General features: G+C 61.1%; 43 protein-coding genes and 1 tRNA gene (1 of these 44 running past the window's edge). 28 read left to right on the forward strand and 16 right to left on the reverse strand.

What is annotated here, in order from left to right; genetic code table 11:
- The coding region (locus J2D73_RS16270; RefSeq protein ID WP_207882989.1) for a Hint domain-containing protein at positions 1-1,694 on the forward strand (1,694 nt) is incomplete at its 5' end.
- Between the two features lie 467 nt (positions 1,695-2,161).
- Here the strand turns inward: J2D73_RS16270 and J2D73_RS16275 are convergent.
- The 4 genes from J2D73_RS16275 to J2D73_RS16290 form a co-directional block, all read right to left on the reverse strand.
- Positions 2,162-3,118: a biotin/lipoyl-binding protein gene (locus J2D73_RS16275; protein ID WP_207882990.1), complete on the reverse strand. Its 957-nt coding sequence runs from the start codon at positions 3,116-3,118 to the stop codon at positions 2,162-2,164.
- Between the two features lie 128 nt (positions 3,119-3,246).
- A complete protein-coding gene (locus J2D73_RS16280) occupies positions 3,247-3,447 on the reverse strand; it encodes a DUF1656 domain-containing protein (RefSeq protein ID WP_207883057.1) in 201 nt (66 codons plus the stop codon).
- Entirely contained in the window at positions 3,447-5,537 is a 2,091-nt protein-coding gene (locus J2D73_RS16285; protein ID WP_341535113.1) for an FUSC family protein, read from the reverse strand. The genes J2D73_RS16280 and J2D73_RS16285 overlap by 1 nt, the downstream gene beginning before the upstream one ends.
- Positions 5,538-5,685: 148 nt before the next feature.
- Positions 5,686-6,858, reverse strand: a complete 1,173-nt coding sequence (locus J2D73_RS16290) for a GNAT family N-acetyltransferase (protein WP_207882992.1) — start codon at positions 6,856-6,858, stop codon at positions 5,686-5,688.
- 135 nt (positions 6,859-6,993) lie between these two features.
- On the opposite strand from J2D73_RS16290, the gene J2D73_RS16295 reads away from it, so the two are divergent.
- Together J2D73_RS16295 and J2D73_RS16300 are read left to right on the forward strand one after the other, a co-directional pair.
- Entirely contained in the window at positions 6,994-7,815 is an 822-nt protein-coding gene (locus J2D73_RS16295; protein WP_207882996.1) for an SDR family NAD(P)-dependent oxidoreductase, read from the forward strand.
- A gap of 150 nt (positions 7,816-7,965) precedes the next feature.
- The gene (locus J2D73_RS16300; protein ID WP_086643667.1) at positions 7,966-8,952 is read left to right on the forward strand and encodes a glucokinase; all 987 of its coding nucleotides are present in this window, start codon (positions 7,966-7,968) and stop codon (positions 8,950-8,952) included.
- A gap of 304 nt (positions 8,953-9,256) precedes the next feature.
- On the opposite strand, the gene J2D73_RS16305 is transcribed toward J2D73_RS16300, so the two are convergent.
- A tRNA-Cys gene (locus J2D73_RS16305) sits at positions 9,257-9,330 on the reverse strand.
- Between the two features lie 164 nt (positions 9,331-9,494).
- Here J2D73_RS16305 and J2D73_RS16310 point away from each other — a divergent pair.
- The 6 genes from J2D73_RS16310 (at position 9,495) to msrA (ending at position 18,636) form a co-directional block, all read left to right on the forward strand.
- Positions 9,495-10,238 carry a protein-L-isoaspartate O-methyltransferase family protein gene (locus J2D73_RS16310; RefSeq protein WP_341535114.1) on the forward strand — a complete coding sequence of 248 codons (744 nt, stop codon included), beginning with the start codon at positions 9,495-9,497 and terminating at the stop codon, positions 10,236-10,238.
- Positions 10,239-10,414: 176 nt separating this feature from the next.
- Positions 10,415-11,854, forward strand: a complete 1,440-nt coding sequence (locus J2D73_RS16315; protein ID WP_207883000.1) for a TolC family outer membrane protein — start codon at positions 10,415-10,417, stop codon at positions 11,852-11,854.
- 37 nt (positions 11,855-11,891) lie between these two features.
- Entirely contained in the window at positions 11,892-12,863 is a 972-nt protein-coding gene (locus J2D73_RS20900; protein ID WP_243430031.1) for a DUF2497 domain-containing protein, read from the forward strand.
- Between the two features lie 149 nt (positions 12,864-13,012).
- Entirely contained in the window at positions 13,013-15,706 is a 2,694-nt protein-coding gene (locus J2D73_RS16325; RefSeq protein ID WP_207883003.1) for a valine--tRNA ligase, read from the forward strand.
- 331 nt (positions 15,707-16,037) lie between these two features.
- Positions 16,038-17,999, forward strand: a complete 1,962-nt coding sequence (locus J2D73_RS16330) for a CocE/NonD family hydrolase (protein WP_207883005.1) — start codon at positions 16,038-16,040, stop codon at positions 17,997-17,999.
- Positions 18,000-18,078: 79 nt separating this feature from the next.
- Entirely contained in the window at positions 18,079-18,636 is a 558-nt protein-coding gene (gene msrA / locus J2D73_RS16335) for a peptide-methionine (S)-S-oxide reductase MsrA (protein ID WP_207883007.1), read from the forward strand.
- A gap of 32 nt (positions 18,637-18,668) precedes the next feature.
- On the opposite strand, the gene J2D73_RS16340 is transcribed toward msrA, so the two are convergent.
- A complete protein-coding gene (locus tag J2D73_RS16340) occupies positions 18,669-19,613 on the reverse strand; it encodes a LysR family transcriptional regulator (protein ID WP_207883009.1) in 945 nt (314 codons plus the stop codon).
- Positions 19,614-19,713: 100 nt separating this feature from the next.
- Between J2D73_RS16340 and J2D73_RS16345 the strand changes: the two genes are divergently transcribed.
- Positions 19,714-22,119, forward strand: a complete 2,406-nt coding sequence (locus J2D73_RS16345; protein WP_207883011.1) for a TonB-dependent receptor plug domain-containing protein — start codon at positions 19,714-19,716, stop codon at positions 22,117-22,119.
- A gap of 143 nt (positions 22,120-22,262) precedes the next feature.
- Positions 22,263-24,035 (forward strand): CocE/NonD family hydrolase, encoded by a 1,773-nt coding sequence (locus J2D73_RS16350; RefSeq protein ID WP_341535115.1) that lies wholly within the window; start codon positions 22,263-22,265, stop codon positions 24,033-24,035.
- Between the two features lie 186 nt (positions 24,036-24,221).
- Here J2D73_RS16350 and J2D73_RS16355 read toward each other — a convergent pair whose 3' ends face one another.
- Complete coding sequence (locus J2D73_RS16355) at positions 24,222-25,373, reverse strand: FAD-dependent monooxygenase (RefSeq protein ID WP_207883015.1); 1,152 nt, start codon at positions 25,371-25,373, stop codon at positions 24,222-24,224.
- Between the two features lie 102 nt (positions 25,374-25,475).
- On the opposite strand from J2D73_RS16355, the gene J2D73_RS16360 reads away from it, so the two are divergent.
- A complete protein-coding gene (locus tag J2D73_RS16360) occupies positions 25,476-26,120 on the forward strand; it encodes a TetR/AcrR family transcriptional regulator (protein ID WP_207883017.1) in 645 nt (214 codons plus the stop codon).
- Positions 26,121-26,361: 241 nt separating this feature from the next.
- Here J2D73_RS16360 and ccmB read toward each other — a convergent pair whose 3' ends face one another.
- Both ccmB and ccmA read right to left on the reverse strand, forming a co-directional pair.
- Positions 26,362-27,030, reverse strand: coding sequence for a heme exporter protein CcmB (gene ccmB, locus J2D73_RS16365; protein ID WP_207883019.1), 669 nt, complete (start codon positions 27,028-27,030; stop codon positions 26,362-26,364).
- The gene (ccmA, locus tag J2D73_RS16370) at positions 27,027-27,665 is read right to left on the reverse strand and encodes a heme ABC exporter ATP-binding protein CcmA (protein WP_243430032.1); all 639 of its coding nucleotides are present in this window, start codon (positions 27,663-27,665) and stop codon (positions 27,027-27,029) included. Before ccmA ends, ccmB begins: the two co-directional genes overlap by 4 nt.
- Positions 27,666-27,927: 262 nt before the next feature.
- Between ccmA and acnA the strand changes: the two genes are divergently transcribed.
- The 4 genes from acnA (at position 27,928) to J2D73_RS16390 (ending at position 34,068) form a co-directional block, all read left to right on the forward strand.
- Positions 27,928-30,624, forward strand: coding sequence for an aconitate hydratase AcnA (acnA, locus tag J2D73_RS16375; RefSeq protein WP_207883021.1), 2,697 nt, complete (start codon positions 27,928-27,930; stop codon positions 30,622-30,624).
- Between the two features lie 91 nt (positions 30,625-30,715).
- Entirely contained in the window at positions 30,716-31,444 is a 729-nt protein-coding gene (locus tag J2D73_RS16380) for an amino acid ABC transporter ATP-binding protein (RefSeq protein ID WP_341535118.1), read from the forward strand.
- A 110-nt stretch (positions 31,445-31,554) separates the two neighbouring features.
- Positions 31,555-33,039 (forward strand): ABC transporter substrate-binding protein/permease, encoded by a 1,485-nt coding sequence (locus J2D73_RS16385; protein ID WP_207883063.1) that lies wholly within the window; start codon positions 31,555-31,557, stop codon positions 33,037-33,039.
- A 132-nt stretch (positions 33,040-33,171) separates the two neighbouring features.
- Entirely contained in the window at positions 33,172-34,068 is an 897-nt protein-coding gene (locus J2D73_RS16390) for a LysR family transcriptional regulator (protein WP_207883025.1), read from the forward strand.
- A gap of 35 nt (positions 34,069-34,103) precedes the next feature.
- On the opposite strand, the gene J2D73_RS16395 is transcribed toward J2D73_RS16390, so the two are convergent.
- From J2D73_RS16395 to J2D73_RS16405, 3 genes are all read right to left on the reverse strand, one after another.
- The gene (locus tag J2D73_RS16395; protein WP_207883027.1) at positions 34,104-35,093 is read right to left on the reverse strand and encodes a hypothetical protein; all 990 of its coding nucleotides are present in this window, start codon (positions 35,091-35,093) and stop codon (positions 34,104-34,106) included.
- 22 nt (positions 35,094-35,115) lie between these two features.
- Complete coding sequence (locus J2D73_RS16400; protein ID WP_026397036.1) at positions 35,116-36,387, reverse strand: AAA family ATPase; 1,272 nt, start codon at positions 36,385-36,387, stop codon at positions 35,116-35,118.
- Positions 36,388-36,494: 107 nt separating this feature from the next.
- A complete protein-coding gene (locus J2D73_RS16405) occupies positions 36,495-37,076 on the reverse strand; it encodes a hypothetical protein (protein WP_207883029.1) in 582 nt (193 codons plus the stop codon).
- Positions 37,077-37,282: 206 nt separating this feature from the next.
- Between J2D73_RS16405 and rimP the strand changes: the two genes are divergently transcribed.
- The 10 genes from rimP (at position 37,283) to J2D73_RS16455 (ending at position 49,987) form a co-directional block, all read left to right on the forward strand.
- Positions 37,283-37,924, forward strand: a complete 642-nt coding sequence (gene rimP, locus J2D73_RS16410) for a ribosome maturation factor RimP (protein ID WP_207883031.1) — start codon at positions 37,283-37,285, stop codon at positions 37,922-37,924.
- A gap of 94 nt (positions 37,925-38,018) precedes the next feature.
- On the forward strand, positions 38,019-39,578 hold the full coding sequence (nusA, locus tag J2D73_RS16415) for a transcription termination factor NusA (RefSeq protein WP_207883033.1): 1,560 nt from the start codon (positions 38,019-38,021) through the stop codon (positions 39,576-39,578).
- A 124-nt stretch (positions 39,579-39,702) separates the two neighbouring features.
- Positions 39,703-40,305 carry an RNA-binding protein gene (locus J2D73_RS16420; RefSeq protein ID WP_243430041.1) on the forward strand — a complete coding sequence of 201 codons (603 nt, stop codon included), beginning with the start codon at positions 39,703-39,705 and terminating at the stop codon, positions 40,303-40,305.
- Positions 40,306-42,975: a translation initiation factor IF-2 gene (gene infB, locus J2D73_RS16425; protein WP_207883035.1), complete on the forward strand. Its 2,670-nt coding sequence runs from the start codon at positions 40,306-40,308 to the stop codon at positions 42,973-42,975. It abuts the gene before it with no gap.
- Positions 42,972-43,409, forward strand: a complete 438-nt coding sequence (gene rbfA / locus J2D73_RS16430; RefSeq protein WP_207883037.1) for a 30S ribosome-binding factor RbfA — start codon at positions 42,972-42,974, stop codon at positions 43,407-43,409. Before infB ends, rbfA begins: the two co-directional genes overlap by 4 nt.
- Before the next feature lie 243 nt (positions 43,410-43,652).
- On the forward strand, positions 43,653-45,044 hold the full coding sequence (locus J2D73_RS16435) for an NAD-dependent succinate-semialdehyde dehydrogenase (RefSeq protein ID WP_207883039.1): 1,392 nt from the start codon (positions 43,653-43,655) through the stop codon (positions 45,042-45,044).
- A gap of 149 nt (positions 45,045-45,193) precedes the next feature.
- A complete protein-coding gene (locus J2D73_RS16440; RefSeq protein WP_341535116.1) occupies positions 45,194-47,362 on the forward strand; it encodes a glycosyltransferase N-terminal domain-containing protein in 2,169 nt (722 codons plus the stop codon).
- Between the two features lie 17 nt (positions 47,363-47,379).
- Positions 47,380-48,423, forward strand: coding sequence for a tetraacyldisaccharide 4'-kinase (lpxK, locus tag J2D73_RS16445; protein ID WP_207883069.1), 1,044 nt, complete (start codon positions 47,380-47,382; stop codon positions 48,421-48,423).
- Between the two features lie 44 nt (positions 48,424-48,467).
- A complete protein-coding gene (locus tag J2D73_RS16450; RefSeq protein WP_207883071.1) occupies positions 48,468-49,352 on the forward strand; it encodes a lysophospholipid acyltransferase family protein in 885 nt (294 codons plus the stop codon).
- A 266-nt stretch (positions 49,353-49,618) separates the two neighbouring features.
- A complete protein-coding gene (locus tag J2D73_RS16455; protein WP_084440359.1) occupies positions 49,619-49,987 on the forward strand; it encodes a hypothetical protein in 369 nt (122 codons plus the stop codon).
- A gap of 492 nt (positions 49,988-50,479) precedes the next feature.
- Here J2D73_RS16455 and J2D73_RS16460 read toward each other — a convergent pair whose 3' ends face one another.
- The 4 genes from J2D73_RS16460 to J2D73_RS16475 all read right to left on the reverse strand — a co-directional run bounded on the left by J2D73_RS16460 (position 50,480) and on the right by J2D73_RS16475 (position 55,903).
- Complete coding sequence (locus tag J2D73_RS16460; RefSeq protein ID WP_207883041.1) at positions 50,480-52,153, reverse strand: Na+/H+ antiporter; 1,674 nt, start codon at positions 52,151-52,153, stop codon at positions 50,480-50,482.
- A gap of 511 nt (positions 52,154-52,664) precedes the next feature.
- Positions 52,665-53,801, reverse strand: a complete 1,137-nt coding sequence (locus J2D73_RS16465; protein ID WP_207883043.1) for a nucleoside hydrolase — start codon at positions 53,799-53,801, stop codon at positions 52,665-52,667.
- An 82-nt stretch (positions 53,802-53,883) separates the two neighbouring features.
- Positions 53,884-54,102 carry a hypothetical protein gene (locus J2D73_RS16470; RefSeq protein WP_243430033.1) on the reverse strand — a complete coding sequence of 73 codons (219 nt, stop codon included), beginning with the start codon at positions 54,100-54,102 and terminating at the stop codon, positions 53,884-53,886.
- A gap of 538 nt (positions 54,103-54,640) precedes the next feature.
- On the reverse strand, positions 54,641-55,903 hold the full coding sequence (locus J2D73_RS16475) for a D-amino acid dehydrogenase (protein WP_207883045.1): 1,263 nt from the start codon (positions 55,901-55,903) through the stop codon (positions 54,641-54,643).
- Positions 55,904-56,288: 385 nt separating this feature from the next.
- Between J2D73_RS16475 and hisG the strand changes: the two genes are divergently transcribed.
- Both hisG and hisD read left to right on the forward strand, forming a co-directional pair.
- Positions 56,289-56,936: an ATP phosphoribosyltransferase gene (gene hisG / locus J2D73_RS16480; RefSeq protein ID WP_051291938.1), complete on the forward strand. Its 648-nt coding sequence runs from the start codon at positions 56,289-56,291 to the stop codon at positions 56,934-56,936.
- A 46-nt stretch (positions 56,937-56,982) separates the two neighbouring features.
- Positions 56,983-57,671, forward strand: the 5' portion of a protein-coding gene (gene hisD / locus J2D73_RS16485) for a histidinol dehydrogenase (protein WP_207883047.1). The gene runs 613 nt beyond the window's last position; 689 of the gene's 1,302 nt are visible here — the first part of the coding sequence; it begins with the start codon at positions 56,983-56,985; its stop codon lies off the right edge, out of view.

Below are 57,671 nucleotides of genomic sequence, written 5' to 3' on the forward strand. Positions count from 1 at the left end.
GCGTCCACATCCAGAGCTTGAATCACATCAGACCGATTTTCCAAACAGGCTCTGACGATGTCGTCTTTAATTTGACAGAGAATGTTACTATATCAGAAGAAGTGGCGAGTTTTAGTAATTATATTCAAGCTAAAACAGTAACGGTTTCTGGTTCATACAATTTAACGCTCGACGTTTATTACGTAGTGTCGAGTTCTGGTGGAACCTCCTTTTACTCTGGTGGGTATTACTATATTGGCACGATGGATATCGGGTCAGGGAGTTCTGTGACAATAGGGTCTGCTTTAGCGGCAACCTCCGTTGCGAATATCAATGTAATTTCTGGTTCGGGGACCCTCAATCTGCAGTATACCGCGACGCTTAATAGCTACGATATCGGATCCAGCGTAGTCATACATGTAGATGATACGGCTAATGTATTGAATGTGCCTAGTCCAGTCACCAACAAAATAACCAATTTTAATGAGAATACAGTTCTCAAATTTATATCGGCCCCGACAGGCGGTTCGGTTGAATGGACTGAAAATTCAGATGGATCATACACTCTGGCGGAGAATAACGACGGCGTCATCACCACTCTGGCAACTGATATTGTCTTTGCGACTGGTGTTTCCCCTTCAGATATAGTGTGGGATGCGGATGACGCGCAGACCACATGTTTCCTTACTGACTCACAAATAAGCACGCCATCAGGATATCGGCCCATTCAGCATATTGCCGTCAACGATGATGTCATAGTTTATTCGAATGGGATGCAGAAAGCCGTCAGCGTAAAATGGATCGGAACAGGTCGCGTAAGGGTCAACGGGAGTCTTCCCGATGATCGGGCCGGATACCCTGTTCGTATTCTTGAGAATGCGATTTCTGAGGGGGTTCCGTTCAAGGACATGCTGGTCACAGCGGAGCATTGCCTGTTCTTTGACGGTAAGTTCGTTCCGGCCCGCATGTTGGTGAATGGTGGTTCGATTTTCTACGACACAACGATCACTTCCTACGACTATTACCACATCGAAACCGAAACGCATTCCGTTATCATGGCGGACGGCATGCTCACCGAAAGCTATCTGGACACAGGTAATCGCCGTTCCTTCACTCAGTTGGGAAATGTCGTTTCCATCAGCGGCCGCCGTAATCTGACCTGGGACGATGCGGCAGCGCCCCTTACGGTATGTCGTGAGTTCGTCGAGCCGCTTTTTCGTCAGATTGAAGCCCGTGCGGTCGAAGGTGCCCGCCTGCGTCGGACGAAGCCCGGGTCTTTGACATGCGAGCATGGTCTGCATCTGATCACGGATTCGGGCGTCACCCTCCATCCGCTCCGTGAAATTAACGAACAGGTCATGTTCATGATCCCGGCGGGTGTTGAGAGCGTCCGTGTCGTTTCGAATTCGAGCCGCCCCAGTGATGTCATCGGTCCCTTCGTTGACGACCGTCGCACCCTCGGTGTTCTGGTCGGTGGTATCACGCTCAGCGAAGGCAAAAAGACCACGGCGCTGACATCTTATCTGGAGGATGTCGATCTGGCGGGCTGGAGTAGCGTAGAAAATAGCACGACGCGCTGGACCGGGGGTAATGCTCTTCTGCCGCTGGGATCACGTCCGGCTGATGGCCTCGCTCTCATGACCATTCAGATACATGCAGCAGGACCTTACCTTTTGCGAGAGAGCCCACTTGACACGAACGCTCTGCAAGCTTGATCCTTCAGTCTCTTGTAAATTGCCTGAGTGCCAAGCGTAAGACTCATTTTTTTAAGATGGAAGATGAGGCTTGCGGAGACATGAGCCGCTCGTATGAAAATATGAGCGCGCGTCTGCTATATCTGGCGGCAACATGCCGCTAGTCTGTCAGTTTTGCCAACATGATGTCGATACGGTTGCCGTGTTTGTATTTTCGTCTTTCACAATAAGAGATTTTTACGATAAATTTCCGATTTTTGGTGAGGGATTCGTCCCGTAGTCGTCTGGTGCGCGTGCGGCAGTCATGAAAATTTTTATCTCAGAACGCCTTTTGTATGGCGAGCTGTTTGAGGAAAAATTCGTGCGTAAGTTGAAGATATGTCACGCGGAATTCGAAATAAGATATAAGATATAAGATATAAGATATGCTATTATATCAATGTATTTCGTATCGCTCGCAAACGCGAGCTTGGCCGCCATTTCCGGAATCAACGCCGGGAGCCGGAGCCAATGCCGAATACATCGTCGTGGAGGCGATCAAATACGTCCTGAATTGTGTCGTGGGCTCGCTGTCCCTTGCTGTCGACGATTGTTACGGTGGCAGTCATGCCGGCGGCAAGTGTGACGTTGACAGGTATGCTGTCTATCCGAATTCGCACAGGGATGCGTTGGGCCAGACGGACCCAGGTGTAAACCGGGTCAACGCTCGGTAGCCCCTGCGCGCCCGCTCCAGCATTCGTGGTTGCGATACCGCGGGTGATGCTCACCACATGCCCCCGGAGAGGCGGAAGGTATCCCATAAGATCAATGCGCACTTTATCGTTGATATTTACCGAACTGATCTTGGTTTCCTCGAAATAACCGTCAACCCAGTAAGACGATGAATCAATGACGGTGACGTTGGGGACGCCCGCTGTTGCGAAATCGCCGACACGCATGATCAGGTTATTCACGGTGCCGGTGACGGTGCTGCGGACATGCGTGCGGTCGAGGTTGATCTTCGCTTGAGACAGGCTTGCCAGGGCTTCGGCGTATTGCGCGCGGGCTACTTGTGCGGTCGCTTCGTATACTTGCTTCTCCTCGCGGGATGCAGCTGCGTCCGTAAGGTGCGTGCGCCGTTCATGCTGGGCTGTTTTCAGAACCATGTCGGCTTGTCGCTGTTCCGACACCGCCGTAGCGGTGGCGACCGCCACCTGGAAGTCGAATGGGTCAATGTCGTAGAGTACGTCTCCGGCATGAACGACCTGATTGTCTTTGACATAAACAGCGACGATCTGTCCGGAGACGCGGGGGGCGATATTGGCGACCTGCGCGCGCACCTGACCATTCCGTGTCCATGGCGCTGCAGTGTAATAGTCCCAGAGAACGAACGCCGTTACCATCGCAATGCCCAGAATTATCATTGTGGTGGTAACTTTGATCGCAAGCCGCGCCCTGTCAAACATGTCATTAAATTCCTGATGATATACAAAAAATACTGACGATGGGTCTGTACGAAGATTGACGGGTCATAGGCATTGTATTTTTCACCGTGACAGTTGCTCTGGATCGGCGCGCTATTGTGGCCAAGGGGTCACAGGGCAAGGGAATAAACCCCGGTCAGAATGATCAACAGACCGAACTCCGTCAGAGGGATATTCCATACGAATCGCTCCAGTCGAGTTTTCGCGATCAGTGGGCGAAGAGCGAGCATCGTCATCACGGCGAGCCCGACGTGAAGGAGAAATGACGATACAAGGAGACCGTCCATATCCAGAACCGATGGAATTTCCATCACGCGGCGTTCCGGGATTTCGGTAGTATTTTATAAAGATTTATGGCGGATCGGTTTCGTTGCAGAAGCATGATCGATCCTGTCATGCCGGACACCGCCCCGACGACTGTGGTCATTTCTCCACCGGATAGTTCGCTCGATCGGGCGAGAAGCTGTTCTGCGGATGCCCGCATGAAAGAAATTCCTTCGTCACAGTCGCGTATTTCAGTAGCACGCATCGCTGCGTCGCATTCTGCGCCTATCGTGGCGATCGTCGCGGCCCGCCCAAGATGGCGTCGTGCGCGCGCCAGAGCCGCGGCGAGGTCCTCGAGTTCCGCCATTCTGGAAAGAACGCGCACCTGCGAAAGGGATTTCGGGAGATAGCTGTTCCACAGAAGAATATGCGCCAACCGATCGTAATTCCTGCTGATCAACACGGAGCCTGCTTGCCTGTCATTTCCGAGGCACTGCGAGCGCAGCGTAAAGCCGATGGCCATAGCAACGCGAAATCTCCGTGAGCGCGCAGACGGAGGCATCAGCAGCGTCAAGGCCACGAAAATCAGCAACGCCGCAAGGATATAGAACACGTTTCTGTTTACGAAATCTGCTGGATTGAATTCCTGCCTGTTGCTGACGCCAAGCATGACGAAGAAAAAGACGCCGGCGTTCAGGCCGATCGCCGATGTCTTTGGCTGAAGGAGCAACAGGCAGCCGCCAAAGACGACGGGCGCCGCTGCGAGTGCAAGAAACGTCATTTCAGACCCGCGCGTAAGCACGAAGAAATTCAGAAACGCCGCAACTGCGACAGCCATGGGCGTGCCGATCAGCGCTCCCATTCCGAAGGCGCGGACGTTGTAAGTGGTGGCTGCGAGCATGATGATGATCGACGCCTGGGACAGAGCTGCGACGCTACCCGGTATGCCGGAAAGAATGCACAACCAGGCGGAAAGACTGAAGCCGATGAGCAGACGCAGGCCGTTTAGCAGGGCCATGATGACGTCCTGGTGTCCGGCGATCGGAAAGTCAGGGGCTGGATTCTGCGTCGCAGAGCCGTCGCGGACCGTGCAGAGTCCGTCTTCGGCCCATCGCCAGAAGGACAGAAGCGCCATCGAGCATTCCGCAAACCATGCGTCTTCTATTGTCAGTTCCTCCGCCACTCCTTCCGACGATCTTCGCGGACGCTCCAGCAACCCTTCCAGAGCTTTCATCGCAGCAGGCGGGGAGTCCGGGCAGGACGTGCTTTCGAATAGTGCCCGAACATCCATGATCATGGATTTGGAAACGCGGCCCTCTTCAAGAGCATAGCCAATGGCGCGGCTGCGGCTCAGCATTTCCATCAACGACACCATGGCTGACCGGGCGCCTGCCAACCGTGTGCGGCCGTCCCCGATCTCCGTGCGGGCGTAGGAAACCTGTGTGGTAAGCGCCATGATGCGGCCTGCCAACTCGGCGCACGTGACGGCGTCGGGTATGGAGCGTCCGAGGACTGCATTCCGTGCGATCATCTGCGCTTCACGCGCTGTAGCCTCCAACCCCGACACCAGCTTGTTCCATGCTGTAGGCGCACCGATCACGTCATTGACGGCGGCGGTCGCCGCGATGCCGATCAGGATCGCGGATACGCGGTTGACCGTCACTGCGAACGCGTCTTGCGGTGAATCTATGCAGCCGATGGCGATCAGGGCGACGGTATAACCCGCCAGCATCGCGGCGTAGGCCCGGAAATCTCGCTCCAGAGTGCCGACGATGCAACACAGGCCTAGCCAAAGGCCTGTGCAGCCCAGTAACACGGCGCGATCCTGACTGAAGCACGAGGTCAGAAACAAGGCGACAAAGGCCCCGATCAACGTGCCGAGCAATCGGTAAAGCGCTTTGGAGAGAGTCTGCCCTCGTAACGGTTGGGCGAGGATCATCACCGTGACCGCCGCCGTGGCTGGTGAAGATATCTGGAACCACAGCGCTGCGGCGAGCGCGAGCGATACGGAGAGCCACGTACGCAGGCAGAACGCGAATGCACCCGGCGGGAACAGTCCATGCAAAAAGTCCGGGACCCAGAAAAAATCTTTCAGGGCGCGAATGCGCCTGCCCGTTGTTTCCTCAACAGCGCTCACTGCATGCCTGCCTTCAGCCCGTAGCGCGGATGGTCATCCGCAGCCCTTTTTGTATCGGGCCCTTCGGGCGTCAGGCCAAATGACAAAACAAGGCTTGGCCTGCGCCGGGCTGGATCAAGCTATTCGCCCGACGCAGCGCGAATAGAAATCAGGCGGTAAGGTCGCGAGTGTAGACGCGGTGACGCTTGGAAGGCTCGGGGGCGATGCGCTCTATCAGGCGGCGCATAGGCTGGTTCGTCTCCAGAACCCAGCCCAACTCGATCCGGCGATATGGAAGAGTTCGGCCCCGTTTCATCAACTCGGCAATCACGAGGCCAGGCAGCAGGGAACCCAGGGCCGTGCCGACTACGGCGCGATTGACGCCAAGGAGGATGACGCGCGCAGAGTGGAATTCGTGACGCAGCAGGCGTTTACCCAGGCGCGCCCAACCGAAAGGCGACGGCGCGCCGCCGAGATCCCCTGCGATGTCGAAGACATTGGGGATCACCAGAGCAACCGCCATCGGTTCTCCTGCACGCTCGACCAGCACGAATAACTCGTCGCGAAGGATCGGCTTGATCTGGTGGATCATGGTTTTCATTTCCGTATCTGCATACGGAATGAAGCCCCACGTATCGCGCCATGTGTCGTTGTACAGCTGGAGCAGGATATCGCCGTCACGTGAAATTTCGCGGCGGTTGAGCTGGCGCACCGAAAGATCGCCCAGCCGCCCTTCGCCTACACGAAGCCCGCGCGGCACGATATGCGCCTCTTCGGCTTCGGGGCCAACCTGCATGTCATAAGACAGAACGTCCATCGCCTTGGTCATGCCAGAGGCTTCGACTGCCGCGCCCAGCTCTTTCGGATGCCAGGGCATCATGATCATCGGGGGCGCCGTCTGCCCTTCGATCATAAGGCCGTATTCTCCGTTACTGTTCAGAGTCCAGGGGCCAAGCATCCGTGTTCGGCCCTGTGCGCGCAGCCAGTCCGCCGCCGCGTCGAGCAAGGGTGGGACGATCTCGGGACTCGCCGCATCCAGCGCGCCGAAAAAACCTGTGTCTGTTGACAGGCCTGTCGCCGCCGATGTCTGGCCGATCAGATCGTCGATCTGCGCGGAAATGCGACCGACGGGTTTCCCGTCGCGTAGCGCCAGAAAATACTGGGCTTTGCCATGCGAGAAAAAAGCCGACCGCTTCGGGTCGAGCAGATCGCGCTGTTCCATGTCCAGTGGCGGCGTGTACCCCGACATGCCTGCATAGATTTGGCGTGGCAGTCGCACGAACGCGGACAACGCGCGAAATCCGGAAACTGGACTAATGACAAGGCGCGCCGGCTGGGTCATGACATCTCCCTCTAAGCGCGTAGCGCCCCTTACGCGAAAGGCCCCTCCGGGGGGCGGGACGCTGATCGCATGGAAACGCCTGCAAACGAAATAAGCCGAGACGTAACCTTGTGTAACAAAATCTTGCCGAGGGTCATGCGCCGTATCGTCCGTACGCTCGCCAGAGCGGGATTTTACACGCATCGACCTTCTTTCCGGGCGATCCTTATCACCGGCGCTTCAAGCGGCATAGGCGCAGCATTGGCTCGCTTTTACGCTGCGCCCCATCGCACCCTTATGCTTTGGGGGCGCGACGAAGCGCGACTTGGCGAAGTCGCTGAGGCATGTCGGGCGGGCGGCGCGACGGTTTTGACGCGGTCCGTGGACCTGGCGGACGGCGTGGCGGCGCTGGACGCATTTCGTGAAGACGACGCAGCGACGCCGTTCGATCTGGTGGCGCTCTCGGCCGGGTTGGGAGACATGAAAAGAGCCTCCGATCAGGTCGAGCGCGCCGAATCCGTGTTCAAGCTGGGTGTGGTGAACTATGCGACGCCTGCCGCCCTTACCATGGCGGCGGCCGAGCGTATGAAGGAGCGTGGCGGCGGATCAATCGGTCTGATCGGTTCGGCCGGCGCGTTTCACGATGTGCCCTTTGCCGCCGGATATGGCGGATCGAAGGCCGGGTTGGCTCGATTCGCCAGTTCGGCCCGGATTGCTCTCGCGCCGTTTGGTGTCCAGATCACGTTGATTGCGCCGGGATTCGTCGACACGGCCATGAGTCGCAAACTCGTGGGGCCGCGTCCTTTTTTGGTGTCGGCGGACGATGCCGCGCGACGTATTGCGAAGGCGCTGGCCGTTGGCCGAGCGGAACTTGTCTTCCCGTGGCCGTTCCGTCTGTTGCGTCGCATCGACCAGATCACGCCGCGCCCCATCGGGGATGCGCTCATGCGGCGCTTGAAAGCGGATCAAAAGGCGTAGGCGGCTTCGCCGCCACATCCCGCCAACCGTGTGGAAAACTGCGCGTTAGAACTCCAAAACCTGAGGAGAACCCGGGTAGCGCACAGGTAAGGCGCGCAGGCCGTGACGTTCGGATGGCAGCCGAAAAATCTGGAAGTTAGGGGACTGGACGTGAGCGAAATTGTAACCGCAGACATTGGAGGAACCAACGCCCGCTTCGCCGTGGCCACGATTGCGGACGGCGCAGTGCTGGAACTCTCGGAACCGGTGACGCTTCCCGTGCGTGATCACGACAGTCTCGGCTCGGCCTGGCGCGCCTTCCAGGAGCGTCATGGGCGCCCATTGCCCAAACAGGCGGCGCTGGCTCTCGCCTGTCCGGTGCAGGGCGAAGTCCTGACAATGGCGAACAGCCCATGGGTCATCACCCGCGCGACATTGCCTGACGAATTGGGCGTCGAAGAACCATTGCTGGTGAATGATTTTGAGGCTGTGGCCCATGCGGTCGCCAGTCTCGACGCCTCGTGCCTCCCTCATCTGAGCGGGCCGGATCGGCCGCTGCCAAGTGAGGGCACGGTCGTAGCGATCGGACCTGGAACCGGGCTTGGAACCGCGTCGATCATCCGCCGGGACGGGCGCGTCCTCGTGTGCGGCGCGGAGGGCGGGCATATCGGTTTCGCGCCCTTCGACGCGTTCGAGGACAGGCTTCTCGACAAGCTCAGGGCCGTTCATGGGCGAGTTTCCGCCGAGCGAGTCATCTCCGGGCCAGGTATCATCCCGATCTGCGCCAGTCTGGCGGAAGAGCGGGGGGATTCGTTGCATGGGCTCGACGATCGACAGATCTGGACGCTCGCTCTCGAAGGTCACGACCGACTCGCGGTCGAGGGCATGACCCGATTTTGCCGTGCGTTGGGCGCCTTTGCTGGCGACATGGCCCTGGCGCATTGCGCGAGCGGCGTGGTCATCGCGGGTGGGTTGGGCAAACGCCTTATGAATGTCTTGCCATCGTCCGACTTCGCCGAGCGATTCGTGGCGAAGGGAAGATTCGAAACGATGTTGCGGCGTATCCCGGTTCGCATGATTCGTTACCCGGAACCGGGGCTGTTCGGCGCAGCCTCCGCACTGGCCCGTCGTTTGGACGAGGCGGCGCAGGCGACCTGAGGGTGTTCTGGTGGCACGACCGCCGGCGCAGCCGTTTCTGGGCGGGTAGTCCGCGTCGATACGGAAGCCTCGTCGTCTTGTCCCATTAGCGGCGGTGGTTCGCGCTCTGCAGCGCGCCAGCCTTTCTGCGGTATTTTCAAGCTTGAGTTGTAGCTGGGGCGCCAGCGTAACAGGTCAGGGCTCCGGCGAAAGCCGATCACAGGGCTGCGCCTAGTCGTGCAGTCCGCCATGAAAATGACCAGGGAACTGCGCCCTACGGACGGGTAATCGCGCTGCCATCCATAATTTCGGGAAACGCCCATTGTGGAGGTCCGGGCGGGAATCGAACCCACATTCGCGGATTTGCAGTCCGCTGCATCACCATTCTGCCACCGGACCCCGTATGGGGTTGCGCTATATCCACCAGCGAGGCATCGCTGGTCAAGCCGGTCTGTGAAGTCATCATGGTTCGCGGGGTCGTTGCGCCGTGCGGACGGTCGATCGGCAGTGCTGTTATTGAGGTTCTGGGGCGCAAAATGAGTGAGAGCGAAGGACAAACGATTGTGGCCGCGCGCAACGCCGGGACGAGCGCCCCGCACATCGATTTCGATGCGGCGCGCTCGCTGATGGTGGACGATCAGGTGCGGCCGATCGAGGTGGACGATCCGCGCATACTGTCGGCGATGCGCACTCTGCCACGCGAACGGTGCGCGCCGGAAGCAGAACGTCAGTTCGCCTACGCCGACCGTACGCTGCCCCTGACGGATGGACGTTATCTGCTTCAGCCCATGATCGCCGCGCGCCTGACGCAGGCGGCGGGAATTGTGAACGAAGAGCGTATTCTGGTCGTCGCCGCAGGGACGGGTTATCTGGCGGCGCTTGCATCGCATCTGGGCGGGCGTGTCATTGCCGTCGAATCCGATCCCGATTTGCGTGCGGTTGGCGAGGCGTTCACGGGCGATGTCGCGTCGGGCGTCGTGTGGCGGCATGGACCACTCGAGTCCGGGGCGGCGGCAGATGCGCCGTTCGACCTCATCCTCATCGATGGCGGTGTTCAGGAAATTCCGGATTTCTGCGCGGCGCAACTGGCGCCCGAGGGGCGTGTAGTCGGGTTGCTGTCGCGTGACGGCGTCGCCTCGTCAGCGTTCGTCGCGGAGCTGGATCGCTCGGCGGCCAAGGGGAACGCCGCGAAAGGCGGGCAGCCGATTGTTTCGCAAGGCGAAAGCGCATGGGCGATTCGCCTTCAGTTCGACGCTCCGGCGCCGCTCTTGCAGGAGTTGCTCCCTAAGCCGGTCTTCTCATTCTGAGACGGGCCGAAGCGTCCGGACTTCCGGCTTTTCGTGCGGATGCGTTTTTTCAGATTGTCGGGCGACGGCAAGACGCTGTTAAGTTCATGAGTGGAGTATCAAAATATAACGTGGCATAAGCGTCTTGGCTCGACGCCGCGTGCGGGACAGGGCGAGTGGCGGAGACGAGAACGGCGATGAAGCATTCCTGTGGCGTAGGGTTGGGATTGGCTGCACTATTGTACAGCTCCACCGCTCTGGCCCAGAAATACGACGGCAGCGGGGCGCCAAGCTTTATTCCGCACACCCTGCAGGAAGCGTTGTCGGCGGCGTATTTGACCAACCCGACGCTTCAGCAGGAACGTGCGACGCTGCGTGCGACCGACGAGACTGTGCCTACAGCGCTTGCTGGCTGGCGTCCGAAAATTCAGGGAACGTTCGCACCGAGTTATTATAAGGGATATAATAATTATCGAGGAAATACGGACGTCCCTGGCTCCGGGTATTTCCGCAGCTATAGCACTGGGGGCTATCAGGCTCAGGTCTCGATTCAGCAGCCCATATACAGTGGCGGCAAGACGACCGCGTCGACGCATGAGGCTGTCAATCAGGTGATGGCGGAGCGCGCCAAGCTGATCTCGACCGAGCAACAGGTGTTTATGGACGTCGTCAACGCCTATGTCGGCGTCATTGAAGACGAGCAATTATTACAGCTGAATATCAACAACGAACGCGTTCTTGAGCAGCAGTTACGCGCGACCAACGAACGCTTCCACGTTGGCGAAATTACACGCACCGATGTGGCTCAGGCAGAGGCTGCGTTCGCCAGTGCGAAGGCGACGCGCCAGCAGGCGGAAGGCACCCTGCAGACGGCTCAGGCGACCTATATGCAGATCGTCGGCATGGCCCCCCCGCCGAATCTTGAGCCGCCTCAGCCGCTCGTGCTGCCCGTCAAGTCGGAAGCCGAGGCCGTTGCGCTCGCGATCAAAAATAATCCGGACGTCGTGAACGCGTTATTTACCGAATCAGCGCAAAAAGATGCTGTCGGCGTCGCTATGGCGGCGATCATGCCCACCGTTTCTGTGGAGGGCGCGTATATGAAATCGAAGAATCAGGAGCTGAACAACCAGATCAACGAAAACAAATATGCGCTTCTGAACGTCAACGTGCCCATTTATCAGGGCGGTTCGGAGTACGCGGCGATCCGGCAGGCGCGCCAGCAGGCTTTGGCGGCAAGACGTGCAGTCGACGTGCAACGACGGACTGCGGCTCAGGCCGCTGCGTCAAACTGGCAGAAGCTGGTTTCTTATAAGGCGGCTATCGAAAGCAACCGTATGGCCATCAAGGCCGGTCTGGTTGCGCTGGACGGAGTCGAGCGTCAGGCGATTGTTGGAACCAGCACCACCCTTGAGGTGTTACAGCAGCAGGGGACCTTGCTGCAGGCTCAGGTGGCGCTGGTGCAGAGTCTCAGCAATATGGTGACGGCGTCTTACAACGTGGCTTCGTCGATCGGGCGTCTTACCGCGTCCGATCTGCATCTGAATGTCCCGTTGTATGATGAAAAAGCGTATTATAATGCGGTAAAAGATCGACTTTGGGGAATTAGTGACTACGCGGTTAACCAGCCGGGCCGTTAGTCTGGGTATTTCGAGCGGGCTGCCAGGGGACGTCTAGATGACAGATGAGCATGACAGCCACGCCGAGAGCGGTTCGATAGAGACTGTCCTGTCGTCTATCCGTCGTATTCTTCAGGATGGCCGGGATGACGCCGCTTCTCCCGAGGCGAATGTCGGCCATGCGGCGTATGATGACGACGAAGATGATGAAGACAGTGTTCTCGTCTTGGACTCTTCCATGATCGCGGAAGACGATGGCGGCGAGCTCTCGGCTCATGATGCGCAGCAGGTGGCTGACTCTTCGGAGCATGAGCATGGGCTTGGTGCGGAAAAATCCACGACGGACGCGACAGAGGCGAAGGGTGTTGACCCAGCAGAGGCAGGCGAAGGACATGTGACGTCGGACGTCGTGACCCCCCTTGCTGAGACGCCAGCGGGCGAATTTGTCGAGTCGCCTACGGAACAACCGGTCGCGGCAACCCCTTCGGCCACCAAGAGCGTTAGCACTGAATCTGACGCTTCTGCGTCGGAGGGTGAAGGTAAAATTTCGTCAAAAGACGAGACGGTAAGCGAAGTTGTCGCTGAAGACCTATCTTCGGCGGTCGTTTCGCCGCATGAAGAAAAGGCTGCGGCGACACAACCAGAGCGGCCGCAGGTAATCCAATCTGGGGGGATAATGAGCGAAGAGAAAAATACGTCGACCGACGGGCAGAGCTTCGCGCAGGGGTATGGAGCCGCCGGGGCCGCTCCCGAGAGCGACGCGCCTGCGCCTGTCTCCATCGCGCTGGACAAGCAGACAGTCGGCGCGACGGAACATTCATTCGGCGCGTTGCAGCAGATGCTGCGCCGTAAACAGTCCAACGAACACAGGGAGAGACGAGTGGCTATTACGCGTGGTGGAAACCTGACCATTGAAGACATCGTTCGCGATGAAGTCCGCGCCTTCCTCAAGGAATGGCTTGACAATCACCTTTCCAGCATCGTGCAGCAGGCCGTGCAGAAAGAGATCGAACGCCTCAGCGATCGGTAAACGGTTTGGCTCTGGACTGAATAGGGAACAGGCAATCGGCGACGATTGCCTGTTTCTCATTTTGGGCTCCTGTGCCAGATAGGGCGATCATCCTGACGATTATGTGGCGGCCCCGCTGATCGTCGCGCGCTCTCTTCTGGTTATGGACGATGCTCGACAAGACGTTTCAGGCGACAGACACCGAAGCCCGTCTCTATGCGGCGTGGGAGAAGGACGGGGCGTTCGCGGCCGACCCGCAAAGCCCAGCCTCTCCTTTCACGGTTATGATCCCGCCGCCGAACGTCACCGGCGTACTGCATATGGGGCATGCCCTGACCATGACGGTTCAGGACATCCTGATCCGTTGGCGGCGTATGCAGGGGCGGGACGCGTTGTGGCAGCCGGGCACTGACCATGCGGGCATTGCGACCCAACTGGTGGTCGAACGGCAACTCTCCCTTGAGCAGCAGACGCGTCAGGCGCTGGGACGCGACGCGTTCATCGAGCGGGTCTGGAAGTGGAAAGCTGAGTCCGGCGACGGCATTACGAAGCAATTGCGTCGCCTCGGCGCATCGCTCGACTGGTCGCGCGAACGATTTACGATGGACGAGGGCCTTTCCCGCGCTGTGCGCGAGGTGTTCGTTACGCTCCATCGGCAAAAGCTGATCTATCGCGATCGCCGACTGGTCAACTGGGATCCGCATTTTCGTACCGCGATTTCCGATCTGGAAGTCGAAAGCAAGGAAGTACGCGGCAACCTCTGGTACATCCGTTACCCGGTCGACGGCGCTTCTGATCTGTCGATAACCGTTGCGACCACGCGTCCGGAGACGATGCTGGGCGACGTCGCTGTCGCTGTCCACCCGGAAGACGAGCGTTATGCGGCCCTGATTGGGCGTTCCGTGATCCTGCCTCTGACGGGGCGACGTATCCCTGTCGTCGCTGATGAATATTCCAACCCGGAAAAAGGTACGGGCGCAGTCAAGATAACGCCAGCGCATGACTTCAACGATTTTGAGGTCGGCAAACGTCACGACCTGCCTCTGATTGTCGTTCTGGATGCCGGCGCGAATATTACGCTGGAGGACATCGAGTCCGACCTGCGGATTGAGCCCGGCCTTGCCGACCCCGAGTTTGTACGTGGCTTGCAGGGCCTGCAACGGGACGATGCGCGTCGCGTCATCGTAGAAGAGCTGGAGCGCCTGGGTCTTCTGGAGAAAATCGAGCCGCATACGCATCAGGTTCCGCATGCGGAGCGCGGCGGCGCCGTGGTCGAGCCGCGCCTGACGACGCAGTGGTACTGCGATGCGGCGACGCTGGCCGGACCGGCGATCGAAGCGGTCGAGAGCGGACGCGTAACCTTCGTGCCGCGTCAGTGGGAGAACACGTTCTTTTCCTGGATGCGCAACATCCAGCCGTGGTGCATTTCCCGCCAATTGTGGTGGGGACATCGAATCCCGGCGTGGTACGGTCCTGATGGTGAGGTGTTTGTCGCGCATGACGAAGCAGGCGCCGCAACGCTCGCCGCCGCGCATTATGGCGAGACCGTCGCGCTGACTCAGGACGAGGACGTTCTCGACACGTGGTTCTCGTCCGGCCTCTGGCCGTTCTCGACGCTCGGCTGGCCGGATAAGACGCCCGAACTGGCGCGTTACTATCCGACCGACGTGCTGGTCACGGGCTTCGACATCATCTTCTTCTGGGTCGCCCGGATGATGATGATGGGCCTGCACTTCATGGACGACGTGCCGTTCCACACTGTCTTCATTCACGGCCTCGTTCGCGACGAGCGCGGCCAGAAAATGTCGAAAAGCAAGGGCAACGGCATCGATCCTCTGGAACTGCTCGACACTTACGGAGCCGACGCGGTTCGATTCACGATCTGCGCCCTTACCGGCGTCGGGCGGGATCTGAAATTCGGTCCGAAGCGGGTTGAGGATAACCGAGCTTTCATCACGAAGCTCTGGAACGCCGCGCGATTCTGCGAGATGAACGGCGTCAAGGCGGCTCCCGGCTTCGATCCGGCGAAGGTCGTCAGCCCGCTGGGTCGCTGGATTCTGCATGAAGCGTCCAAAGCCGTGCAGGAAGCGACGGCGGCTCTGGAGGCGTATCGCTTCGACGATTACGCAGGCGCCTGCTACCGCTTTGTGTGGAACCGGTTCTGCGACTGGTATCTGGAGTTCACCAAGCCGGCCTTCACCGGGGAAGCGGGACCAGAAGCGGAAGAGCTGCGCGCCGTCACCGCGCACGTGCTCGATGTGGTGTTGCGCCTGTTGCAGCCGGTCATGCCATTCGTGACCGACACGTTGTGGAGCGAATTCGGGTTCGGTCCTTCGGGTGGATTGATTGGCGCCGCGTGGCCGGAACAGATTCCGGTGACGGACGCTGCTGGAGCGGCGGCAGAACTTGACTGGGTGATCCGCTTCATTTCCGAAATTCGCACTGTGCGATCGGAGATGAACGTGCCGCCGTCGCGCCTGTCGCCGGTTCTGCTTCAGGGAGCCACTCAGGAGAGCGTCGACTGTGCGACGCGCTGGCGTGAGGCGATCGGGCGTATGGCTCGCGTTTCGGAGATCGAGGCGTTGCAGGGCGACCCGCCGCGTGGGTCCGCCCAGACCGTGCTTGGGGATGCGACGCTGGTCCTTCCGCTAGCTGATCTGATCGATCTGGACGTGGAGCGCGCGCGCCTGACGAAAGAACTGGACAAGGCGCGCGGCGAAATCGAGAAAACCGAGCGCAAGCTGGGCAACGCCGATTTCATCGCTCGCGGCAAGCCAGAGGTCGTCGAGGAAACCCGGGAGCGTCTGGTGGCGCAGCAGGGCGAGCGGGATCGGTTGCAGGTCGCACTGGGGCGCCTCGCCTGAAGAACTCCGAGGCTGAAAGGCGTACTGTTTTTCCGGGGATATCGGCGGCATAGCAACGCGTGAGCATGGCTCCCGTCTTGCGTCGCTTCAGGTCTCCGGAAAACTGCCTTGGCGGGTCTGAAATCTTGGGTGGTTCTTTCGAATGAAAGCGAGAATCGATCGGTCCTGCGTTCACCCTGACTACGCAGCGCGTCTTCTGCCGAAATACAGGGCTCATGGACGCCAGTATTCTGGACCCGAATATCCTTCCCGCGAAAACACAAGATATTGGAGGTGCGTTCCGGCAGGCCGGAATGTTGCTCCGAAAATCAAACACTCTGGAGAATTTCTTATGAACCGTGTGCGCGCAACCACCGTGACTTCCCGTCTGCGTCGTCGCGTCGGGATCGCGCTGGGCGTGTCGGCGTCGGCCCTGCTATGCGCCGCAGCGCCTGTGGATTCCAACACGGTGGCGACCGGCAACGACATACCGGCCCATGTCACATTCCCGACGGCGCAACGCGATTACGTTAAACGCGAAGTCATGATCCCCATGCGGGACGGCGTGAAGCTTTATACTGTCATCGTCGTGCCGAAAGGCGTTCACGACGCGCCGATCCTGCTGACCCGTACGCCGTACAACGCCAAGATGCGCGCCAACCGCGTGCCGGATGCTCCGACCATGCGTGCCCTTCTGCCGCAGGGCGACGACGTGTTCGTCGATGGCGGCTACATCCGCGTGTTTCAGGATATTCGCGGTAAATACGGTTCGGAAGGCGATTACATCATGACGCGTCCGCCGCGTGGCGCACTCAACCCGACCAACACGGATGAGACGACCGACGCGTGGGACACGATTGCCTGGCTGGTGAAAAATACGCCCGAGTCTAATGGGCGCGTCGGCATGACCGGGTCGTCCTACGAAGGCTTCACCGTCGTAATGGCGCTGCTCGACCCGCATCCGGCGCTTAAGGTTGCCGCTCCGGAAAGCCCGATGGTCGATGGATGGATGGGCGACGACTGGTTCCATTACGGCGCGTTCCGACAGGGCAGTCTGGATTACTTCACGGAGCAGATGACGGTGCGCGGCGAGGCGGATACGATCCCGCGCGTGGGTCTGGACGATTATTCGAATTTTCTCGCGGCGGGTTCCGCCGGCGCGTTCGCGACCCAGGCCGGGCTGGATCAGTTTCCCTTCTGGCGTCGGATGAAGGCGCACCCCGCCTATGACGCATTCTGGCAAGGGCAGGCGCTGGACAAGCTGATCGCGCAGCGCAAGCCCACTGTGCCCATGATCTGGGAGCAAGGCTTGTGGGATCAGGAGGACATGTGGGGCGCGATCCACAGTTGGCAGGCGCTGCGCAACGCGGGCGTTTCGACGCCCAACGTGCTGGTCATGGGGCCGTGGCGGCACAGCGGCGTGAACTACAACGGCTCGTCGCTTGGACCGTTAAATTTTGAAGGAGACACCGCCGAGCAGTATCGTCGTGACGTCTTCCGCCCCTTCTTCGACCAATACCTGAAGCCCGGCGCACCTGCGGCTTTGCTGCCGCCTGCGATCATCTACAACACGGGGTTGCAGCGCTGGGATCGATACGAGAACTGGCCGCTGGCATGCGAGAAGGGCTGCGCGTCCGGTATGAAGTCGCTCTACTTTACGTCGAACAACGGGCTGTCGTTCTCGCATCCGGAATCCGACGGGTCGGATTCCTACGTGTCTGATCCCGCTCACCCTGTGCCGTTTCTGTCGAGGCCGTTCAATTTCGGGCAGAGCGCCCGCTGGAAACCGTGGCTCGTGCAGGACCAGCGCGAGGCTGAATCCCGTCCCGACGTACTGACCTACGAGACGGCGCCGCTCGACGAGCCGGTGGCCGTCAGCGGCGTTCCGGTGGCCGAACTCTACGCCGCGACGACGGGCACGGACGCGGACTGGGTGGTCAAGCTGATCGACGTCAATCCGCCGACCACGGCGGATCGGCCGGAGATGGGCGGATATGAGCTGCCTGTGTCCGAGGACATTTTCCGTGGCCGCTACCGCAAGAGCTTCTCGCAGCCTTCGCCGATCGAGGCCAACCGTGTCGAAAACTACCGCTTCACGTTGCCTCCCGTGAATCACGTCTTCGCCAAGGGACATCGAATCATGGTGCAGATCCAGTCGTCCTGGTTTCCGCTCTACGATCGTAATCCGCAACGATATGTCGCCAACATCTTCGACGCCACGCCTGCGGATTACGTGAAAGCGACGCAAAGCATACATCACGGCGGCGCGGCGGCGAGCGCCGTTATCCTTCCGGTTGCGCCTGTCGCGCAGTAAGGATCCCGCGCCGCCGTTGCCGCCGCCGTATCGGCCGCCCATATAGAGGCGGTCAAACGGACAGCACCTGGAGCGTACCATGAGCGATGCAGCAACGACGGCGACCGAAACCGCAATTCTCGGCGGCGGGTGTTTCTGGTGTGTGGAGGCCGTGTATCTCACGCTGCGCGGCGTGAAGAGCGTGCGTTCAGGGTATGCGGGCGGGCACACCGAGCATCCGAGCTATGAGGAGGTTTGCACGGGCCGGACCGGCCATGCGGAGGTCGTGGCGGTCGTGTTCGACCCTCTCGAAATATCTTACGCCGACCTGCTGCGAATATTTTTTACGGCCCACAACCCCACGACACTGAACCGGCAGGGCAATGACATAGGCACCCAATATCGCTCCGTTATTTTCTGGACGACTGAAACCCAGAAAGAGACGGCTGAGGCTGTGCTGAAGGAAATTGAAGCGGCGGACGCATGGGACGCTCCACTGGTGACTGCGATCGAGCCGTTGACACATTTCTGGCCCGCTGAGGCGAAGCACGAGGATTATCTCGCGCGTAATCCTGAAAATGCTTACTGTCAGGCTGTCGTCGCCCCGAAGGTCGCGAAAATGCGGAAATTGTTCGCACGGTACCAGAAGGACGCCTGAAGAGCCGCTGTTCCTGCAGCTATCGCGTGGGATCAGGAATGGCCCCGTGTGAGGGTAGGGTTCGCGTCGTCTGGACTCGACGTGAGCCCAATTTCCATTATCAGATCCCCCAGCCATTTTATGCCGGAATCGCGGCTCGATTTTCTGGGAAGAAGCATTCTCACACCGGGCGTTCCAAAAATGTCGGGCAGGCGAGATGATGTCAGGCCCGCTGTTTTTCGAAAAAAATCGGCGATATAATCGGGAACAATAGCGACAGTCTCGGGTTGCCTGAGAAAAGCGGGTAAGTGCCCGAAGGAAGGTACAACATTCCGTATGGTGCGGTTGACGCCCATGTCGCGCAGTCGATGATCGAAGGTGCTGTGTCTTAACGCCGTCTCGATCAGGACATGCCGACATTTCTCTATCGCCGGCAGGTCCAGAAAGTCCGGGAGTGAACAGTAATCCGGATTCCAGATGCAAGAAAAACGGAAAGACCCCAAAGAGGTCGAGAGATAGTCGGGGCGGGTCACGCCGCCGACTGTCAGGGCCAGATCGATCTCCCTCCGCTCCAGCGCTCCGTCGAGCGTAGCGGGCGAGAGGGTCCGGAACGTCACCGTCGTGTCCGGGGCGTCTGCGGCGAGGCGTGATGCAAGGCGCGGCCCGACAGTGTAGTCGAGCCCCCCGTCAGTTCCGATTATAAAAGAGCGAGGCGAGGAGGCGGGGTTGAACGTGCCGCGCGCGCTGAGTGTCGATCGAAGGGTTTCGGCTGTCAATTCAAGAGTTTCCGCGATTTCTATGGCGTGGACAGTGGGCTGCATGCCGTGTCGCGTACGAATGAACAGTTCATCCCCGCAGGTCTGACGCAGACGTTTCAGGGCTGAACTGACCGCGGGCTGCGTCAGGGCCAGACGCGTGGCGGCGCGACTGACGCTTCGTTCGTGCCAGAGAGCCAGAAACACATGGGTCAGGTTAAGGTCGATCCGGGACATATTCATTGTATTTATATTCAATCACAAAAAACAAAATTTGACGATAATGTTTTGTTTCAGCAACGGTAAAGGCGACCCTCGCGTCATAAATCAACAGGAGCGCTTTGTGAGAAAAGCCGTTGGCCGTGTAGCCATTCTTCTCGCCTCTCCGGTGCTTTTTCCCGACGCTGGAGAGGCGCGAGCGCCCCAACATGTGTCGTCGGATCGTCACGTCGCGCATACAGAAAATTCAAAACCGTCCACGGCCGCGGTCGAACTGAAGCATAATCAACGGTTCACTGCGGCGGTAGCCGAAGCTGTGGAGGTTCGGGGGGGCATGAGGACGGCGAACGGCGTCACCAATACGACGCCGGGCGGTGGGTTGATGGCGCGGCAGAGCGCAGCACGCTCCCAGAGTACAATCACCCGCGACTTCATCGCGAAGCAGTCCCCAACGGGGAACGCCATTGCGATGATTTCGGCTCTTCCTGGGGTTATTTCCGCGAGTACAGATCCGCTGGGTCAGTCTAACACGGCGATGTCCATACGCGGTCTCCAGCAAGCAGAAATTGGTTTTGTTTACGAGGGAATTCCGCTCAACGATTCAATCAACTACACGCCTTACACGCAAGCGATGGTCGATACCGACAATATCCAGTCGGTCACCGTAGCTCAGGGCGCTCCGGATATCGGAGCGCCTGTTTACAATGACGTTGGAGGACTGGTTACGGTTGCTCTGCGCGATCCCCTGGAGAAAAGAGGGGGGAATGTCGACTTCAGTTTCGGCTCCAAAGCGCTGCAGCGCGAATTCATCAGACTGGACAGCGGCGAGATCGGGCGCAGCCGGGTCAAGGCGTTCGCGTCGTTCTCGTCCACCACAAACGATCAATGGCGTGGATCCGGAAAGTTTCGAAAATATCATGTTGATTCGAAAATCATCAAGGAATGGGGATCCGGCAGCAGTGCGGGTCTAACCTTTTCCTACGACAACTGGCAGCAGGCCAGTTACAGGCCGATGACCATGGCCCAGTGGCGTCAATATGGAAATTCATTCAATTACACAAAAGAGTATTACCCGGGTAATACAAACTGGGTCGGGCTCCATCTGTATCAGAGACGTTCCACAGCGATTATCGCGCCAGTGAAACTTAAACTGAGCGAGCATGTCTCTCTGGATGTTACGCCTGCTTATATGAATTACTCCGAGTTCTATTATGGCGGCGTCACTCTCAAGAACAAGGGATCGTATTTTGGCGACCAGCAGATCGCCGACCTGAATCTGCCGTATCAAACCAACGGCGTCACCACAGCCTCCAGCATCAATCCCGTTCCACAGAAAAGCGGCTTCCTTAACGCTGCTCTTACGTGGAAAGCCGGGCGTAATACGTTCCGCGCCGGGTACATTTATAACTACATCGCGCTGGAGGAACCCATATACTATGCGGCAGTCAATTACACCGGCGGCATCGCTAACAACTACAGCAAGTACATGATCACGATGCCGGATGGTCGCCAGTATCGTACGCTCGACATGAACTTCAAACACCAAATGAATGAATTGTTCATAGACGATACTTTAAAGTTCCTTGACGATAAGCTCACTGTGGAGGCTGGTCTGCGCTATCTGATGATCAGTCGCTGGAATACGAACCTGATTCCCGGGGCCACACGGTACAAAGTCGGCGCAAGCTACGCCCAGCCCCTGCCTCAGGTGTCAATCAGTTACCAGATAACGCCGCATGACCAGATATATATTGATGGTACGACCGCCTACCGAGCTCCGGCGTCAGTGCAGGTTTACGGCGAGGTCTTCTCGACGACGAGTCCAACGCCCGCCTCAAGACAGGCCTCACTGAAGGGCGAATATTCAATCGGCGAGGAGATCGGCTACCGGCATTACGGCCTCGTCAATCTGTCTGTTTCACTGTTTAATTACAATATAACGAACAATCAGATTACGTCGTCGCAATACATCAACGGAATCCCTCTGCCGTCGCCGATCGAGGCTGGGGGTAAAACGTCACGGGGAGCGCAGGCTGAAATCGGTCTCAGACCCTGGCGTCACTGGAGCCCATATGTTTCGGCGCAGTACCTCCATGCGACAACCGATAACAATATCGCCTCCGGCCTCGACTATCTGCCGACGAAAGGGAAAATAGCTGTTCAGAGTCCGGAGTTCTCGGCTGCCGCAGGAATTTCCTATGACGATGGGCATATCTTCGGAAATTTTGTCTTCAATTACGTCAGCTCCCAATATTCAACCCTTATGAATGACGAGAAAATTCCCGGGTATGAGACGGCCAACATGACACTGGGTTATCGTATGCGCTCCATAGGCTTCGCGCAACATCCCCAGATTCAGCTGAACGTCATAAATATTGGAGCCAAGAACTACCTGTCTGGATTTCAGAGTATATCGAACAACGCCAAGGCTACGCGTGGCGTCTACGGCACGACGATTGCTGGATCGTCTCCCCTCTACCTGAGCGCGGGCGGCGTGGCCGCCGTCGCGTCGCTCAGCACAGCGTTCTGATCACCCTATTTCCGGAGCACCGCCCGATGTCGTCTTTCCGCCTTGTTCTTTCCCTGTCCAGCTGTCTTGTCCTGTCAGCGTTTTCCGTCCGTGCGTCTGCAGCCCCATTATGGCCGAGTGACGAAGGGCGTGGATCCTGCCGCGTGTCGAAGCAGATCGACGTTCCGGTAAAAATGCGTGACGGTACGATATTACGCGCCGACGTGTACACGCCGGACACGAAGGAAAAAGTTCCGGTGCTGCTGATGCGCACGCAGTATGGCAAAAGCGCGGCCCAGATACAGCCGTCCCGTTACCAGAGCCCGGACTGGTTCGCGTCGCATTGCTACATCGTCGCGATTCAGGACATTCGCGGTCAGGGAAAATCGGGCGGCGTGTTTTACGAATACCGCTACGACCGTGACGACGGTTACGACACGGTGCAGTGGGCGGCCACACTTCCCGGTGCGGATGGGCAAGTCGCGATGTACGGATCGTCCTATGTCGGGGCGACGCAATGGCTCGCGGCGACCGCATCCCCTCCGGCCCTGAAGGCGATAATTCCTTCAAACACTGGCGACGATTATTACGACGGCTGGAGTTATGAAGACGGCGCCTTCCGTCTGGCGTTCATAGAACCATGGATGCTTGAGACCATCGCCTCATCGGCCGCCGCCAATCGCGGGGACGAGGCGCTGTCGAAGCAGTTGTTCGCCGATGGAAAGAACGCCTCCATCTGGTTGCCTTACACGCCCTATTCCAGGTTTCCCCCGCTGCATCCCGAAGACCCGAAGGTCGCGCCTTACTTCTACGATACGCTCGCTCACCCCTCGCGCGATGGCTTTTGGGAGGCGTTTCAGATCCGGACGCATTACGATCGCGTCAAGGTGCCGGTGCTTGCTTTCGACGGGTGGTATGATTCTTTCCTCAACGGCGCTGTCAATAATTTCAACGGTATGCGCACGGGTGGCGGGTCCGCAGAGGCTCGTGCTCATCAACGCCTGATTATCGGACCGTGGGAGCATATCGGGTGGGGCAGGCCGGATGCAATTGTCAGTCCGCGCCTGAAAGACATCGGCCCTGTTGCAAACAGCCCGGTCAACGCGTTGACGGTCCAATTCATGGATCACGTCCTGAAAGGTAAGGAAAACGGGTTCGCTGACGGCCCACGCGTCGATTATTTCACTATGGGAGAAAATCGCTGGCACGTGGCGCGATCGTTTCCGATCGAGGGCACGCAGTACGTCCCGTGGTATCTGGGGAGTGCCGGTCGCGCCAATTCGTCGATGGGAGACGGCGTCCTGACGCAAAAGTTCTCGAAACAGGGCTCCAGTTCCGACCAGTTTGTCTACGACCCGTCAAACCCTGTACCAAGCGCCGGGGGGCATTCATGCTGTTCGTGGACCTCCGGCCCGCAGGGGCAGTTCGATCAATCGCCAGTGGAGCAACGACCAGACGTTCTTGTTTACACCAGCGCACCGCTCAAGAGCCCCGTTAACGTCACGGGACCGGTCACGGTCGATCTCTTCGCCGCCACCGACGCGAAGGATACGGACTTTACGGCGAAACTCGTCGACGTGGCGCCGGACGGCCGGTCTATCAACCTCAACAACGGCATCATTCGCGCCAGATATCGGGAGTCCCTCAGCAATCCTGTTCCTATTATTCCTGGAAAGGTTTACGAATATCACATCAAGGTCTGGCCGACTTCCAATCTGTTTCAGGCGGGGCACCGGATTCGCCTCGAAATTTCTTCGAGCGATTATCCGCAGTTCGCGCCGAATCCCAATACCGGAGAAACTCTGGGCGACGCGCATGGCGCAGTTCGCGCCAACCAGACGATCTGGCACGATGCGACTCATCAATCCTCAGTGGTGCTTCCGATCCTCTCAGAGACGGTTGCGGGTGAAGGATACGATCATCCTCCGCAGAACTAGAGCGAATTCTGTTCAGGCGGGCTCAGATGAACGAGCGAAGATGCTTTAGGCGCTTATACCGTTTGCAAACACGGTAACTTACAGGGCGTTCCCATAGGCTGTTTTACGCGAGGCCTGCCGCAAGGTGTGGACGATGCGACGCAGCCGATCCGGGTTGCTCCGCCTTGTCGAGAAGACCCGGCGGTTTCAGGTTTTATCAGGAAAGAGATATTTGCGGGAGCTTAACAGAATCTGCCAGAGAACCCGGCGCCCCCACAGTGAAAGACGCGTCGACGGGACGAACAATTGAGACCGCAGAGCGACGAACCTCTGATGTTTGCGGACGAATGGGCGCAGTTTCGCTTCGAAAGCCCCCAGGGCGGCGTTGACATCGCCGTTCCAGGATTTGAACGCTTCTCCCAACGCCTGACCACCGATCATGCCAGCCGAAGCGCCCATGCCGGAATATAGGGTCAGGCACCATGCCGAATCTCCCAGCAGGAGAACGCGTCCTTTCGACCAGCGAGGCATTTTGACCATCTGAACGGAATCGAACAGGAAGTCATCCGTCGCAGCGAGGTCCTCCAGCGCTCTCGAAACAATTCCGTCGACGTCCAGATCGACGAAGATCTGTCGCAGGGTTGTAAGGGGATCCTTCTTCGACGCTGCGTTCGGGTTTTTGGTCCGATAAGAAAAGAGAGCAGTGGAAGGACGCCCTTCGAGGGGAAAAACGGTCAGGGTTCTTCGCGTATCAGCCAGCATGAGACCGTCCCCGTCCTTGAACCCCTGGACGGGCTGGCGCAGCGGAAAGGCGCACAGCATTGTTCCGAGGGAGTGAAAGAACGTCTCGTCCGGCCCGAAGACCAGTCTGCGCACGGTAGAGCGAACGCCGTCCGCTCCGATGACTAGATCGTAAGCTTCAGTCGCTTCCTGACCGTCGCCGGAACGCAAGGTGACCTGAGCCTGTGTGTTTCCAGTCACGATCGTCAGCGGAACCGTGCCGAACCGCACCTCGACCTTCCCCTCGACACCGCGCCAGAGGGCTTCTTCGATATCCCCCCGGAGTACTGCAATGGGCGCGTTTGTCTCCCGTGTGAGGTCGGCGATTCGTCTGCGGCTGCCATCCTTGCGAACATCCCAAAATCGAATGTTCTCAGGTGTCCGCTTCTCCATGATGTCGAGAACGCCCAGAGCCGCCGCCGCATCCTTGCCCTCATCTCGAAGGCCGATGAAATAGCCGCCCCTTCGTCGTTCCGGCGCACGCTCGATTATGACGGGCGCCCAGCCCTGACGTTTCAAGGCGATGGCCGCCGACATGCCGGAAATCCCAAGACCTACGATCAACGCACGTTGTGTCATATACCCGGATATCCAGTGAGAGTGCTGCGTTGATTTGAACGTTGCATAGATTGATGAGGGCATCAATCTGAACGTCATTCAGATTGATGCTAAGGGGACGGCATGGGTGCAACGGAGCGTGACAGCTATCATCATGGCGACCTGAGAGCCGCGCTGATCGAGGCGTCTGAATCGATTATTCGAGAAGAGGGCGTCGAGGGGTTCACGCTTAGAAAAGCCGCGAAACGCGCCGGCGTATCGCCGGGTGCTCCCTCTCATCATTTTAAAGGGACGAAAGGTCTGCTGACTGTCGTCGCCATTCGGGTTTTTCAACGGCTTGGCGCGGAACTGGCGATCTTGCCTGTTTCCGACGTTCCTGCTCGGGATTTGCGTACGCAGGCGGAAGGCTACGTGACATTCGCCGCGCAAAATCCCGGATTATTCCGCCTGATCTGCCGTGTCGATCTCATCGACTGTCAGGATCAGGAGTTCAGGGAAGCGTCTTTCAGCGCCTTGGTGCATTATAGAAATGCAGCAGCGGCTTACTTCGGGGAGGATCCTCCGGACCGCGCCGCACGTATCTTCCGTCCTTATCTGGCGAGCGCATTCGCGACAGCGCACGGACTGGCCCATATGATTCTGGAGGGACGACCTGCGCTCCTCTTTGACACGCCGGATCCTGCCGAAACATTTATCGAGACGACGTTGCCGTCAATCCTGTTGGCCACATGGCCAGACCGGCCTTGTGAGGTGCGACATTCTGCATGAGAAGAAGAAATTTTTGCCTCGAATAAGAAGATTCTGAATGTTTGATACATTCCCGACGCGAGCAGGATGCTTGCTATTTATAAAACTTGTAAAAAATAAAAATCCGGATGAAATCCCGATACGAAGATCCTGACTCCATGAAGTTATTTTCGAATCATGTAATTTGAAAAATATTATTGGAGACAGTAACTCGTTCAAACATTCTCGGCTGAACGGGAAATGTTTTTCGGAAGAGTGCGGATCACTCCGCAGCCGCGCGCAGCCCGGCTCCGGCGGCAAGCGGCGCCAGCGGCAGAGCCCCGGCAAAAAACGCCAGCAGCAACTCCAGATCGGGCGCGAACGGTAGCCCCGTTCGCACCGCGTCGACCGCCGCCGCCCCGAAGATCAGGCCTGGCGTCGCCAGCGGCAATACCAGTAGCGGAAGAAGCACTCCGCCGCGCCGCGCGCCCAGCACGATCGCCGCCGCCATACCACCCAGCAGCGAGAGAATCAGGGTTCCCGGCAGCAGCCCCGCCAACAGCACAGGCAGGGTGTTGAAGGGCAGGCCGAGCATGACGGCCAATGGCATTGCGGCGATCAACAGCGGCAGCCCCGTCGTCAGCCAGTGCGCCGTCATCTTGGCCAGCGCGACCAGAGACGGCGGCAGGCCCAGCAACAGCAACTGGTCGAGCGACCCGTCCTCCAGTTCCGCGCCGAAGAGCCGGTCGAGCGGCAGCAACGCCGCCAGCAGGGCGCACACCCAGATCACTCCCGGCGCCATGCGACGCAGCAACTCGGGGGAGGGGCCAAGCGCCAACGGAAATAACGCGCCGGCAAGAATGAAGAACAGCACCGCGCCAAGCGTGTCCGCGCCGTGCCGCAGGGCGAGGCGTAGATCGCGCGCCACAATGGCCCGGAACGTCGCGATCATGCCCAGCCTCCAGCGCCCCAGGCGTCGCCGATCACAGCTTCAAGCGGGGCGCCGGGCAACGCCAGAGCGTCCGCGTTCGGCAGGGGCAACGGTACATGTGTCGTCGCGATCACCATGCCGCCCGTCCGCCTGTGCAACGCCAGCGCCTCGCCGAGTCGTTCGACCGCGCGAGCGTCCAGCCCGAGGCTGGGCTCGTCGAGCAGCCAGAGCGCAGCGTCCGCCAGCACGACGCGGGCCAGCGCCGCGCGCCGCTTCTGCCCAGCGGAGAGCAGACGCGCGGGCAGTTCCCGCAACTCCAGCAGTTCGAACGCCTCCAGCGCGGGAGCGAGCGGACGGCCGCGCGCGAACAGGGAAAGGTTCTCCGTCAGGGTCAGGCCCGGTTTCAGGGCCTCCTGATGGCCGAGATAGGCGATATGCCGGGCGTGCATGCTTCGGTCTTCGAAGGCGTCCGTCCCATGCCAGAGGATCCGCCCTGAATCTGGTTTCCGCAGCCCTGCCAGCACGCGAAGAAGGGTGGATTTCCCGGCGCCGTTCGGCCCGGTCAGCAGCAGCGCGCCCCCGGCGTCCATCGCAAGGGAGACGCCGTCGAGCACCAGTCTTTCGCCGCGAAAGACCGAAATCTCCTCGACGCGCAATGGCCAGGAGGACTCCAGCTTAGAAATCGGACCGATCCCCTATTTGTGACCGTGCGCCGACCCTGTTTGGCGGCTGCTCGCGTTCTCGTGGTCGCCGCCGCGCTTGTGTCGGAGGCGGCTCCCGGTATGTTCTAGCGCCGATCGTAGATCAAGCCGGCGGCCCCGTTTGGGCGGGGCCAAAAGCGGCCTCGTGGAAGCGCGGGGCGGTCTTGGCCGGTTTCGACATGCCAGCGGGATGCTGTTGTCGCGGAGGGAAGTTTACATGAAGTCGGTTGGGCACGATTCGCTGAAAACCGGGCGCGAGCTCAAGGTTGATGGCAAGACCTATCACTATTTCTCGATCCCTGAGGCCGAGAAGACCATTGGCGACGTCAGCCGCCTGCCGGTCAGCCTCAAGGTGCTACTCGAGAACGTTCTGCGTTTTGAAGACGCGCGCTCCTACACGCAGGACGACGCCAAGGCGATCGCCGGCTGGCTGCCCGCAGGCAGCAGCACGAAGGAAGTGCCCTTCAAGCCGTCCCGCATCCTGATGCAGGACTTCACCGGCGTCCCCGGCGTCGTCGATCTGGCCGCCATGCGCGACGGCATCGTCGACCTGGAAGGCGACCCGGAGAAGGTGAACCCGCTGGTTCCGGTGAACCTGGTCATCGACCACTCCGTCATGGTCGACGTCTACGGCACCAAGGACGCGCTGCAGAAGAACATCACCATCGAGTTCGACCGCAACGGAGAGCGTTACGCCTTCCTGCGCTGGGGCCAGGAAGCGTTCAAGAACTTCTCGGTCGTTCCGCCTGACACCGGCATCTGCCACCAGGTCAATCTGGAATACATCGCGCAGGTCGCATGGACCGCGGAAGTCGGCGGCAAGGAATACGTCTATCCCGACACGCTGTTCGGCACGGACTCCCACACGACCATGGTCAACGGCCTCGGCGTGCTCGGCTGGGGCGTCGGCGGCATCGAAGCTGAAGCGGCCATGCTGGGTCAGCCGATCGCGATGCTCATCCCCGACGTCATCGGCTTCAAGCTGACCGGCAAGCTTCCGGAGGGCGCGACGGCGACCGACCTCGTGCTGACCGTCACGCAGATGCTCCGCAAGAAGGGCGTCGTCGGCAAGTTCGTCGAATTCTTTGGCCCGGCTCTCGACCATCTTCCGGTCGCCGACCGCGCCACCATCGCCAACATGGCGCCGGAATACGGCGCGACCTGCGGCTTCTTCCCGGTCGACAAACTGACGCTCGACTACCTGCACGAGACGGGTCGCGACGCGCACCGCCTGAAGCTGGTTGAGGAATACTACCGCGCCCAGGGCATGTTCCGCACGCCCGAGATGGCCGATCCGGTGTTCACCGATACGCTTGAACTCGACCTGTCCTCGGTCGTTCCGTCGATCTCCGGCCCGAAGCGTCCGCAGGACCGCGTCGTGCTGACCGATGCCACCTCGGCGTTCGAGAAAGAACTGACGGCTGGCCTCGGCGTCCCCGCGAACGACATCGACAAGAAGGCGTCGGTCGCTGGCACGAACTACGAGATCGGCCATGGCGACGTCGTGATCGCCGCCATCACGTCGTGCACCAATACGTCGAACCCCGCCGTGCTGATCGCCGCAGGTCTCGTGGCCCGCAAGGCCCGCGCCCTCGGCCTGACGCCGAAGCCGTGGGTCAAGACGTCGCTGGCTCCCGGATCGCAGGTCGTCACCGACTACCTGAACCGAGCCAACCTGACCGAAGACCTCGACGCGATGGGCTTCAACACGGTCGGCTACGGCTGCACCACCTGCATCGGCAACTCTGGCCCGATCGCCGACAACATTGTCGACGCCATCGAAGGCAACAAGCTGGTCGCAGTGTCGGTTCTGTCCGGCAACCGTAACTTCGAAGGCCGCATCTCCCCGAACGTGCGTGCGAACTACCTCGCCAGCCCGCCGCTGGTCGTTGCGTACTCGCTGCTCGGCACGATGCGTCAGGACATCACGACGGCCCAGATCGGCACGTCCAAGGACGGCAAGCCGGTCTACCTGAAGGACATCTGGCCCTCGAACAAGGAAATCGCGGATCTGATGGGCTCCGCCATCACCCGCGAGCAGTTCATCGAGCGTTACGCGAAAGCGTCGATCGGTCCGCAGGAATGGCAGGACCTGAAGGTCGCGACCGGGTCGCAGACCTACGCGTGGGACGGCAAGTCCACCTATGTTCAGGACCCGCCGTACTTCAAGGGCATGGGCGTCGAGCCCGCGGCCGGCGCTGGCGACGTCAAGGGCGCGCGCGTCCTCGCGCTGCTCGGCGACAACATCACGACCGACCACATCTCGCCCGCCGGTTCGATCAAGAAGGACTCGCCCGCCGGCAAGTACCTGATCGAGCATGGCGTCGAGCCGAAGGACTTCAACTCCTACGGATCGCGCCGTGGCAACGACCGGATCATGGTGCGCGGCACGTTCGCCAACATCCGCATCAAGAACGAGATGCTTCCGGGCACCGAGGGCGGGCTTTCCAAGCACTTCCCTGACGGCAAGGAAGGCTTCATCTACGATGTGGCCATGCAGTACAAGGCCGAGGGCACGCCGCTTGTCGTGTTCGGCGGCAAGGAATACGGCATGGGTTCGTCGCGCGACTGGGCCGCGAAGGGCACGCTGCTTCTGGGCATCAAGGCGGTCATCGCCGAGAGCTTCGAGCGTATCCACCGCTCCAACCTCGTCGGCATGGGCGTCCTGCCCCTGCTGTTCAAGGAAGGCACGACGCGCAAGACGCTCAACCTGAAGGGCGACGAAGTCATCGATATCGTCGGGCTGGAGACCATCACGCCGCGCATGGACGTGACGCTGGTGATCACCCGCGCCGACGGAACGAAGGACGAGGTTCCGCTGCTCTGTCGCATCGATACGCTGGACGAAGTCGAATACTACCGTCATGGTGGCATTCTTCAGTACGTTCTGCGCGGGATGCTTGAGGCTGCCTGAGACCACATCGTTCTCTGACAACCAGGAAAATGCCGGTCCGGTCCCCACCGGGCCGGCTTTTTCTGTTGAAACGGTCCTTCGGGCCGAATCCATCTGCAAGACGTTCGACGGCCACAGGGTGTTGCGCAACGTCTCGCTGACCGTCGAACGCGGCGAACTTGTGTCGATCATCGGTCCTTCGGGGTGCGGCAAGTCGACCTTTCTGCGCTGCTTGAATTTTCTTGAAATTCCTGACACCGGCGCAGTCACCATTGCCGACGACAGCATCCGCCGCGACGGCGGTCCATGGCGTTCGTCTGACGAGGCGCAGGCGCATCAATTGCGCGCCCATGTCGGGATGGTGTTCCAGTCCTTCAACCTGTTTCCACACCGCACTGTCCTCGACAACGTGATGCTGGCGCCGCGTGTGGTGAAGCAAGTCGCAGCGTCGGTGATCGAGGCCGAAGCCCGCGACCTGTTGGCCAAGGTGGGGCTGGAGGCTGCGGCGCTGCGGTATCCCGCAACTCTTTCCGGTGGTCAGCAGCAGCGGGCTGCGATCGCACGGGCGTTGGCAATGCGCCCCGACGTGATGCTGTACGACGAGCCGACATCCGCGCTTGATCCTCGGGTCGCGGAAGAGGTGCTGGAGGTCATGCGTGCGCTCGACGGCGAAGGGATGACGCAGATCGTCGTGACTCACGACATGCGTTTCGCTCGTGCCGCCTCTGACCGCATCGTATTCATGGAAGCTGGTGAGATCGTTGAAATCGGCGATCCGGACGAAATCTGCGTCAATGCGCGGGATCCCCGCACCCGGGAGTTTCTCGGGGTGTCGCTGTGACGGCCGTAGCTCACCCGGCCTCGCGTTCGACTCTCCGTCGGTTCGCCCTTTGGGGCTCGCGTTTGACAGCTCGCGCTAGGGTCCAGGCTCTGGCGCTTCTATTTGTCGCCATGGCGTCCTTGACGCTAGGTCCGGTCGCCAGCGCCGAGGCGCCCTTGCGATGGGCCTCCGACGGCACGGCCAACGTGCCCTTCACGTTTCACGATCCGGCCGAACAGACCCGGATGGTCGGGTTCGAATACGACATCATGGCCGAAATTGGCCGCCGCCTGTCGCGCGATACGCAATTCGTCCAGAACGACTGGGACGGCCTGATCCCCGGATTGCAACGCGGCTTTTATGAAATGGTCGCCGACGGGATCGAAATGACGCCGGAACATATGGAGGCGCTGGATTTCAGCCGCCCCTATTACGTGACGGCGGAGCGTATCGTCGTACGTCGGGATCAGGCTGGTCTGGATTCGTTCGAGCGTCTGGGCGGGCATGCGGTCGGGACGATCAAAGACACGCTGGCCGAACGCATGCTGCGTGATCGGTCCGACGTGAAGCTGAGTTCCTATGACGAGGAATCGAATGCGTTCTCCGATCTGAAGGATGGGCGCCTCGACGCCGTGCTGCTCGACGGTCCGATCGCGCTTTATTATGGCGAGGCCGATCCAGCGTTGCGGATCGTCGGCCCCCCGATCGGTCATCTCGCCTACGGCGTCGCGTTCAAGAAGGGCGCCAATCAGGAACTCCGGCGTCACGTCGATCAGGCGTTGCAGGACATGGTCGCCGATGGGGCCCTGCACCGCATTCTGGCGCGTTGGAACCTGTGGACGCCGGAAATGGTGGAGTGGACGGGCGACCGTACCAACCCGAATATCGCTCCGACCGAGTGGGAGCGTTATCTCGCCGCCACCGCTCCGACGCCGGGGTGGGAGGCGTGGTTCTATCGTTATGTCGGTTTCCTGCCGCTTATCGCGCGGGGCGCCGCGCTGACGCTCGCGGTCTCGGCCTGCGCGATGGTGCTGGCCGTCGGGCTTGGCCTCGCACTGGCGCTGACGCGGCGTTATGGCCCGGCATGGCTCGCCTCTCTGGCGACGCTCTATGTCGAGATCATCCGCGGCACGCCTTTGCTGATCCAGATACTGTTCATCTTCTATGGTTTGCCAGGCATAGGAATCCGGTTTTCGCCGTTCGTCGCGGGAGTGCTCGGCCTCGGCCTGAACTACGCAGCCTACGAAGCGGAAAACTATCGCGCTGGACTGCAATCCGTGGCGCGGGGGCAGATGGAAGCGGCTACAGCGCTCAACATGACTCACGCTCAGGCTCTGCGATATGTTGTGGTGCCGCAGGCTTTCCGCGTCGTCGTGCCGGTGATGACCAACGACTTTATCTCGCTCCTGAAAGATTCTTCTCTGGTCAGCATCATCACCTTGACCGAGTTGAGCCAGACATATGTCCGGTTGTCCTCGACCTATTTCGATTATTTCGGTACCGGTCTGATGGTCGGCGCGGCGTATCTGCTGCTCGGTCTGCCTTTCGTGAGGCTGGCGCGTATGGCTGAGAAACGGCTGGCGGTCAGTGAACGCAACGGGCAGGGGCGGCGCTGATCTCGGGTCTCGCTATGCGTCGCGAACGCGGCCATTGCGTTTTCGGCATGCCGGTCTCTCATATCTTCATATTGTGTATGAATGCGGAAGCGGACACGATAGGACACATTTCCTCTCGCCGCGGCATGCCCAATGGATCTTCTTTCAGCTTTACACAGTTTTGTACGCGTCGCCGCCACAGGCTCCTTTTCTGCGGTGTCCCGCGAGACAGGCGCCAGCCAGCCGACAATCTCGCGCCATATCGCGTTGCTCGAATCGCATTACGGCACGACGCTGTTTGCCAGAACGACGCGAAGTCTGATGATGACCGAAGATGGTCGCAGCCTCCTTCCGCACGCATACGAAGTGCTGGAAATTCTGGAGACGGCGGAGACCGTGCTTGGCCGACGGCGCGCTTCGGTGTCGGGGCTGGTTCGCCTTGGCGTCACGACGGCGTTTGGTCTTTATCTGACGACGCGCATCAACGAGCTGCTGCAACGTCAGCCTGAGCTTTCCGTTGAACTGGTGATGCGCGACGGCTTTGGGGATCTGGTCGAGGAAGGTCTCGACCTCGCTATCCGCGTGGGCGAAATCGCCGAAGGGTCGCTGATTGCGCGCAAACTTGGATCGGTGCACCGCGCTCTTGTCGCGTCCGCGAAGCATTTCACGCCACGCGGAGAACTGGAGCACCCGCGCGACCTCGCAGACCAGCATTGCGTCGTCTACACCTACGGAGGTGGGCGTCAGGACTGGCATTTTTCGAACAACGGCGAAGAAAGCGTGGTTGCGCCGCACACCATATTTCGCGCGAACAGCAGCGAGGCTGCGCTTCATGCGGTGAGCGCGGGCGTCGGCGTTGGGCTTCTGCCTGAATTTCAGGTCCGGGATCAGATTGCCTCAGGGGAATTGATCCGGGTGCTTCCAAGCTGGGACGTGCCGCCTATGCCGCTTTACGCCGTCCACACAGGCCCTCGCACGCTTCCGCTGCGCACCCGGACCGTGCTGGATTTTCTCGTGGAAATCTCGAGTTCGATTCTCCGATCGGAGTGATGCTGCCTTAAACGCCGGCTCCGGAGCGTCGGATATCAGCCTTCGTGATATCCGGGGTCCTTGGAGCCTGGGCGCGGGTCGTCGCTCGGCTGCAGTTTGCCGTTATAGCCGTTGAGCAACGTCGGGGACCACGCGACGATCCAGTCGTTCACCTGCTTGACGAAGCGGCCCGCGAACGGCGACAGCCCGATGCCCTGTTTGGACCAGTCGGCGAGAATGGTGCTCAGCTTCGTTTCGCCACGTTCAGCCGGGCTGATGGCTGTCGCCACGGCCTGAAGATTGACGCTGCCGTCCTTGCCTCGGACGATGTGCGCCCAAGTCGCCACCACCATGACCGTAGGCATCGGGAAGCCGAGCACACGCAGCCGCTCGAAGGCGAGGTTGAGGTCCGGCGCGGGAACCGTGACGTTAGGACCAAGCATCATCGGTCCGGTGGACACGCAATCCGTCACGCCGGGCGCTGGCGTGGTCAGGCGATTCATATACGCGGCGTCGTCGTGGCACGTTGGTTGCAGTGAGCCGGACTGATCCTTGGGTATAGCCGCGGTGCTTGCGCTGGCGATGACCACGCCGGTGACGACGCCGCGGTCCGTGCGCACGAACACGTTGCTGAGTATCTCGCCATGTGCGCCGATCTGCGTCGACAGGACCGGATGCCATGTTCCTGCGGGAAGCGGCAACTGACGCCCGGCGAAGGGAACGATGTCGTGCAGGTCTGTGTCGATGGGCGGCGCGGATGACGTTGCAGGCACGCCGCCGGACTGCGCGCCGGGAGGAGCAGCTCCGCCCGGACCCGGCGCCGCCGTTCCGCTCCCGCCTGCGTCGTCGCCATCGGCGGCGGGAGCCGCCGGAGCGTCGCGGCCAAGCATATGGTCAATATAATGTGTGACGGTATGGAGGCGAGGAACCGTGCGCAACAGCCAGGCAGCCGGGTAAAACAGCGCGACGATCATAAAGAAGATTGTTGCGAAGAGAGCCGTTCGCCACAGAGGCGCGCGAACCCATAAACGTGAAGCGGCGGACATAGGTCAGATCGGAGCCATCGTGTCAGGGCGTCAGATAGGCGCGATTGGGAGAAACGGGGTCGGCGGCAATCTGCGCAGTGACGCCTTCATCTTCTTTGACGATGCGCACCATCTTTGCGCCCTGCTGCCGCGCAACGATCAGGGATTCGCTGATCATGTCTTCGATCGAACGCACGAGGTCGCGCGCGGAGGCGGCGTCGCCCATGCGGCTCTGCCTGCGCATCACGTCAATCAGCAACGCCGGATCGATGCCGCCGGTCTCAACCTTCAGGCCGTAGCTCTCGATCATCGTCTCGATTTCGAGTGCGGAGACGCGGGCGATGTCGAGGCCTTTGAGGGCCCGGAAGACGAAGATGCGATCGAGACGGTTCAGCACTTCCGGCGCGAACCCGGCCTGCCGCAGCGCCTCGACCGATTCTGCGCGCATACGGTCCGGATCGTCGACCAGGCGATCCGCGATTTCGGTCAGCGCTTCGGTTGCGATGTTGGAAGTCAGGACGAAGATCGCTCGCACTGTGGAAACCTGCGCGCCTGTCGACGCCTCCGTGACGTGACCGTCGTTCCATGCGGTGAGGAATTTCTTGAAGACGTCGGGGTGCGCCTTTTCGATTTCGTCAAGCAACACGACAGCGTCCGGCTTTTCCTTCAGGCCGCCGGTCAGCTTGCCGTAGGTATCGGAACCCACATACCCTTTAGGGGAGCCGAAAAGCTGCGTCGCAGCGTGCGGGCTGCTCATCTGCGTCATGTCGAAATGCAGCAGCGGGCGCTCGAGCTGTTTGGCGAGCTGTTTGGCGAGGTACGTCTTGCCTGTGCCCGGAGGCCCGGCCAGCAGGAAGATTCCGACTGGCTTGCCGCGCACCTGCAGGGCGAGGCGGCGGCGGAGCTGACCCGCCATATCCTCACAGACCTGATCCTGTCCGATGACGCGGGCGCGCAGATTGGCGGCCAGCTCCTCGGCGTCGATGGTTGTTTCCCGCTGTTCTCGGGCCATCATTTCTTCAAGAGCGTTGCGGTTGGTCAATCGAGCCAGAACGTCCATCATCCACCCCCGTCTGCGAAGAAGCCCGCGACGCGCCATTCGCTCGGCGCGCGTTTCGAACAACAGTCCCGCAATGGTAAAAAATCCGCCGACAGCCGCCAGCACCGGCCACGCGGGCTCGCACCATTTCATGAAATGGTCGAGGCTGGCGAGCGAAAGATGCAGGCTCGCCGCAGCCTGAAGGCTGGCCAGTATCAGAAAGATGACCATCATAACCGGCATGAACCGGTTAAGCGCGGGAAGCAGGCCCTTCATATCATATTATCCCGGTCTTGCGGCGCAGAATCATCGGGTCGCGCGGCGCTATGGCCTCGTACGTCCAAACAATGATGCAGCGTGAAAAGCTCAATGGAACACCGCGTTCATTGCGCGACCACGGTCATGGTCAGGTACTCGTCGCGATGAATGGTCGGCAGCAATGTTGGTCCGAGCACCGTCAGCGCGCCGGGCTGCATGCCCGTCACGCCGGGGTCCGATACCGGGGAGATCTGCACTTCGCCGCTGATAAGGATCGGGAGGACGACGGAGACAGGATTCTGTGACAGCGTGACCATTTTCGTTATGACGCCTGACTGAACCGACACTACGCCGCCCGCTCCGCTGGCGTCGAAGATGGGCATCGTGACCAGCCGATATTCACGCCGCTTGATTCCCGCAAGGATTCGCGCCTGATCGCTGGCGGAATAGCCTGCGCTTTGCAGCGCCTGCTCAGCATGTTCAGGCGCGATCAGCGCGAATTCCGCGCCGAACGTGAGCTGCCGCCCGGCGGGTTGCGCCGTTTTTTCCTGCTGCTGTGCGGCGGGCCTGCTTGCGTGGTTTAACCACGCGCCGCCGCCAGCGATCAGCGTGATGCCTGCGACCGCCGCGACGAGCACGCGCAACCCGGACGAGCTCGTCTCGGTCTGCGGTTGTAATTCACGGAGGGGGTCGGGGCCCTGATTCATGGCGCTTATGAGACATCTTGCCCCCGGAAGGCGCAAGGGATTTACCTCTAAAATGGGCGTAACGTGACGTATCGAAGCGAATCTTATCCGCCAAGGTTCACGGCGCTTCAGGTCTCGGCGTGGCTCGTTCGGCGGATGGTTCTTGCGGTTGGAGGACTTATCGCCTACATTAACGGAATTCCTTTCATCTTCCGCTTTTTTGGGGGGTGGCCGTTTTGGCCGCCTTTTTTGTTTTGGACGAAGATCTCTCTACGCACACTGGCCTTGAGGCGCGAATCGCGGCTCTTATCGCGCCGACGCTCGTCGATCTCGGGTACGAAATCGTGCGCGTCGCCGTGCTCGGTCGTGACGTGCCGACGGTTCAGATCATGGCGGATCGTGCGGACGGCTCGCAAATCACAGTCGATGACTGTGAGCAGATCAGCCATGCGGTCGGAGCCGTCCTCGACGTCGAGGACCCGATTCCGGGCAATTGGACCCTTGAAGTTTCCTCGGCCGGGATCGACCGTCCGCTGACGCGCGTCAAGGACTGGGTGCGTTTTGCCGGACATCTGGCGAAGGCGGAGGTCAATATCCCCGTCAACGGTCGGCGTCGCTTCTCGGGTGTAGTGCTTGGGGGCGATGAGGCTGGCGGTCGCCTGCGGCTGGACGACGGTAGCGAGGTGGTTCTGCCTTTCGCAGAACTGCGCAAGGCCAAGCTGATTCTCACCGATGCGCTCATCGATGCGGCGCAGCGCGAGGCTGGCGTTGAGCCTGAGGGCGAGGCCGAGACGTCTGAGGACGTGAGTTCAGCGGCAGCGCCCACAGGGCGCAGTCGCCAGAAGAAGCCGGGCGCCCGTCGGCACTGAAACCCGGGTGACCGGAGGCTCGGCCGTGACTGCGGCGCGTCTCCGGATGTATGAATTTGGGCCGTTCGGTCTGTGTGTGGAGTGCTGAAGAGTCATGGACACCTCCGTTTCCCGTCCTGAGCTGCTGCTGGTGGCAGACGCCGTCGCGCGTGAAAAGCTGATCGATCGCGACGAGGTTCTCGAGGCGATGGAGCAGGCCATCCAGAAAGCCGGCCGCGCCAAATACGGTCACGAGAAGGACATCCGCGCGACGATCGATCGTCGTTCGGGGGAGGTTCGTCTGTCGCGCTGGACTGAGGCTGTTGAGGTCGTCGAGAACGAAGAGACTCAGATCCCGCTGCACATCGCGCGCAAGTTCAAGCCGGAAATCCAGCTGGGCGAGCATCTGGTCGACCCGCTCCCGCCGATCGACTTCGGCCGTATCTCCGCGCAGACCGCCAAGCAGGTGATCGTGCAGCGCGTGCGTGAGTATGAACGCAAGCGCCAGTATGACGAATTCAAGGACCGCGTGGGCGAGATCGTCAATGGAACGGTCAAGCGCACCGAGTACGGCAACCTTATGGTCGAGATCGGCTCCGCCGAGGCGCTGCTGCGTCGCGACGAGTTGATCCCGCGCGAGGCGTTCCGCAACTCCGACCGCGTGCGCGCCTACATCTACGATGTGCGTGACGAGCCGCGCGGCCCGCAGATTTTTCTTTCCCGCACCCACCCTGCGTTTCTTGCGAAGCTGTTCGCGCAGGAAGTGCCGGAAATCTATGACGGCATCATTGAGATCAAGGCCGTGGCCCGCGATCCGGGTTCACGCGCCAAGATGGCCGTCATTTCCCGAGACGCCTCCATCGATCCGGTCGGCGCTTGCGTCGGTATGAGGGGTTCGCGCGTGCAGGCCGTTGTCGCGGAACTGCAGGGCGAGAAGATCGACATCATTCCCTGGAGCCCGCAGGCAGCGACCTTCGTGGTCAACGCGCTGGCTCCTGCCGAAGTGTCGAAGGTCGTCATGGACGAAGAGGCCGGTCGTGTTGAGGTCGTGGTGCCCGACGAGCAACTCAGTCTCGCCATCGGTCGTCGCGGTCAGAACGTACGTCTGGCGAGCCAGCTGACGCGTTGGGACATCGATATTCTGACCGAGGCCGAGGAGTCGGAGCGTCGTCAGGAAGAGTTCCGTCGCCGGTCCGCGCTGTTCGTGGAGGCGCTGGACGTGGACGACGTCATCGCCGGCCTGTTGGTGACCGAGGGCTTCAACACGATCGAGGAACTCGCCTACGCCGAGCAGGACGAGCTGATCGGCATTGAAGGCTTCGACGACTCGGTGGTCGAGGAACTCGTGCGTCGTGCGGAGACCTATCTGGCGCAGAAAGAACAGGAACTGGACGACAAGCGCGTCGCGTTGGGCGTGTCCGACGATATCGTGGCGCTGAATGCGTTCACCAACCAGATGCTCGTGGCGCTTGGTGAAAAGGGCGTGAAGACGCTCGACGATCTGGCGGATCTGGCGGGCGACGAGCTGATCGAAATCCTCGGGACCGACTCGATCGACGAGGAAACGGCCAACGAGATTATCATGATGGCGCGCGCGCACTGGTTCGAGGGTGAAGACGGCGCCACAGTTGCTGGCGAGTCGGGGGAGGCTTCTTCTGAGCACGAACCCCAATGAGACAAATCGTCACATCCATGCTATAAGCACTGCGCAGTCCTCATCTTCGGGTGAGGGCGACGTAACGGATCAGGTCGTTGGCGCCGATAGTGGTGACGACGACGGCGATGACGAAAAAGGGCCGTTGCGTCGGTGCATCGTCACGCGCGAGCGTGGCGCGCCGGAAACGATGCTGCGTTTTGTCGTTGGGCCCGACCGGGTCGTGGTTCCCGATCTCAACGCGCGGCTGCCCGGACGGGGAATGTGGTTGAGCGCCCGGCGGGATGTGCTAGAAACCGCCCGGACTCGCGGAGCCTTCGCCAGAGCGGCGCGCGATCAGGTTGTCGTCCCTTCCGATCTGGCCGAAGTGATCGAAATCGGATTGCTGCGTCGGCTTACCGAGATTCTGGGGCTGGCCCGCAGGGCCGGACAGAGTGTATGCGGCTACGCAAAGGTCCGGGACTGGATCGAGGCGGGGCGCGCTGGAGTGATCGTGCAGGCGTCTGACGGCAGCGTCGACGAGCGCGTCAGGATTATGTCCGGCGCACGCGACCTGCCGGTGGTGGCGTTCCTTGCGGCTTCGGCTCTGGGACAGGTTTTTGGCCGCGAGCGTGTTGTGCACGCGGCGTTGCAGGCGGGGCCTCTGGCTTCGCGACTGCGACATGAGAGTGAGCGTTTCGCGGGGATGGCCAGCCGGTCCGCCCCGCTTGCGTCGGGCAAGTCCGGCGATGGGGTAACAGGCGGGTAAATGAACGAAGGCAACGATCAGGATCAGGGTAAGGGACGTCTTTCCCTTCGGCCGGCGGGCAGTTCGACGGTAGGGCACACGGTCGACGCCGGTTCCGTGCGCCAGAGCTTCAGCCACGGTCGTTCGAAGGTAGTGCAGGTTGAAGTCCGCAAGACGCGGGCGCCGAAGCCTGGCGCGAGCAAGCCCGGATCGGGCGGCGGCGGACGTGGCGCAGGTGGCCGCGCGGGACTTAACCGCGCGTTGACGCCCGCCGAGATCGCCGTGCGTCAGCGCGTGCTCGAAGAGCAGGCGGAACGCGAGGCTCAGCGCATCGAGCAGGAGAAAATCCAGATCCTCTCCGCCGCTGAGGAAGCGCGTCGCCGCGAAGAGGAAGAACGTCGCGCTGCCGAGGAACAGGCTGCGGAAAAGGCTCGCGAGGAAGCTGAAGCGAAAGCCGCAGCCACCGCAAAGCCTGCCGCCCCGGCTCCCGCCGCACCTGAAGAGCGCGGCCCGGTTGTTTCGGCAGTGCCGATTCCTGGCGAGGTCACACTCGCGCCGCCGACGGATCGCGTGATCCCGCTGGCGGAACGCGCGATCATGCCGACCAAGCCTCTGGTTCCGTCGCGGGCCCCGGCGTCTCAGCCGTCGACGCCTGCTGGCGAAACCTTGCGTCTGCGCACAGCTCGCGAAGGCGAAGACGACCGTCGCGGTCCTGCGCCTCGCAAGGGCGCCGGAGCGCCGCCGCCGCGCAAGAGCGTCGGCGCCGGTGCGAAGAAAGACGGTGGCATTGGTCGTCGTTCAGGCCGCATCGATGTCCAGGCGGCGATCGAAGGCGACGACGACAAGACCCGTTCGCTGGCGTCTGTCCGGCGTCAGCGTGAGCGTGAACGCCGGCAGGCGGAGCTGGAGCGTCTGCGCGCGGATCAGGTGCGCGTCGTTCGCGACGTCGTGCTGCCCGAGACGATCACGGTTCAGGAACTCGCCAACCGTATGGCGGCCCGTCAGGGCGAAGTCATCAAGGCGCTGATGAAGATGGGCGTCATGGCAACCGTCACGCAGACGATCGACGCCGACACGGCCGAACTGGTCGTGCAGGAGTTCGGTCACCGCGTGCGCCGCGTTGCCGACAGCGATGTGGAAATCGGCATCGAAGGCGTCGAAGACACCGAGAGCGATCTGCAGCCGCGCGCGCCGGTCGTGACCGTCATGGGTCACGTTGACCACGGCAAGACGTCGCTGCTCGACGCGTTGCGCACCACCGACGTCGCCTCGGGCGAAGCCGGCGGCATCACGCAGCATATCGGCGCCTATCAGGTCACGCTTGCTTCCGGTGCGAAGATCACCTTCATCGATACGCCGGGCCACGAAGCGTTCACGGCCATGCGCGCCCGAGGCGCGTCGGTCACCGACGTAGTGGTGCTGGTTGTGGCAGCTGATGACGGCGTCATGCCGCAGACGGCTGAGGCGATCAAACACGCCAAGGCTGCGAACGCGCCGATCATCGTCGCGATCAACAAGGTCGACAAGCCGGGCGCCAACCCGGAGCGTGTCCGTCAGGAACTGCTCAGCCACGAGATCGTCGTGGAATCGATGGGCGGCGACGTGCAGGACATCGAGGTTTCAGCGCTCAAGCGCACCGGCCTCGACAAGCTGGAAGAGGCGATTCTGCTTCAGGCTGAAATTCTTGACCTGAAGGCTAATCCCGATCGCGCTGCCGAAGGCGTGGTGATCGAGGGCAGGCTGGATCGCGGACGCGGCCCTGTTGCGACTGTGCTGGTTCAGAAGGGCACGCTTCGCAAGGGCGAGATCGTGGTGGCCGGGGCCGAATGGGGTCGTGTCCGCGCGATGCTCGACGACCGTAACCGTCAGATCGATCTCGCTTCGCCATCGACGCCGGTGGAAATCCTCGGCATCGCGGGCGTCCCTGACGCAGGCTCTCCCTTCGTCGTGGTCGAGAATGAGAATCGGGCTCGCGAAATTTCCGAGTTCCGTCAGCGCAAAATCAAGGAACATGCGGCGGCCGGCCAGACGGCGGCGCGCGGCACCCTCGATCAGATGCTCGCCCGTATTCAGGCTGGCGCCCAGAAAGAGGTCGCTGTCCTGATCAAGGCGGACGTGCAGGGTTCGGCCGAGGCTCTCAAGGCCACGGTCGAGAAGCTGGCGCATGAGGAAGTCGCGGTTCGCGTGTTGAACGCCTCGGTTGGTCAGATCACCGAAAGCGACATTCAGCTCGCAAAGGCGTCCGACGGCGTGATCATCGCCTTCAACGTTCGTGCGACATCGCAGGCGCGTGAGATGGCGCAGCGCGACGGCGTCGATATCCGCTACTACTCGATCATCTATCAGGTGGCGGACGACATCGAGCAGCTGGTCAAGGGCAAGATCGCGCCCAAGCATCGTGAGAAGTTCATCGGTTACGCGGAAATCCGCCAGGTGTTCAACATCACGAAGGTTGGCAAGGTCGCAGGTTGCTACGTCACGGAAGGCGTCGTTCGTCGCGGTTGCGGCGTGCGTCTGCTGCGCGACGGCGTGGTCATCCACGAAGGCGAACTCAGCCAGCTCAAGCGCTTCAAGGACGACGTCAAGGAAGTGGCCCGCAATTACGAGTGCGGTCTCTCCTTCGCCGGTTACAACGACCTGCGTGAAGGCGACGTCGTTGAGTGCTTTGAGATGGAGCTGGTGCCCGCGTGAGCCGGTCTTCTCCGAAACGTCCAGACGGAAAGGGGCCGGCGGGGCGACTCGTCGGCCTTTCCTCTTCGGGGCCCTCTCAGCGACAGTTGAGGGTTTCCGAAGAAGTGCGCCGCGTTCTGGCCGAACTTTTTGCGCGTACGACCTTCCGTGATCCGGAGCTGGAAGGGGTCATGATCACCGTGACCGAAGTTCGTATTTCTCCGGATCTGAAGCATGCGACCGCCTTCGTCGCACGGCTTGGCCGTACGGACGTGGAGGCGGTGTTGCCCGCGCTTAAGCGGGTCGCGCCCTATCTTCGCACGCAGCTTTCGCACACGCTTCGTTTGCGGATGGCGCCGGAGATTCACTTCCAGCCGGACACGGCGCTGGATTACGCGATGGAAGTTGATGCGCTGCTACGTCGCCCAGAGGTCAAGCGCGATCTGGATGAGTGACCTTGCGGTCTGCGTCCGAGGATCTCATTTCAAGATAAGATGTATTCTGACGCGCTCTAAGCGTGAACAGATTGCCTTGCCGACGCGCTGATTGCGCGCCTCCCGCGCAGGCGCTGTTGTCATCTCTGGCACGCAGTGACATTTTGCTTCTCCCAATGATCTGGGGCTTTGGTCGCCGCGCGACCTCGCAATGCTGCGGGCCCTATTTCGAGTTTTCATGCACTATAAAAGGGGACATCGGCTATGGCCTACGCGACGGTCAATCCGTTCACGGGTGAGGAAATCAAGGTTTTTCCGAACGCGACGGACGAGGAAGTGAAGATCGCGCTGGATGAGGCGCATGAGACCTTCCTGTCCTGGCGCAAAACGTCTTTCAAGGAGCGCGCCCGTGTGATGCACGCGGCCGCTGGCATTCTGCGCCGTGACATCGAGGAATACTCTCGGATTCTGACCCTTGAAATGGGCAAGCTGATCTCGGAGGCTCGCGCGGAGACAGAACTCACTGCCGCGATCTTCGAATACTATGCGATCAACGCCGAGCGACTGCTAGAATCCGAAGGGCTTCCTGTGCAGAGCAAGGAAGAAGGCCGCGCGAAGATCATCCATCAGCCGCTGGGCATTATTCTGGCGATCGAGCCGTGGAATTTCCCCTTCTATCAGGTAGCCCGCATCATCGCGCCGCAGCTTTCGGCCGGTAATACAGCCCTGCTCAAGCATGCGTCGAACGTGCCGCAGTCGGCGGCGGCGATGGAACGCCTGATGATTGAAGCGGGTCTGCCGAAGGGCGGCTTCCGCAATCTGTTCCCGACCCGCGATCAGTTGGCGACCATCATCGCCGATCATCGTGTCCGCGGCGTCGCGTTGACGGGTTCGGAAGGCGCGGGCGGCAAGGTGGCCGCGCAGGCGGGTGCCGCACTGAAAAAGACGACGATGGAACTGGGTGGTTCCGACGCGTTTATCGTGCTTGAGGACGCCGACCTCGAAAAGACCGTGAAATGGGCCGTGTTCGGTCGTCACTGGAACGCCGGACAGGTCTGCGTCTCCGCGAAGCGGATGATCGTGGTCGACAAGGTGTATGATGAGTTCGTCAAGCGTTATCGCGAAGGCGTCGCGTCGCTGAAGATGGGCGATCCGATGGATCCCGCGACCACGCTGGCGCCGCTCTCGTCTCAGGGCGCCGTCGAGGACCTGAAGCGGCAGCTGGCCGAGGCGATAGAGCACGGCGCGAAGGCTGAGGAGATTCCTCTTGCCGTGCCGAACACGGGCGCGTTCTTCCGTCCGGTCATTCTGACCGGCCTTGAGGGCGACAACCCGGCCCGCCTGTGGGAGTTCTTTGGCCCTGTGTCCATGCTGTTCCGCGCCAAGGACGAGGCTGACGCGATCCGTATCGCCAACGATTCTCCGTATGGTCTCGGCGGATCTGTGTTCACGCAGGACGAGGAGCGCGGCGAAGAAGTCGCGAAACAGATCGAGACCGGCATGGTGTTTATCAATCACCCGACCATGGTGAAGGCTGACCTGCCATTCGGCGGCGTTTTGCGTTCCGGCTATGGTCGCGAACTGATTGGGCTTGGCATCAAGGAGTTCGTCAACGCGAAGCTGATTGACGTGGTCGACATCGACGCGCCGTTCTGATTGCTCCGTGCGTGGCGGCGGGTAATGACGGCGCCACGCATATGATGCTTTGTGAACTGCGTCGGGCATGTTAACGCCCATTCATGTTTTATGGATTTACTGACAGCGCTCCAATTTCGGCAGGTCGTGGATGATGGCGCAGCACGGTCGTGACGACTGTGCCTGAGCCCTTCCCGCGCGACGTCGGTTCGGAATTGTTACACAGGATCGTACAGGCCTGCGTGCGCCGTGGTCTGGCGTTGGCGCTGACGACGACGCGCTGGAAAGTCGAGATGGACGCGACTTCGCGTTCTCTTCTGCTCGATCCGGCAGGCCCCGGCGTTCTTGTGGCGTTCTGGCATGAGGCGCTGATGCTGGCGCCGACGCTCTGGTGGTGGACCGAGCCCCGCAATCCCTTGTTAAGACTGCGAGTATTGATCAGCCGTAATCGTGACGGTCGGATGATCGCAGGCGTGGTCGCTCCGTGGCGAATTCCGGCATTACACGGATCGTCTGATCGTAAAGGCAAGAACAAAGGCGGTGCGTCTGCGTTAAGGCGTCTGCGCGCGTCGCTCGAGCAGGGCGACGTCGTCGCCATCATGCCGGATGGTCCGAAGGGCCCAAGACGAGAGGTGCAGACGGGCGCGCTCGCGTTGGCGGAGCTGACGGGCGCTCCGATCATTCCCGTTGGGGTTGCCTGTTCGGGTGTTCGGGCCGGGTCGTGGGACAGGATGATCGTTCCTCGGCCATTCGGGCGAGGCAGGCTGATATGTGCTCCGCCGCTGGTGGTGGCGCGAGGGCGGCGCGACGAGATGCGCGCGCAACTGGCGGACGGATTGAATGAGGCGATGGCGAAAGCCGGACGCCGTCTTGCTGACGCGGATTACGATGAACGCCTTGCGCCTATGCGCCCGCCCGGGATTTCCGGTCAGCAGGATGCGCGGACGGCCACCGTCGGGCGGGCGTTAGGCTGTGCGTGGGCGGCGATCGCCTCCCTGCTTGCGCCGGGATTGATCATTATGCTGCGGCGTCGCGTCGCGCGTGGCAAGGAATTGCCTGCCCGATTGCGGGAACGAATCGGATTGGGTGGTGGCGTGGCTAGGCCTCCGGGTTCGCTGGTCTGGATTCACGCGGCCAGCGTCGGGGAAACCGTCTCCGTACTGCCTGTGATTCGTGCGTTGCTCGCCTGCGCCTGGGGCGAGGCGAGCGACGCGCCGAATGTTCTGATCACTACCGGGACCGTCACAGGGTTCAAGACGCTTGCGGCGGCGTTGCCGGATGAAATCGCGACAGGTCGGGTGGTTCATCAGTTTGTTCCGCTGGACGTGCCGCGCTGGGTGAACCGCTTCCTTAAACGCTGGCGGCCGCAGGCCCTCGTGCTGACCGAAAGCGAGCTTTGGCCCAATATGATCGAATGCTGCCGCCGACTTGCGGTGCCGGTCATGGTGGTGAACGGGCGCATGTCCGCACGCGCGCTGGCTGGATGGCGCCGCGCACCCGATCTGGCGGCGTGGGCGCTCTCGCCCATACGGTGGATCGCAGCGCGTGCTGAGGAGGACGCGGCGCGGTTCCGCGTGCTTGGCGCGCCGGGCGTCGTCACGGCCGGAGATTTGAAGTTCGCGGCCGAGCCTTTGGGGTTCGACGCAGCGTTGCTGGAGCGGCTGCGGCTGATCGTCGGAGAGCGCCCGGTATGGCTCGCGGCGTCGACGCACGAAGGCGAAGAAGCGGCCATTTTTGCCGCCGCCGCCGCGCTGCGCGACAGATACCCGGATCTTTTGACCATTATCGCGCCGCGTCATCCGGAGAGAGGCGCGACTGTGGCGGCGCTCGCCGCCCGCGTGCTGCCGCCGCCGATCAGGCATGACCTCGGGTTGGCCCCGAGGCGGTCGCAGGGACAGTGGCCAGACGCGTCGGATCCGGTCTGGGTCGCGGACACACTCGGCGAACTTGGCGTATTGTTTCGTCTTTCCCGCGTCGTTTTCATGGGCAACAGTCTGTTCGAGACGCCGGAAGGGCGAGGGCGGCGTGGTCCCGCGCGCAAGGGCGGAGGTCATAATCCGTTGGAGCCTGCCCGGCTGGGTTGCGCCATTGCCACAGGGCCCGCCATCGAGAATTTCGCCGCGACTTACGGCCGGTTGGGGGACGCGATCACCGTGGTCGATTCCGTCGAAGCGCTTTCGCTCTGGTTGGGGCCTCTGCTGGCCGACGCCGGACACGCCTGGACAGCCGGAGACGCTGCGCGACAGGCGGCGGATTTCGACAAGGAGCTCCCCGAGCGACTCGCACGCCGTATTTACGAGACGATGGCGGGAGAAACACCCGCGCAGGTGGGTGCGTGATCCGGTGGTCGCCACGGTTGCGCGCGCCCGCTTTCTGGAGTGCGGCGCCGGGTGTGGGGGCGCGGTTGTTGAAACCAGCGTCGGTGCTGGTGGAGGCGGTTGCGGCCAGACGGCGCGCTCGGATCGGTGAGCGCGTGTCTGTGCCAGTGTTGTGCTGTGGCAACCTGACTGCTGGTGGCGCGGGTAAGACCACGCTCGCGCTCGACCTCGGCGCGCGGCTGAGAGAGCGGGGCGTAGCCGTGCATTTTCTGACGCGCGGATACGGGCGTAAGCCGAGAGCACGCGATACGGGAGCGAATATTTTCGGTCGTGGCGTTGCAGGGGAGTCTTTGCTGGTCGATCCCGATATCCATAACGCTACGGATGTTGGGGACGAGGCGCTGTTGTTGGCCCGGATCGCGCCGTGCTGGGTCGGCGCTGACAGGGTTCGTTCAGCGCGGGCGGCGATCGCGGCCGGGGCGACGTGTCTTGTGATGGACGACGGATTTCAGAATCCGGGGCTGCACAAGGATTTGGCGCTTCTGGTGATCGATGGAGCGAGTGGTCTTGGCAATGGCCGCGTCATTCCGGCTGGGCCGTTACGGGAGAATCCGGAAGCTGGGCTGGCTGCGGCCGACGTTGTGGTCGTAACGGGCGAAGACCGGGTGGGCGTAAAGGTCTGGGTCGAAAAAAGGGCGTCATGGGGAATGCCTGTGCTGCGTGCCTGGCCGGTCATGGAACCATCCGTCGATCTGTTGCGGGGGCGTCCGGTTGTCGCGTTCGCTGGACTGGCGCGTCCGTCCAAATTTTTTCGGGCGTTGCGGGAGCGTGGCGTGGCCCCGCTTCGCGTCGTGTCGTTTCCTGACCATTACGCGTATCGGCGCCAGGACCTCGCTCGATTAGCCCGGATTGCTCTGAAGCTGGAGGCGACGCTGGTGACGACCCCCAAAGACGCGGTGCGATTGCCGGCTTATTTCCGAAGGCATGTGACGGTGGTGGGCGTGGAACTGGCGTGGGCGGAACCTGATGCGCCTGAGTTGCTGCTCGACCGTTGGCTTGAGCGTGAGGTTGCGGCTCGGTGAAGGCGGATCGAGAAAAGAGCGACCTGGTGCGCGTCGGCGTGGGGATGCGGGCGGAGGCGGCGCTCGCGCGGATCGCTCTGGTGTTGTTGCGGCGTCTCGGTCCGGTGCGCGCGTCGAATTTCGCCGGACGCCTGTGCCGTTTCGTGGGACCGTTTTTGCCGGTTTCGCGTGTGGCGTACGCCAATCTCCGGCTAGCGATGCCGGAACTGGACGAAGCGGCGCGAAGACGCATCGTGCTGGGCGTGTGGGAAAATCTTGGCAGGACAGCGGGAGAATTCCCGCACATCGCCAGCCTGCGCGAAAACACCGCCTCGGGACCTGGTTTCGAGGTCGAGGGCGCCGAGCATCTGATCGAGCAGGCGCAGCGGGACGGTTCGGTGCTGTTCGTGTCAGGACATATCGGCAATTGGGAGATGCTGCCTCCGGGTGTTTCGGCGTACGGCCTCGGCTTCGCCTCGTTCTACCGAGCGGCGGCAAATCCCTTGGTCGACAGGATGATTCGGGATTTGCGCAACGAGGCGATGGGAGAGCCCAAGCCGCTATTCGCAAAGGGCGCACGGGGCGCCCGGGAGGCGCTTGCCTACGTGGCGCGCGGCGGGCGTCTAGGGATGCTGGTCGACCAGAAGATGAATGATGGCGTGGAGGCGCGGTTCTTCGATCGCCCGGCGATGACGGCGCCAGCTTTGGCGGCGATGGCGTTGCGGTACCGCAGCCCAGTTATTCCCGGTTATGTTCGCCGACTCGGCCCGGCCCGCCTGCGCATCGTGGTCGAACCACCGTTGCCTCTGCCAGATAGCGGCGACAGGCAAGCGGATATCCTGTCCTTGACGCAGGCGGTCAATGACAGGCTGGAGGCCTGGATCAGAGCCTGCCCGGAAAGCTGGTTATGGCTGCATCGCCGGTGGCCTGCGGAATCGAGCAAACCCTAACTGAGGGCGATATTTTGGTCCTCCCTTGAGTGTGTGCCCGGAAAATATTCACAACACCGAAGTGTCTGCATAAAAAAACATCATATTTGATGTGCATAAGATCGTTTCGTGAGCAAAATTAGAGATAAACCGGAATAGATAGTTGCTTTTTTGTCACATTCACTCCGTCCTGCCTCTTTCTAGGGCGAAATTGTGAAGATTCAGTTTGGCGTGAGCGCGTCTCCGCCATAACGTTCCCTCCAGTTCGCCGCCACAGGACAACGGGGATGCCACAGCCGATGCTATCTGAGACGTTGCCCTCTTCATTCTGCAATGTAGTGCCGTTTCGTCAGGCGGTTCTGCCTCGTCATCGCGAGTATCTGTCGCGGTGGCTGAACGCGGGCCTTTGTATGGGACTGTGTGACGCCGATATTTTTGTATCAGACGGCGATACGGGAGCCGTTGGCTCCGAGATGGTCCTGGTGTGGGTCCGCGAAAGCGCCGACCCAGCCTACATCATCCGTCCGGAAGGCCTGCGTTGGGTCGTGGTCGATGCAATCCGTGATTATGAACTGAGCCGCCAGACGTCGTTCGAGCATGCGCTGAATTTCGTGCGTCCAGTTCTGCCTGTTCAAGGTTCGACCGTCGCCGCCTGAAGGTTGTGTCGCGCCCGGTTTCAGGGGGTGCGCGAGATACTGGACTTGAAAATCTGCGCTCGGTTGTTTGTCATGGGGATACTTCATCTTGCCCTATGCAAATAGAACCTGAAAGTCGGGGTTTTTCGGCAAATTGGCTCACTTGTGATCTTGTGAGGCTCTGCTTCGGATACGGTAAGGCCGTCTGTAGTCTTGCCGCAAACCAAGAAAATTTGAAAAAATTTTGGGTAAACGCTCAACAGTGTTGGCGTGACAGCCCTGAGTCTTGGTTTGGGCGCTGGTGGCGATCCGCGTCGACGTGTGGCAGGCGTGCTGCTTGACGCTGCGCCGGGCGTGCATGAGCTGGAAATATTCCAGATTTAAGATGATTTTTTCGCGAATGCGGTGCAGATAACGAGGCCTACACTTGGTAACGCCTAGTGCCTGACCGCATTCGTCGAAAGCCGACGGCGCACTTACCGCACAAGGCGTCCGTCTTCGCGGCGATAACCCTTACGGGTGCGGAAGCGCTGACGCTTCGTCGATCAGTTCCTGCTCATGCACGTCGAGTTGACGCGCCAAAACACGCTCCGTCTCGTCGTTGAGATTGCCGTCGTGCAGAAACTCCTTCAGGGCTTTTCTTTGGGCGCGCACCACTCTCAGGCGGATCGCCAGTTCGGCGCGACGGTTGCGGAGCAGTTCATCCCGGTTGGCCTCAAGGTCGGTCTGCTTGCTGTCCAGTGTGTGTAAAAGCTCCTGATATTCCTGCAAAAGAAGCGGCGCCGCTCTGCTTTGCGCGGGCTCAGGCTCTCCGGCGGGTCCTCCCGCAGGGACGTTATGGCGGCCTGCCTCATCCTTCAGGACGCCAATCGCCACACGCACTAGGGCCAGACGCGTTTCATCCAGTTCCTGCTGGGTTCGGTTGGTTCCCTCCTGCGACGGCAGTAGCCGAAGGACAAGGGGGAGAAAGATGCTGGCCACGAGCAGCGACATGATGATGACGCCCGCGGCAATGGTGATCAGCAGGGATCGTTCCGGAAATTCTTCAGCCGAGGGCAGGGAAAGAATCGCGGCCAGTGTGATGGTGCCCCGCGTGCCCGCCAAGGCGAGGATAAGTTTTTCCGGCCAGTTTGCGCCGATAAAGGGCCGCCGCCACAGGCGCGCCGCCACCCGACGGGTCAGGATGGAGGCGCTGACCCACGCCAGGCGGCTCAACGTCATCACAACCTGCAGCGCCACGATGGCGATCGGCAGCTCCCAGGGAGATACGCCTCCGGAGTGCATGATCGCCCGCGCCTGATGCACCAGGTCTGGCAGTTGCAGCCCGAGCAGCAGGAACACCAGGCCGTTGAGCGCGAAGGATATCGTCTCCCATAACGCGGTCGCCCGCATGCGTGTCCCGATTTCGGTTTCGTTCATCACGCCGGTGAGGCGAATTGTCATGCCTGCGGCGACGACTGCAAGAATGCCTGACGTCTCGATGGATTCCGCGACCAGATAGGTGAAAAAAGGCAATATCAGCGCAAGCAGCATATGGCTTGGAGGGTCGTCGTAGCCGCGTCGCAGCAACATGCTTTCCGCACGGCTGGCGCAAAGGCTGACGATAGCGCCGGTCACGATTCCGCCCAGAGACACCCACACGAAATTGGCGGACGCAGCCTTTAGGGAGAAGATGCCGGTCGTCGCGGCGGCTACCGCGAACTTGAAGCAGACGAGGCCAGAGGCGTCGTTCAGAAGAGCCTCGCCGCGAAGAAGGTGGATGATACGGGGCGGCGTCCGCCCGCCGCGCAGGATGCCGGAGACGGAAATCGCGTCGGTCGGCGAAAGCGCTCCGGCGAGAGCGAACGCTGCCGCCAGCGGTACTGTTGGTAAAAGCCAGTCGAGAAAATAGCCGCCTGCCAGAGTGCTTAGGGCGACGAGTCCCACCGCCATGGTCACGATGACGCCTCGCAATTCGCCAAATTCGCGCATGGGTACGCGGTAGGCGTCGAGGAACAGGAGCGGCGAGATGAAGAGCAGAAGGAAAAGATCGGTGTCGAGCCCGACATGCACCCCGGCCAGAGCCGCCGCTGCGCCTGCCGCGATTTGCAGCAGCGGCATCGGGATGCGCAGCTTCAGCACGCGCGCGATAAGGCCGGTAAGGCCAACGACGGTGAGCAGGGTCAGCGCGAGCAGTGTAATGTGCATGACGTAACTGAGGCGCCGATACGTCCGTTGTAAAGATGCCGGGTGGATTGCACGCGGCACAGGCTATTGTGGCGGGACACGTTGCCGGGTTGGCCTGAAATTATCGGATGTCAGGATAATTCATGACCTGAGGACAAAACGCGCGGGCTTACTTGTGCTGATCTGTTGTTCGTAATTTGGCTTTTTGCTGTTTTTGCATGCTGACCAATAGGAACGTGTCGTGCCGCTCTTCTGTGGGAAACGTTTCACTTTTCAGAAAAGCAGCTTTCGACCATTGGGGCTTCACGTATTTTTCGAGTGGAGCTGCGATGCAAAACGTGTTCTTGCTCAAGAAAAGCGCCGCCGGTTTTGCTGTTACGGCAGGGAGCGAAGAGTGGGCCGTATCTGGACGAGGACAGCATCGCACAAGTCAGTGTGAGCGTCGCCCGACGTAACATCGTTACTGCCGGGGTGTGTCGCAAGTCTGACGGGCCCAAGCATGGATCCGCGAAGTAGGAGGGTATTATCCGTCCTATTTTGGCGACAAATTGGGCAGAGGTCGCGCCAGAAGCGATGTGATGAACGCCTCCAGTTTAGGGGCGTCGATGGTACGGACGACCGTCTCACGCTGCTCGTCCAGATCCGGCTGATATCCGGGCGTCCACGACAGCGTGTCGCCATATCCTGCGCCGAACTGGCTGTTCACGTCGACGTAAAGTTCTTCACTGCGCGTGATCAGGCTCGGGTCCAGCCACACGGCGGCTGCGATTTCGTCCCAGAGCGGAAATCCGGGTTCGCGCTTGCTGATCGTGCCGGCGAACGCGGGATTGGCGGCTGCGAGTTTATGGAGAAACTCCGGCGTCAACTCCGTCGCGGTGGAAGGATCGGCTGGAACCGCGACAATATGCCGCCACGGCGCGCGCAGCACGATGCTCGCGGCTTCGGGGTCAAAGCGGAAATTGAATTCGCGGCGGGGAGAGTTCGCGAATTCCCGGGCGAACTGTGCAGCCGCGACGTCGGGGCGAACCTGTTGCGGGTTGAGGCTTCCACCCATGTAAACCAGTTCTTTTGCCAGGCTGGCGAAGGACGGGTCCAGGCGTTGCGCGAGCGCCAGATCCGTCATCGGACCTGTCGCGACGATCGTCACCTGTCCGGGAAATTCGTGGACCTTGCGGATCATGAACATGACAGCCGGCTCATCCGACGCCTTGATGGTCGGATCGCCTTCCGGCAGGTGCGGCACGACATCAGGAGCATGATACGGCGGCGTGCTTTGAACAGTGGGCTCCACCCACTTTTTCATCCACGCGCCTTTCCAGACCAGCTTGCCGTAAAGCGCTTCCCACCGGTCGGTGAGTTTTTCGGAGTTCAGCAGCGGATAGACTGCGCCGCGTAGCACAGGAACATCCGTCCTGTGCGCGATCTCGACGGCGCGGAGGGCATGCGCCACGCCCTCATCGCGCCAGACGTCGCCAGACAGAATCGTGATGCCGAGAACGTCGACATTCGGCGCCTGCAGCAGCATCCATTCGGCGATGCCGGACCCGTCGTCATCGACAATGACCTTCCTGGCCTCCGCTGCATGGGAGGCCGAGCCGCTGGCCGCCGTTCCGCTGACGAGCAGCGCCGCCAGAGCGACGGGACGAAAAAGCGCGCGCAGTATTCTCATGCTTGCAAAATTCCGAAAGACCTGCGGCGCGCGGCCGCGATTAGGCGACAGGGTTTGGTGTAACGGCGGTTGTGCGCGCAGATCAGACCGGGTTCGCGCCGTCCGTGCCGCATTTGGCGAAGCGTCCCTTGGCGTCTTTGCAGCGGACGGGCTTCGGCGCCGGGCATTTGGTGAACTTGCCCTTCGCGTCACGGCACGGAGCGGCCGCGTGGGCGGAGCCGATCGCAAACTGTGAGGATAGCGACGGCGCAATGGTCGCGGTCAGCAGGGTGAGGCAGGCAGTCGCAAGCATGGTTTTCATTGGTCTTCTTCCTCGCTCAACGTCGACCGTCACAGCGCCTCGCTCACGGCCTCTTACGTCTTTGACGATGCCCGATCGGGTGAGCGTTCACAAGCGGGTAGCTTTGGTGTGGGGGCGATCGGTCGGCTCTGCTGATAGATGCTCGGGGCAGCTTTACGACTGGGCGGCGCAGCGGTCAGTTTCGTCACGACTGCGGCGGTTGGGGCACCTGAGCGCAAGACGGCACGGGGCGTTGTTCATTGATAGGCCGCAACAGGCCGCCCGTCATCCGCTCCCGCAAATGATCATTATGAGGCGAGAGTTTTCATGCCGTTTGCTCTCCTCCGAAAAGATCAGTGTTCCGCAAAACGCCAGTCGACCCGCTCCCGTATCGAGGCTCGGCGGGAGGAAACGGGGAGCCGTGACGCTTCCGGCCTCGATCTGGAATTTCGACGTATTTTCAAAAACGTCGACTCTGGATCGCTCCGGCGTTCACGCTCGCAGCAGCCAAGGGCTCCATCCCGTCGTCGAAGCAGAACGACGGGAGCGTCCTCTGGGTTCAACTGCGGTCGTAACGATCGACGGACAGGTCCAGCACCGGGATATTCGGCTTGCGGCCATGGATCAGATCGGAAACGATCCGTCCGGAGCCACAGGCCATGGTCCAGCCCAGCGTGCCGTGGCCGGTGTTCAGCCACAGGTTCGAGAACTTCTTCGAAGCCCCCACGATCGGCGTGCCGTCCGGGGTGTTGGGGCGCAGGCCGGTCCAGTATGTCGCCTGGCTGAGATCGCCGCCGCCGTAGAGTTCGGAAAACGAGAGTTCGAGCGTTGCGCGGCGGTCGCGGCGCAGACGCAGGTCGAAGCCGCCCAGCTCGGCCGTGCCGCCGATGCGGATGCGGTCGCCGAGGCGCGTCATGGCGACCTTGTAGGTCTCGTCGTTCACTGTCGAGACAGGCGCACGGGCTTCATCCGTCAACGGCACTGTCAGAGAATATCCCTTCACCGGATACACCGGCAGGCGAACGCCCAGCGGACGCATCAGCAACGGAGAATAGCTTCCCAGCGCCATGACATAGGCGTCGCCAGTGATCCGTCCGGCGGAGGTGCGGACGCCGAGGATCGAATCAGCCGACGCGTCCAGCGCCTCGATCGTCGTCTCGTAGCGAAAGGTGACGCCCAGTTCTTCGGCTTTTTGCGCCAGACGCTGCGTGAACATGTGAGCGTCGCCGGACTCGTCGCCCGGAAGGTAGAGGCCGCCCTTCAGCAGATGCCGCGCTCCCGACAGGCCCGGTTCGCGCTCAAGGATTTTTTCGACTGAAAACAGTTCATGCGCGACGCCGCTGTCGCTCAGCAGGCGCATGTCTTCCTGCGCGTGGTCGAGTTGCGCTTCCGTCCGGAAAAGCTGAATCAGGCCTTTCTGACGGTCGTCGTAAGCAATGCCGGTTTCGTCACGCAGATCGGTCAGGCAATCGCGGCTGTATTCGGCGATCCGCAGCATGCGGGACTTGTTCACGTCGTACGCATGTTCGGTGCAGTTCATCAGCAGGCCGCCGATCCATCGCAGCATTGCGATATCGATCGCGCCGGGACGCACCACCAACGGGCTGTGCTTGCCCAGCATCCATTTCAACGCCTTGAACGGCAGGCCGGGGGCGGCCCACGGCGTCGAATATCCCGGCGAGACCTGACCCGCGTTGGCGAAAGACGTCTCCAGCCCGGCTGCAGGCTGGCGGTCGATAACCTCAACCTCATGCCCGAGTTTCGCCAGATACCAGGCGGTCGTAACACCGATGACGCCGGCGCCAAGAACGATGACTTTCACAGCGGGAGAATCCTTTCGACGGTTCGACTGGCCGGACGGGCCTTCTGCACGAAGGGCGACGTTACGGCGTCCTGATTATGACGGCTTGGGATGGGCGTCCAGCGGCGCGGCCCGCAGGGGACGGGCGCAGTTTTGGCGGAGCGGCGCGGAATGTGGTAATCGCCGTGCCGATTGCGCCGGAACGCCAGCCGCTCGCCCATGCCCGTCCTGTCTCAAGGGATGGCCCAGGGCGGTCTTCGGCGCCGTCGCCTGTCCGGAGAGTATGATGACCGCCTGCAAACCGGGTGACGAAACGCCCACCCTGACCGCCCGGGACATCGTTCCCGCGACCACGCCAGCCTCGGGCGATGTCGATCACGGGCGTCATGGCGACCATGCGGACGACATGCTCATCCTTGCTCTTCCGAAGGGCCGCATCCTGAAGAGCGTCGCGCCGCTGTTGGCGCGAGCGGGGATCGAACCCGCGGCCGACTGCCTGCAGGAAGACAGCCGCCGCCTGCGGTTTCCCACCAACCACCCGAAGCTCGATGTCGTGCGCGTGCGCTCCTTCGACGTGGCGACCTTCGTCGCGCATGGCGGCGCGCATCTGGGCGTCTGCGGCGCCGACGTGCTGATGGAGTTCGACTACCCCGAGCTCTACGCCCCGCTCGACCTCGGCATCGGCGGCTGCCGCGTGTCCGTGGCCCGGCCGCAGGGCGACCCGCCAAATGAGGACTGGTCACGTTATTCCGAAGTCCGTGTGGCGACGAAATACCCGACCATCACCCGCCGCCATTTCGCAGCCCGCGGGATCAACGCCGACATCGTGCACCTGAATGGCGCGATGGAACTGGCGCCGATGCTCGGCCTGTCGCGTCTGATCGTCGATCTTGTCGACACCGGATCGACTCTTCGTGCGAACGGGCTGCAGGAAGTCGAAACCATCGCGCAGATCACCAGCCGTCTGGTCGTGAACCGGACTGCGCTGAAGACCCGCCCCGAGGCGATAGCCTCCCTCATCGCGCGCTTCCGCGCGGCGCTGAACCCCGCCTGAACATCGCGCCGCCCTGCCGGCGCTGCGACAGATATAGAGTGTGCGTATGAAACGTCTGGATGCCCGTGCGCCTGATTTCGAGGCCGCGTTCACGTCGCTGCTGGCGAACCGGGAGGCGGAGAGCGCGCGCGTGGATGCGCCGGTCGCCGAAATTCTTGCAGAAGTACGCGCGAAAGGCGACGAGGCCGTCTGCGCCTACACCAGCCGTTTCGACCGGTTGGACCTCACGCCCGAGACCATGCGGATCACTGCGGCGGAAGTTGAAGAGGCCGCGTCCGGCGTGCCGCAGGATCTGCTCGACGCGCTCGACGTCGCTGCGACGCGTATTGAAGATTTCCACCGTGCGCAGCTGCCGCAGGACATGAAATACACCGACGCAGACGGCCTGACCCTTGGGCAGCGCTGGACGTCGCTTGACGCGGTTGGTCTTTACGTCCCCGGCGGCAAGGCGGCCTACCCGTCGTCGGTTCTGATGAACGCCATCCCGGCGCGCGTCGCAGGCGTCGAGAGGCTCGCCATGTGCGTGCCGACGCCCGGCGGGGTGTTGAACCCTCTGGTGCTGGCTGCCGCGAAGCGAGCTGGCGTCGCGGAAATCTACCGTGTCGGCGGGGCGCAGGCGGTGGGCGCCATGGCGTTCGGCACGGCGACCATCGCGCCGGTTGATCGGATAGTGGGTCCTGGCAACGCCTGGGTGGCGGAAGCCAAGCGACAGGTGTTTGGCCATGTCGGCATCGA

Source organism: Acetobacter sacchari (assembly GCF_017377715.1).
GTDB lineage: Bacteria > Pseudomonadota > Alphaproteobacteria > Acetobacterales > Acetobacteraceae > Acetobacter > Acetobacter sacchari.

What these genes read in the sequence shown, in the direction of transcription:
- J2D73_RS16275 (WP_207882990.1), bottom strand. Translation starts at nt 3,118, where the DNA reads ATGTTTGACAGGGCGCGGCTTGCGATCAAAGTTACCACCACAATGATA.
- J2D73_RS16280 (WP_207883057.1), bottom strand. Translation starts at nt 3,447, where the DNA reads ATGGAAATTCCATCGGTTCTGGATATGGACGGTCTCCTTGTATCGTCA.
- J2D73_RS16290 (WP_207882992.1), bottom strand. Translation starts at nt 6,858, where the DNA reads ATGACCCAGCCGGCGCGCCTTGTCATTAGTCCAGTTTCCGGATTTCGC.
- J2D73_RS16295 (WP_207882996.1), top strand. Translation starts at nt 6,994, where the DNA reads ATGCGCCGTATCGTCCGTACGCTCGCCAGAGCGGGATTTTACACGCAT.
- J2D73_RS16315 (WP_207883000.1), top strand. Translation starts at nt 10,415, where the DNA reads ATGAAGCATTCCTGTGGCGTAGGGTTGGGATTGGCTGCACTATTGTAC.
- J2D73_RS20900 (WP_243430031.1), top strand. Translation starts at nt 11,892, where the DNA reads ATGACAGATGAGCATGACAGCCACGCCGAGAGCGGTTCGATAGAGACT.
- J2D73_RS16325 (WP_207883003.1), top strand. Translation starts at nt 13,013, where the DNA reads ATGCTCGACAAGACGTTTCAGGCGACAGACACCGAAGCCCGTCTCTAT.
- J2D73_RS16330 (WP_207883005.1), top strand. Translation starts at nt 16,038, where the DNA reads ATGAACCGTGTGCGCGCAACCACCGTGACTTCCCGTCTGCGTCGTCGC.
- msrA (WP_207883007.1), top strand. Translation starts at nt 18,079, where the DNA reads ATGAGCGATGCAGCAACGACGGCGACCGAAACCGCAATTCTCGGCGGC.
- J2D73_RS16340 (WP_207883009.1), bottom strand. Translation starts at nt 19,613, where the DNA reads ATGAATATGTCCCGGATCGACCTTAACCTGACCCATGTGTTTCTGGCT.
- J2D73_RS16355 (WP_207883015.1), bottom strand. Translation starts at nt 25,373, where the DNA reads ATGACACAACGTGCGTTGATCGTAGGTCTTGGGATTTCCGGCATGTCG.
- J2D73_RS16360 (WP_207883017.1), top strand. Translation starts at nt 25,476, where the DNA reads ATGGGTGCAACGGAGCGTGACAGCTATCATCATGGCGACCTGAGAGCC.
- ccmB (WP_207883019.1), bottom strand. Translation starts at nt 27,030, where the DNA reads ATGATCGCGACGTTCCGGGCCATTGTGGCGCGCGATCTACGCCTCGCC.
- acnA (WP_207883021.1), top strand. Translation starts at nt 27,928, where the DNA reads ATGAAGTCGGTTGGGCACGATTCGCTGAAAACCGGGCGCGAGCTCAAG.
- J2D73_RS16385 (WP_207883063.1), top strand. Translation starts at nt 31,555, where the DNA reads ATGGCGTCCTTGACGCTAGGTCCGGTCGCCAGCGCCGAGGCGCCCTTG.
- J2D73_RS16390 (WP_207883025.1), top strand. Translation starts at nt 33,172, where the DNA reads ATGGATCTTCTTTCAGCTTTACACAGTTTTGTACGCGTCGCCGCCACA.
- J2D73_RS16395 (WP_207883027.1), bottom strand. Translation starts at nt 35,093, where the DNA reads ATGTCCGCCGCTTCACGTTTATGGGTTCGCGCGCCTCTGTGGCGAACG.
- J2D73_RS16400 (WP_026397036.1), bottom strand. Translation starts at nt 36,387, where the DNA reads ATGAAGGGCCTGCTTCCCGCGCTTAACCGGTTCATGCCGGTTATGATG.
- J2D73_RS16405 (WP_207883029.1), bottom strand. Translation starts at nt 37,076, where the DNA reads ATGAATCAGGGCCCCGACCCCCTCCGTGAATTACAACCGCAGACCGAG.
- nusA (WP_207883033.1), top strand. Translation starts at nt 38,019, where the DNA reads ATGGACACCTCCGTTTCCCGTCCTGAGCTGCTGCTGGTGGCAGACGCC.
- infB (WP_207883035.1), top strand. Translation starts at nt 40,306, where the DNA reads ATGAACGAAGGCAACGATCAGGATCAGGGTAAGGGACGTCTTTCCCTT.
- J2D73_RS16435 (WP_207883039.1), top strand. Translation starts at nt 43,653, where the DNA reads ATGGCCTACGCGACGGTCAATCCGTTCACGGGTGAGGAAATCAAGGTT.
- J2D73_RS16450 (WP_207883071.1), top strand. Translation starts at nt 48,468, where the DNA reads ATGCGGGCGGAGGCGGCGCTCGCGCGGATCGCTCTGGTGTTGTTGCGG.
- J2D73_RS16455 (WP_084440359.1), top strand. Translation starts at nt 49,619, where the DNA reads ATGCCACAGCCGATGCTATCTGAGACGTTGCCCTCTTCATTCTGCAAT.
- J2D73_RS16460 (WP_207883041.1), bottom strand. Translation starts at nt 52,153, where the DNA reads ATGCACATTACACTGCTCGCGCTGACCCTGCTCACCGTCGTTGGCCTT.
- J2D73_RS16465 (WP_207883043.1), bottom strand. Translation starts at nt 53,801, where the DNA reads ATGAGAATACTGCGCGCGCTTTTTCGTCCCGTCGCTCTGGCGGCGCTG.
- J2D73_RS16470 (WP_243430033.1), bottom strand. Translation starts at nt 54,102, where the DNA reads ATGAAAACCATGCTTGCGACTGCCTGCCTCACCCTGCTGACCGCGACC.
- hisG (WP_051291938.1), top strand. Translation starts at nt 56,289, where the DNA reads ATGCTCATCCTTGCTCTTCCGAAGGGCCGCATCCTGAAGAGCGTCGCG.